Origin of the sequence: Pusillimonas sp. NJUB218, from assembly GCF_003788685.1 — a bacterium.
Lineage (GTDB): Bacteria > Pseudomonadota > Gammaproteobacteria > Burkholderiales > Burkholderiaceae_B > Neopusillimonas.
This window is the reverse complement of the sequence record NZ_NQMK01000012.1, coordinates 1-57610: the sequence shown is the minus strand read 5'-3', so window position 1 is coordinate 57610 and position 57610 is coordinate 1. Positions and strand designations below refer to the sequence as shown.

Here is a 57610-nt window from a genome sequence, read left to right as displayed (position 1 = left end):
GGCCCGAAAACGGGCCTGATCGGGGTGCAAACAACCCGAAAGTGGCGATGATTTGAGCAGTTTTTAACCATTTTTGAATACTTTGGTCATGAGGTCGATTTTTGGATGTTTGAAATCGAGTTCTTCAGACCTTCCTTAAAAATCTTTTTGTTTATTATCAAACATGGTGCTTGCGTTTATGCTGTTATAGCGTAAAGCAGGTAACACACTATAAATAAGCGGGGGCAAAAAATGGCGTGCCCCGGCATTGCAACCAGGCCCATACGCCACGCCAACGGAGTTGCCAGACATGACCGAACACACCAAAATCGACCACAGCATGGACAACCTGGACGACACCACGTCCAGCACTTCAGGCCCCACCGTGCTCGAAAAATCCAAGCCCCGCAGCGAAAAAATGGCCACCAACAAGGTCGAGTGCAATGCCTGTCCGGTCTTGTGCCAAATTACCGAGGGTCGCACGGGTGCGTGCGACCGCTGGGGTAACCATGATGGCCAATTGGTGCGTATCGATCCGGTCGTGCTCATGCGTCGTCTCGATGACTCGGGCCAGGCGGTGCGCGCAGAACCCCTCGCCTGCGAGGCCCCCGATTCGCTCACGACGCTGGAAATGCACGACATTGCCGAAGCTGATGTCGAAGATGCAAACAGCCTGTTCGTTACCGGCGTTGGGTCGGGTACGACCTACCCCGACTACAAACCCGCACCGTTCATCGTGTCGTCGCGTCAGCAAGGTGTCGATATGGTTACCGTCGTCACCGAAGGTATCTTCAGTTACTGCAGTTTCAAGGTCAAAATCGACACCGACCGCTATCTGGGGCCCGAGCAATCAAACGTGCGCTTTAAAGGCGAAATCGTCGGCCACGTCACCACGGCAGAATACGGTTCGCAAATGCTTTCGCTGGGTGGCGTACACCACTTAACAGGCGGCAGTAAAAAAGAAGGCCGTTTAACCTGCGACATGATGATGGCGCTGGGCAACAAGCAGGCGGTCGAATTGTCTATTGATGGCGGCGCGCAACTGGTTGTGCAGGCGGGTAAAGCCCCCATTGTCGATGGCGTCGAAGAAAAACGCATGCGCGTGGGCTGCGGCTCGGCCACGATTGGTATTTTTGCCAAGCAGTGGTGGAGCCATGTCGACGAGGTCATTGTGGTCGACGACCACATCACCGGGGTGCTGTCCGAGCACCAGGCCGGAAAGTGTCTCGATATCCCGCCGTCGGGCATCAAACTGAAAGGTCGAAAATCAACGCCGGGCCGTTACTTCCAGGTGGCCAATCCCGGCAATGGCTGGGGGGGCACCGACATCACCGACGCCCTGACCATTATTGAAGGCTGGGATGCCGACGTGGCCTGGCCGGGCCTGCGTCTGCTGATCACCTCGACAACCGGCGAGCACGCCGAATACTACGAGCTCGACGACCAACTGACGCCGCAGCGCAAGCCCATGCCCGAGGTCTTGCAAAAAACCGTCGATCGTATCGGCGAAAACTGCGAGCCCTCGATGTGCAGTGTCATGTTCCTGGGCGGGGCCGGTGGCTCGTTGCGTGCCGGCGTGACCGAAAACCCCATCTGGCTGACAAACTCCATCAAGACGGCGCTGGTCAATGTCACGTGCGGCGGCGCGCCGGCCTATGTGTGGTCCGGCGGCGGCATTACCGTCATGGTCGATGTCTTGCGTATGCCCGACAATTCATTTGGCTACGTGCCCACGCCGGCTATCGTGGCGCCCATCGAATTCTCGATGAAGCTCGACGATTACATTCGGTTGGGCGGCCATGCCGACGCCGTGCGCAAAATCGAAGACGTGGTCCAGCACGACCGTCATCGAATTATTGACTGGTTTGACCCCACCAGCCCCTGGGCACTGGGCCACAAACCTATGCTGGCCTAAGCGCGGCCGGTTATGACGCAGGCAGGCTATGGCGCCGTTCGGGCATTGCTGGATAACGGTTTACACCATTTCCAGCATGGCCCCATCGACCTGATTATCGGGTTCGATGGCGAGCCTGCGTGCGTGCTTGCTGGCGTTGAAGCTGCCTGGCAGCGCTTTGGCAGTATCTTGCCCGAGCTGGTCACTGAGCTGTCGCAATTGCGCCGGCCGGTGGGCGACAAAACCACCTTCCAAACCCCGGTGGCACAACGCATGGGCCATGCCTGCTGGCCTTATCGGCGCGGGTTTGTAACCGCCATGGCTGCGGTGGCGGGGTCGGTGGCCGACGAAATTTTGCAGGTCATTTTGCAGGCGGCTCCTGGTTTGCGCCGCGTATTCGTCAACAACGGCGGCGACATCGCGTTGTATCTTTCGCCCGAAGAAACCTACACCGTTGGTCTGGTCAGCAATATCGACCAGGTCAGAGTGACAGCATTGGCGGTGCCCACCATTGCCCCCGACGGCACATTAACCGTGCACGCCTCACAAGGCATTGGGGGCATTGCCACCAGCGGCTGGCGCGGGCGTAGCTTTAGCATGGGTATTGCCGACAGCGTCACTGTACTAGCGGCTACCGCTGCGCAGGCCGATGTGGCCGCCACCTTAATTGCCAACCAGGTCAATGCCGACCACCCGGGCATTACGCGGGCGCCGGCCAACACCCTGAAAGACGATACCGACCTGGGTGACCGCCGCGTAACCGTCGACGTAGGCCCGTTACCCGAAACCATCATTCGCCAAGCCCTGACACACGGCGTGCAAGTGGCGCGACAATGGCAGGCCGACGGTCTGATTCTGGGGGCGGTGCTGGTGTTGCAAGGGCACGTTGAAGCCGTCTTTCCCGCAATAACTGAGCCGTGCCGCTATGTTGCATAGCCTCATCAATAAACACTCATACGACCGAATTGAATAACGAAAGGATGTTCATATGTCAGATTTGATTGAAGTACGCCAAATACTTACGCAGGTAGAAACCATCTATCACGAAGGCGGTCCGGCAGCAGACAAACCACTGATTCGTGGCGCGGTAGCCGCTGTGCTTAAAAACCCGTACGCCGGTCGCTACGAACCCGATATCTTGCCCATGATGGACGAGCTCAACCCCGTCGGTCTCGAAATGGCAGAACGTTTGGTCAAAGCCATGGGCGTGACACCCGACGACATCGAAAGCTATGGCAAAGGGTCGATTGTGGGCGGCGGCGGCGAGCTGGAGCACGGTGCCCTGTGGCATGTGCCCGGTGGCTACGCCATGCGTGAATTGCTGGGTTGGAAGGGCGACCGCTCGGCTTACAAACAGGGTAAAAGTTCGGGCCCCAAAGGCCTTGAAGGCGGGCGCGCATTGTCGATTGTGCCGTCCACCAAAAAAGTCGGCGGCCCTGGTACACGCCTTGACGTCCCCCTTACCCACGTCACCGCCAGTTATGTGCGTGGCCACTTCGACGCCATGGAAGTCTACGTGCCCGGCGCGCCGGCCAGCGATGAACTGGTGTTCATCTTGGTCATGGCCACTGGCGGACGCATTCATCAGCGCGTAGGCGGCATGACGCCAGAACAAATCAGCAAATACGACGGCCTGCGCTAATTATTGGTGCAACCTACCCACTAAAACAGACAGCGCGTCAGGCCAATCATCATCCCCTGAGGCGATAAACGGAGAACACACATGACAGCAAAAATTCGCAAACTGGTCGTCTTTGTTGACGAAACCCGCATTGAAATGGGCAAGGCCGTTCAGCCAGCTACGCGTCGCGCCGTGGCTATGGCCGTGATTGAAAACCCCTTTGCCGGTAAATACCAGGAAGACCTGTCGGAACTGATGGCCATTGGTGAAGAGCTGGGCGGACTGCTGGGCGAGAAATGCGTACAGGCCTTGGGCATTACCCCCAACCAGGCCGAAAGCTATGGCAAGGCAGCCATCGTCGGCGAATCTGGCGAACTCGAGCACGCCGCGGCCATTTTGCACCCCAAATTGGGTGCTCCCTTGCGTAAAGCTGTTGAAAAAGGCGCAGCCCTGGTGCCGTCGTCCAAAAAAATGGGTACGGTAGGCAGCGCCATCGACGTCCCCCTGGGCCATAAAGATGCCGCTTACGTCCGCTCTCACTTTGACGCTATCGAGGCGCGTGTGTCCGATGCGCCTCGCGCCAACGAAATCGTTGTGGCTGTTGCTGTCACCGATTCGGGTCGTCCACTACCGCGTGTGGGCGGTATGACCAAAGACGAAATCAAAGGCGAAGACGGTCTGCGTTAATCTGGTCGTATCCCCAACGCGCGTAGCCTTTGTACGCTGCGCGCGGCGGGAAGCGAGCGTGATGCACGCGCCTTCCCGGCCCTAAGTCAAACAGTTCAGGAGACACAACATGGCCGTAGCCGCCGTTGAAGCCAAGTCTGGCAAGGTTGTTATCAAAAACATCGGGTTGCTGTTGTCGGGCGACCTTGAAAACCCCATTCTTGATGCCGACACCATCATTGTCGACGACGGGCGCATTGCGGCCGTTGGCAAGTACAAAGACTGCGACACCGAAGGGGCCGATCGCATCATCGATTGCCGAGGCACCACACTGGCGCCTGGGCTCATTGACTCGCACGTCCACCCGGTAGCCGGCGACTGGACGCCGCGCCAGAGCCAGCTGGGCTGGATCGACTCCACCCTGAACGGCGGCGTGACCACCATGATTTCGGCCGGCGAGGTGCACTACCCCGGTCGTCCTAAAGACATTTTGGGCCTGAAAGCTTTGGCCATTACCGCCCAGCGTTCGTTCGAAAACGCCCGCCCCGGCGGCGTCAAAGTGCTGGCCGGCGCACCGGTCATCGAAAAGGGCATGGTCGAATCCGACTTCAAAGACCTGGCCGATGCGGGTGTAAAACTGCTGGGCGAAATCGGCCTGGGCAGCGTCAAGGCCGGCGACGAAGCCGCGCAAATGGTTAAGTGGGCGCGCAAATACGGTATTCAAAGCACCATCCATACCGGTGGTCCGTCTATCCCTGGTTCGGGGCTGATCGATAAAGACGTCGTGCTAGAAGCCGATGCCGACATCATTGGCCACATCAACGGCGGCCATACCTCGCTGCCTTACAAACAGGTCTGTGAGTTGTGCGAGCGCTCGACCCGAGGGATCGAGATCGTACACAACGGCAACGAGCGCATTGCCATTTTGACGGCGCGACACGCCCACGAACTAGGCTGCCTGCACCGCGTTATTCTGGGTACCGACGGCCCCGCGGGTTCCGGTGTACAGCCGCTGGGCATCATCCGCATGATCGCCCAATTGTCCAGCCTGGCCGATATCCCCGCCGAAATTGCCGTGTGCTTTGCTACCGGCAACACCGCCCGCATGCGTGACTTGGACTGCGGCCTGATTGAAGTCGGCCGCGTCGCCGATTTCGTCATGATGGATCGCGCCCAGCACACCGCCGGCGAAACCTTGCTCGAAAGCATTCAGTTGGGCGACATTCCCGGGATCGGCATGGTCATGATCGACGGCATTGTGCGTTGCCAGCGTAGCCGCAACACCCCCCCGGCCGTCGAAGTGCCCGTCATCGAGAAGTAAGGAAACAGCATGTCTGCAGCATTGGAAGGGGTGGTTGTTCTAGATTTGTCCAGGATTCTGGCTGGCCCATGGTCAACCCAGAACCTGGCCGACCTGGGGGCCGATGTCATTAAAGTCGAGCGCCCCGGTCAGGGCGACGACACGCGCTCGTGGGGGCCTCCGTTCGTCAACACGGCCGACGGGCAGCCGCAAGACGCGGCGTATTACTTTTGCGCCAATCGCGGCAAGCGGTCTATTACGCTCGACTTCACCAAAGAAGCCGGGCGCAAAATCATTTTGGATCTTGCCGCCAAGGCAGATATTCTGGTTGAAAACTACAAAGTAGGTGGCCTGAAGAAATATGGCCTGGACTACGATAGCCTGGCCAAGGTCAACCCTGGCCTGATTTATTGTTCGATTACCGGTTTTGGGCAAGACGGCCCCTATGCTGAGCGCCCAGGGTACGACGCCCTGGTGCAGGCCATGGGCGGCTTAATGAGCATTACCGGCGAACCCGATGGCACCCCAGGTGGCGGCCCGCAAAAAGTGGGCGTGGCCGTCGTCGATGTCTTGACCGGGTTGTACGCGACATCGGCGATTCTGGCGGCCTTGTTTGCCCGTACCAAAACAGGTAAAGGCCAACATATCGATGTGGCCTTGCTAGATGTGCAGGTGGCGGCTCTGGCAAACCAGGCGGGTAATTTCTTGCTAGGCGGCAAGGTGCCGGCCCGTTTGGGCAGCGCCCACCCCTCTATCGTGCCTTACCAGCCGTTTGCCTGCGCCGATGGCTACGTTATGTTGGCCATAGGTAACGACACCCAGTTCGCCGCATTTTGCAATGCAGCGGGCAGCCCGGCCCTGGCGCAAGACGCGCGCTTTGCCACCAATGCCCAGCGTGTCGCCAACCGCAGCGTATTGGTGCCCATGCTCGAAGAACGCATCAAGTTAAAAACTATCGATCAATGGTGCGCGTTGGGTACCGAACAAGGTTTCCCCTGCGGACCCATCAATACCATTGACCGCGTTTTCGACGACCCACAGGTGCAGGCCCGTCACATGCGTGTCGATGTGCCATCTGACACGTATGGGTCGCTGGCCCTGGTCGCCAGCCCCATGAAGTTTTCGGGCACGCCCATTACCTACGACACACCACCGCCCACGCTAGGCCAGCACACCGAACAGGTACTGGGCGAACTGGGTCTCGACGCCGCCGCCATCGAAGGCCTAAGGCAGTCGGGGGTGGTGTAGCGCATGTAGGCTCGGGCCTAAAGTTTTCTGCTCAGTGCTTCCGTAGCCAGACGAAGCAAAGGCAGAATTTCGTCAATGCGCTCTTGTGTCATGCGTGAATTGGTTGCGGCTACAGTAATTGCGGCGATGGGTTTGCCTTTTTCATTGATGACAGGGAGCCCCATTGCCGTTACGCCGGGTACCGCACGGTTCCCGATCAACGCATAGCCTGATGCCTGCGCCTTGGTCCAGTGCTCCATAATGTGTTCCGGGCTCAGGTTGCCGTAGATCGTCAGCCTGGGCGCAACAGCTTGTGTAATTTCTAGTGCCTCACGCTCAGACAGCGCGCTTAACAACGCCAGGCCACCCGCATTAACGCCTAGTGGTTGCCGTGCGCCAACCGGAACTGCCGGAGTTTGAATGGGGTAGGGACCTTGTACCCTCGCCAGGCAAACGGCGTCATTACCGCTACGAACAAATAGAAAGGTGGTGTCTCCCGTTTGTTCGGCAAGTGCATTCAAGGTGGGGCGACAAATATCAACAAGATTGAATTGGTGCGTGGCGTTTAGCCCCAGCTCGAAGACCAACGAACCCAGTGCGTACCTCCGGCTTCCGGGATGTTGGGTCAACATGCCTTCTGCTACCAGTGCCTTCAACAAGCGATGTGCGGTAGGGCGCTCAAAATTCAGGGCTTTGGCAACATCGGCCAGCCGCATGCCGTCTGACGTACCGGATGCAATGAGTTTTAGCGCCTGCATCGCACGTCGAACGGTTTGTGCGCTAGTCCTGTCTGGCATGCTTGTCATCTTAGACGAAACCCTAATCAAGTCCATTTAATGAAATTAAATTGTAATGCGTTGACGCTTAATAAGTAGATCCATAGAATTTTTTAGATCCGCGGTTCAATATTATTCTGATATGTGAAATTTATGAGCCAAGACGCCCGTAGCCCGGCACAGCGCCTTCCGTACCAATCGATTCTCGATCGTCCCCAGTTGAAGTTGCCTGACCATGCCAGGGTTGTGGTCTGGCCTGTGGTTAACGTTGAAGACTGGGAAATCTCCCGGCCTATGGCCCGTCAGGTATTGCCTGCCCCGACCGCAGCCCCTGTGCTGCCCGATATTGCCAACTGGAGCTGGCACGAATACGGCATGCGTGTCGGCTTTTGGCGAATTAAAGCCGCGCTCGACAACATCGGTGCCAAAGCAACACTGTCTGTTAATGGCCGGGTTTGTGAAACCTACCCCGTGGTGGCGGGAGCTGCCCGCGATGCGGGCTGGGAGTTCATGGCGCACGGCTACATCCAAATGCCCACTCATCAAGTCGACGACCAGCCCTCCATGATTCAGCGCACAGTCGACACAATTAAAAAATTTACAGGTAAAGCACCTGTGGGCTGGCTTGGGCCGGGTCTCACACAAACTTTTGATACTGTCGACCACCTGGCGCGTGCGGGCATACGCTACATAGGTGACTGGGCTATCGACGATCAGCCCATGCGTTTCGACACTGACGCTGGATCTATGGTGGCTATGCCTTACACGGTCGAGCTAAACGATATCCCCATGATGGCGGTTCAGCATCATCAATCTGATGTCTTCCTGAAGCGCGTAACAGATACATTTGATCGCTTGTATCAAGAGGGGGCCGATCAGCCCCGGGTCATGTGCATGGCGGTACATCCGTTTTTGTCCGGTGTGCCGCATCGCATACGCTACTTCGAAGAGGCCCTGCAGTATGTCAATCGTCCCGGAGTTTTGTTCTGGACCGGGGAGCAACTGCTTGAGTGGTTTGAGGCGCAGTTGGCAGTTGGGGGCCAACCATGATTGGTAATTTTATCCAGGTCGCCAATGCTTTGTCGTTCTCGGCGTTGCTGTTCATTGTTGCCAGTGGGTTCACGCTTATTTTTGGCCTCTTGCGTGTGGTTAATTTGGCGCATGGCTCTTTGTATCTTATTGGCGGTTATGTCGGCATGGTTGTCGCTGTCGCCACCGGCTCATTCTTTTTGGCTTTTGTCGTCGCAGCCTTCGCCATTGCGGTCGTAGGCTATGGGCTTGACCGCTGGTTGCTCGAACGCGTCAAAGATACTGAACTTAAACAGGTACTGCTGACGTTGGGCTTTGCTATGGTGCTGAACGACCTGGCTCTGGTACTTTGGGGCGGTGATACCCGCACCATTCCGCTGCCCGACATGTTGCTAGGCGCGGTGCGCATGGGGCCGTTCTTTTACCCTAAGTATCGAATGATGGTCATCGTGGCCGGCATCGTTATTTTTGTGGCGCTGTGGTTCATCTATAACCGCACCAAGCTCGGAGCGCTCATTCGCGCTGGGGTCGACGACCGCGAAATGGTCCAGGCCATGGGTATCAATATCCGTCGTTTGTTTGTGCTTACCTTCATGCTCGGGTCTGCGCTGGCCGGGTTGGCCGGTACGCTAGGCGGTGCCTTTTTAACGCTGTACCCGGGCGCCGATGCCGAAATCCTGGTGTTCGCCCTGGCTATTGTCATTATTGGTGGCCGTGGCAGCTTGGCTGGTGCGGCCGTGGGCAGCCTGCTGGTCGGCTTCCTGGCCAATTTCGGGCAAATCTGGTTTCCCGAGTTCTCGTACTTCATTATTTTCGGGCCAATGGCTGTGTTGCTGGCGTTTCGTCCGCTCGGCCTTTTCGGAAGGGCATAGTCATGACTGTGAGTCCGGTTCTGCGTTATTCGCTCATTACTTTGTTGGCCGTATTCCTGCTTTCGGTACCCCACATCTTTGGCGAATACCCTAAAACACTGGTCACCGAAATTCTCATTTACGGTCTGTTTGCCATGTCCATCGATATTCTTGCGGGGTATGCCGGCCGCACGTCGTTAGGGCACGGGGCCATTTTTGGCACAGCTGGGTATGTTGTGGCGTACTACGTGGCGACGGTTAACGGCGACCCCTGGTTTGCCATGGTGCTGGGCTTAATTGCGGCTGTTGTGGTGTCAGCCATATTTGGCGCGCTGGCCGTACGCACCACCGGGGTGTACTTTTTGCTGCTTACCCTGGCCATGGGTATGGTGGTTTGGGGTGTGGCGTATCGCTGGACATCGGTCACCGGTGCCGAAAACGGCCTGCTTGGGGTTACGCGCCCTGAAGCGCTAACTAGCTTGGACACCTACTACTACTTCGTTCTGGCCGTGGTGGCCGTCATGGTGTTCATTATTCGCCGATTCGTCTATTCGCCTATGGGGCAGGCCTTGCGCGGCATCAAAGAAAGCGATACTCGCATGCGCACCCTGGGCTACAACGTGCCGCTTATTTTGGCCATCGGCTTTGTCATGTCGGGCTTCTTTGCGGGCGTTGCTGGCATCCTTATCGTTTATCTCAATAATTTCGTCAGCCCAAACAGTGTGGCTTTGGCATTGTCTACCCAAGGTTTGCTCATGGCCATCTTGGGAGGGATCGGTACACTTTGGGGCGGCTTCGTCGGGGCCGCAGTCATCATTTTGCTTCAAAACGTGGTCAGCTTTTACACCGAACGCTGGATGACGATTTTGGGTTTGCTATTTGTATTAACCATGCTGTTCGCACCCGAAGGTCTGCTGGGTAAAGGTCGGGTGCTGTCAGCGCGTTGGTTCAAGCGTTCATCGGAGTCTTGATTTCTCAGTAGCGGCATCACATCAATTGAACCCCAGGAGGTCCATCATGAATCGTCGTCGTTTTTTACAAACAGCCGGCGCAGCCGGTACGCTGGCTTTAGTGTCAGGTAACTTACGTGTTGCATTGGCTCAATCTAACGGGCCGATTCGTATTGGGCTGCTGGCGCCATTAACCGGGACGGCCGCTTCTGCAGGCCGAGAGTTGGTGGATGGTTGGAACCTATACTGGCAGCAAGCCGGCCTTGACCTGGCCGGGCGCAAAGTCGAGGTCATTGTTGAAGATGATGCCTCAAGCCCCGATACCGCATTGCAAAAGGCGCGCCGCCTTGTGCAGCAGCAGAATGTACACATGCTGGTGGGTAATGTGTTGGCCAACACCGGCCTGGCAGTAGCCGAATACGCAAAAACTACCGGTACCCCCTACTTCATGCCTGTGGTTGCCGCCGACGACCTGACCCAACGTACACGTATTCCCAATGTTTTGCGTGTAGCGGGCTTTGCGGCCAGCCAAATGACGCGCCCGCTGGCCGACTGGTGTCTTAAGCAGGGCTACAAAAAGGTCGTGACTATCGGCCAAGACTACACGTTTGGCCACGAGCAGGCCGGCGGGTTTATCCAAAACTTTACCCAAGGCGGCGGGACCTTGGTCGGACAATTATGGCACCCCCTGAATACGGCCGATTTCAGCCCCTACCTTGGGCAAATTCCGTCGTTCTCGCCAGATGTCGTGCTGGCCATTGAAACCGGCGCCGATGCCGCGCGCCTGCTGCAGCAATGGACCAACTTCGCCATGAAAGACCAGTTCCCGCTGGTTACGTCGCAAAACACAACAGACCAATCTATCATTCGCAACCTGCGGCCGGCCGAAGCCTTGGGTATTGTGTCATCGGCTCACTACGCCGAGGGTGCTGACGACCCGGCGGTTCAGCAGTTTGTAGAGGCTTACGAAAAGGCCTACAAAATCTTGCCGGCAATTTTCGCCGCCGAAGGCTTTACGGCCGCACTCTGGATTGCCGATGCGGTTAAACAAGTGCAGGGCAATGTCGAGCAAACTGATGGCTTCCTGACTGCTGTCAAGCAGGTAAAAATCCCCGAGAGCCCGCTCGGCAAGAACCTGTCCATGGATGAGTACGGCAACCCTATTTACAACATCTACATTCGCAAGGTGGTCCAGCGGCCTGACGGAAAAATGGTGAATTCGGTGATTGATTCATATGCCAATGTGTCGCAGTTTGGCAATCTTGACCCCGAAACCTACATGAAGCAGCCGCCATTCAGCCGTAACTTCCAGGGCGTTACAAAATGACAAATGGTGTGTCGTCCAGGCCAGCGGGTACGCCGGCTCTTGTGCTTGAAGGCGTGGGTCGAAGCTTCGGGGGGCTACGGGCCGTCAACGAAGTCAATCTGACGGTAGCCGCCGGCACTACGCACGTTGTTATCGGCCCCAACGGGGCCGGTAAAACAACGTTGTTTGCGCTAATTTCCGGCGAGCTTGCGTTGTCGTCCGGCAGTATCAGCCTTTTCGGCGCCAATGTGTCGAAGTGGTCGGCAACACGCCGGGCATTGTCTGGTATTGGGCGAACCTACCAAATTACCAATGTCTTGGGCGGCTTAACGGTCGAGCAAAATATTTTATTGGCGTTACGCGGCAAGCACCCCATCAAGTATTCGTTGTTTGGCAGCGCGAAGCCATCGCAGCGTGAAAACGAGCGCATCGACGAGTTGCTGACACGTTGCAGCATTGGTGCGTTTCGTCATACCAAAGCATCGGCCATGTCTTACGGCCAGCAGCGTCAGCTCGAGCTGGCTATTGCCCTGGCTTGCGACCCCATGGTGTTGTTGCTAGACGAGCCAGCGGCGGGTTTGTCGCCGGCCGAGCGCGGGCCAATGGCCGATATCGTTCGGCAACTACCCGACGACCTGACGGTGTTGCTGATCGAGCACGATATGGAGCTTGCCTTGGGGCTTGCCGACAGGGTGACCTGCCTGCATTTCGGTGAGGTACTGGCCGAAGGGACACCCGCAGAAATTCGCGCCAATCCGCAGGTGCAAGACGTTTACTTCGGAGCCGCAGAGCATCATGCTTGAAATTGTTAATTTACACAGTAACTATGGCGAGGCCATTGTGCTGCGAGGCGTTAATCTGTCTGTTCCTGCGGGGCGGGTAACGGGTTTGTTGGGGCGTAATGGCATGGGCAAAACGACGCTTATTCGCTCCATCATGGGCTTGACGCCGCCTACGGTCGTTAAAGGGTCAGTTAAATTCGGTACAACCGAACTTGTCGGACGCGAGCCCGATCAGGTCGCTGGTTTGGGTATTGGCCTTGTGCCGCAAGGGCGCCGGCTTTTCCCCTCGTTAACCGTGGTCGAACACCTCGAAATCTGTCCGCGCCGCGACGCACCGGCGGGGCGCAGCGCCTGGACAATAGACAGGGCCTTCGAGCTTTTCCCGCGTTTGGGCGAGCGGCGCAAGCATCGGGGTAATCAGCTTTCGGGGGGCGAGCGCCAGATGCTCGCGATTGTGCGTGCCCTGATGAGCAACCCCGATTTATTGCTGATGGACGAACCCACCGAAGGCTTGGCGCCGGTCATGGTGCAGCACGTCGAAAACGCGGTTCGAATCTTGCGTGACGAAGGCCTGACGGTACTATTGGTAGAGCAAAACCTAAGAAGCGCGCTGTCACTGATAGACAGCGCAAACATCCTTGAAACCGGTGTCCTTGTGTATTCGGGTACCGCCCAAGACCTCAAAAATAGTCCCGACATCCTGCAACGCCACCTGGGCGTTTAAGGCTTCTTCAGCACCGCAGAAAACTACGCAGTCAATGTAATCGTTAGGCGTTTGCCCAGCGCGTGCGCAGCGCTGGTCAGTGTTGCCAATGTCAGGCTTGTGTCGCTCGCATCAAGCAGGCGGTTGAGGGCGGCACGGCTGGTCTTCATGCGTTCGGCCATTTCGGTTTTTGTAAGCCGCTGCGCTTTCATTTCCTGGCTAATTTGCCATGCAATCACGCGTTTTGCGGCAATGGCAGTGGTTTCCTCAAGCGTGCCTTCAGTGGCCAGGAAACTGTCAAAATCGCTGCCAATGTGCTTGTTCATAATGCATTCCTGATTTGTTTTAAACGATGCGTTGCAATGGCTAGCTCTTTGAGCGGTGTACTTTGGGATTTTTTAATAAACCCATGTAGTAGCACAATGGTTTGGTTGACGATCGTAAAAAATATGCGTGCGATGCGTCCGTGCAGGTGCGTACGCGTTTCCCATAAGCCATCCGCTATTTTTCTGACTAAAGGCATGCCAAGGGGCCAGCCCAACTGGATTGTTTTAATGTCGACGCCGATGGCTCGGCGATCTTGGGCATCGAATGTTTGCAGCCAAACTTTGACGGGCTCGGTGCCGTTCTGGGTTGCATAGAAACGGACAGACAGACAAGATGTGAACACCAATTGTACCTTTTTTAGTACGTCCCGAGTAGGGGAGGGTGTTCAGTCTTGCATCCGCTTTAACGCGACGCAATGCGCGCATCTACGCGTAGATTCGAATGACCGTCAGGGCTTCTTCAGCACCGAGTTCAGTAATAATTCGCTGATGTAGTTGCCCCATCGCTCGATTTCGGCAGGATCCATCAGGTCGGCGTTCAGGAAAAACGAGAACGTGTAGCGGTTGGAGATGTAAAAGTACCCCAGTGCCGTCATGGCCATGTAAAGGTGCTTGCTGTCTACGTCCTCACGGAAAATGCCCTGGCGCTGACCCTCCTCGATGACATTGCGCAAAATCGAAATCGCTGGCCCCGAGTACTGGTCGGCGCTTTTTGATTTGGCAATATGTTTGCCCTTGTTCAGGTTCTCGGAATTGAGCAGCACAATCAGCTCGGGGTTGTCGATGTAGTAGCGAAACGGGAACTGAATGATGGTGCGTAGGGCCTGCACCGGGTCGGTCATGTCGAGTTTCAGGTTTTTCTCGGCCTCGAAAACATCTTTATAGGCCTCTTCAAGCACCGCTACAAACAACTTTTCTTTACTGCCAAAGTAGTAATAGATCAGGCTGTCGTACGACTTGGCGGCTTTCGATATTTTTTCGACACGAGCGCCGCCATAGCCATCGCGGGCAAAAATCTTTTTGGCCGCCTTCAGGATATTGGCCCGCGTAGTTTGCGCCGAACGCGAACGTCCGCGCTTTGGCGGCTCGTCTACCTCGCGTGCGCTGGCTGCAAGGTCTATGGTTGAAGCTGCTGCGTCGGGGTCTTTTCGTGTCATTGCCGATATGAAATGTTGAAACGTTCAGCCGCAAGTTTACTGTGCCCAGCACCTTAACAAAAAATATTTTGCACAGTATTGAATTTATGATTATGATTGGATTAATGTAGTGAATACTCAATAAATTAATTTCACCTGGCAAGGTGGACCGGAGGACATCATGGCTGAATACGTATTAAACACGTGGTACCCCATTGCTTGGTCGCGCGACATCACGCAAAGCCTGGCGCAGCGCCGCATTGTTGAAAAAGACGTGGTCATGTACCGCAATACCCAGGGCAAGGTGGTGGCCCAGCTAGATATTTGCCCGCATCGCATGCTGCCGCTGTCGCATGGCAAGCTCAAGGGCGATGTCATCCAGTGCGGTTACCACGGTATGGAGTTTGATTGTTCAGGCAAGTGTGTGCGCATTCCCGGCCAAGACAAAATACCGGCAGGTGCCAAGGTCACTACTTACCCCACACACGAACACATGGGTCTGGTCTGGATCTGGATGGGCGATGCCGACAAAGCCGACCCCGCCAAGGTGTACGACCTGCCGCAATACCACGACCCGGCCTGGCAGGCCGTTGAGGGCGACGCCCTGCGTATTGAATGCAACTACCTGAACCTGTGCGACAACCTGTGCGACCCGTCGCATGTAAGCTTTGTGCACTTGACCACGCTGGGCAACGCCGCCAGCGAAGATGTCCCTGTTCAGTCAGAGCGCACCGAAAACGGTGTGCTGACCTGGCGCTGGGTGCTTGATGCGCCCGCCATTCCGCTTTTCCAGAAATTCGGCGGCTTTACCACCAATGTCGATCGCTGGCATTACTACCACTACACCGCGCCCAGCATCGCGGTTATTGACTTTGGCACCGCCAAAACCGGTACCGGTGCACCCGAAGGCAACCGCGACGATTGCATTCAAATTTACGCCTGTCACTTCATGACCCCGGTTGACGAAAACACGGTCATTGACCACTGGTTGCACGTTAAAAACTTCAAGGCCGACGACGACACCAACAAGGCCATGTCGGCGTCCTTCCGCGAAGCATTTTCCGAAGATAAGGTCATCCTAGAGGCCATTCATAAAAATGAAAAAGCCTACCCAGACTTCAAGCCAGTACTGCTGAACCTGGATGCCTCGGCCGTACGTATGCGTCGTCTGGTCGACTCGATGATCGACGCCGAAAAAGCCGAGCGCCAGTCTGTAAAAGCGGCCTAACAAAGGCAATACCCAACAAAGGATCCACAGAATGAAACCCATAGACCCCGATTTTCCCTTCTTGCTGGGCTGTAACGGCCGTGGTGCGCAGGCCTCGTCCATGTCGCGGCCTGTGTCACTTGAAGAGCACAGCATCGACGAGCAGTTCCGGCTGGTTAAAGAATCGGGTGTCTTTGATTATTTCGACCGCATCCCCTTGCGCAGCAATATCGACGACTACCGTAAAGCGATCGAGAAGTACGATCTGCCGGTACATACGGCCAGCTGGTTCTACATGCTGGGTCGTGACGACGCTTTGCTTTCAGACAACCTGAAAATCTGCGCCGAAATTGGTGCCAAAGCGCACAACATCATGACCTTTACGCATCATGCGCAAGGTCATGTGCTGTCAGATCAGGAAATCATCGACCATTACCTGCAGGTTTACGACGAAGGTATGAAACAGGGCGTGGCGCCTGTATTCGAGCTTCATGTCAATATGTGGAACGAATCTTATGCGCGGGTTACGCCCATTGCAAAAGCCATTCAAAGCCGCGGCATTCCGTTCAACTTTAACGTTGACTATAGCCACGTTGCCTTCAAAATCGGTAACCCCGAAGAACTGGATATTTCTGAGTGCCGCGAAGCGGTTGAGTCTGGCCAAATGAAGCTCGACCCGTTCGAGCCTGGTTCGTTGCTGGAAGAGTGGCTGAGCCTGAACATGGTGACCTGGACCCAGTTGCGTACGGTGGGCCCCAATCAGCCCAAGAACCTTTGGTATAAAAATGAAGACGGCAGCTACGCGCGGGGCATTCAATACCCCATGACCCGCCCCGCGCCAGGCGAATGGCATTCGCAGTGGCATGCCTACTTGCTAGAGCCTTCGAAAGAAGCCATTCGTATGGCCATGCGCTACCACATCACCCACCCCAACAGCCCGTTGCGGTATATCACGACCGAAATGATCAACCTACCCGATTACGGATTGGCGGCCAAATACAACCTGTTCGAACAGAACGTGGCATGCGCAAAATTCATTCGCCAAGCCTGGAAAGAAATCAAGGCCCTGCACGCCGCCGGTCTGGTGACCTGGCCGGCGGTATAGCGTTTAGAGGCCGAATGCCTGCCAGCACTTCGGCCAATGCTTCCTTTACGCACGCTTCGTCGTAACGAAGTTGAAGACTGGTCCAGAACTCATCGGAAGTGCCAAAAAATTTTGACAGCCGAAGGCCTGTGTCTGCAGTGATAGATCGTTTCCCAACGACAATTTCGCCTATTCGCCGCTGCGGCACGCCGATTTCTTTGGCCAGACGGTATTGCGTAATACCTAACGGCTTTAGAAACTCTTCCATCAAAATTTCGCCCGGCTTGGGGTAGGGGACGTCGCGCATAAATAGCCTGCTAGTGGTAATCAACAATTTCGACCATTTCGGCATGGCCGCTATTCCAAATAAAACAAATGCGCCATTGGTCGTTAACACGAATACTGAACCGGCCTTGCCTATTGCCGGCAAGTGCTTCGAGCCGGTTGCCGGGTGGGGCGCGTAAGTCGTCAAGGCTGCACGCGCCGTGTATAAGTGCCAACTTTCGTATTGCCACTGTTTCGATGTTTGAAAACTTGGCGACACGAGTGCCTTCAAACAATGCAGCTGTGTATTTGCATGCGAATGACTTGATCAAAATAGTAACGTATCACAATAGTATTGTAAATCGATAGTATTGGGCTGCGTTAATAGTGAAGTGCGCTGTAGCATTTAAGTGGCAGCACCCGGCCCAGCCCACACAATGCCCGAAGCCCCCGCCCGAAACCAGCCTCGGCTGGGCATGTTTGTCCGGGTAATCCCCTGCCACAAAAACCCCGCTAATCCGCATTTACCCTTATTGCTGATTGCCTTGCAAATACCGTACCTTAGAAAAAAGTATATGCAAGTGCATACAATTAACCAGCATGGAGTCGGGTATGAAAATTGCAGTTTTAGGCGGTGGGCATGGGTGTTACGCGGCGGCAGCCGACTTGAGCGAAGCCGGGCACGAGGTGAGTTTGTGGCGACGCGACGCGGCCGCTTTGCAGCCCGTTATTGACAGCGGCTGCATCACCATCAAAGACGACGACGGCCAGCGCGATATCCGCATTGCGCATGCCACCGCCAACATTGGCGACGCCATCAAGGGCGCCCAGTTAATCGTTATCCCTTCGCCGGCCATTGCACAAATGGACATTGCCCTTGCCATGGCACCCCACTTAACCGACGGGCAAGTGGTGTACCTGCCGCCTGGCACCTTCGGCAGCTACTTAATGGCCGAAGCGGTAAAAGCCGCCGGCAACAAGGCCGAAGTGACCTGGGCCGAAACCGGTACCTTGCCCTGGTTGGTGCGCAAGCACGGCCCCAACACCGTGGCCATCACTACCCGCGCCACCCGTTTGCCTACGGGCGCTTACCCCGCCAAGCGCTCGGCCCAGGCACTTGACGTTATCGGCCAGGCCTTCCCGGTGGTCGAGCCCTGCGAAGACGCCATGTCGGGCGCGCTCATGAATGCCGGCCCCATCATCCACCCGCCGCTCATCATCATGAACGCCGCGCCCCTGCAGCACTTCGAAGCCTGGGACATTCACAACGAGGGCACACAGCCCGCCGTGCGTTCGGTCACCGACAAGCTCGACCTGGAACGCATTGCCATTCGCGAAGCCATGGGCTATGCCGCCCCGCACTTCCCGCTGGCCGATCACTACAACAGCGACAACTGGATGTACGGCGACGTACACAAAAAACTGGTGAAAAGCGGCGACTGGCGCGAACACATTGACCTGCACAGCCACCGTTACATGACCGAAGACACTATGCTGGGCTTGTCTTTCCAGGCGTCGGTAGCCGATTGGACAAATACGGACGCGCCTATCAGCAAAGGCTTGCTGGCCATTGCCGGCGGTATTGTCGGCCAAGACTTGCGCAAAGGCCCCCGTGCCCTGCCCACCATGGGCCTGGCCGGCCTGAACAAAGCCGACATGCGCGAACTGCTTTACCAAGGTAAGGCCTAGCATGGCGCCCAACAACATGACAGCACAAACACAAGCGCCGGCCATTGTGGCCATTGGCGCCGGCCGCATGGGGCGGGGCATTGCCGTGGCGTATGCCGTTCGGGGCCAAAGCGTGGTTATTGTCGACTTCAAACCCCGCAGCACCGAACAGTTTCAGGCGCTGCAAAACGACATTGACCAAGAGCTGAACACCACGTTGCAACAATTGGCCGACCTGGGCATGTTCAGTGCCGACCAAGTCGCGCAATATCGTGCCCGTATCAGTGTCGTCAGTCTGGGTCAGGCCGCTCAGGCTTTGGCCGGCGCACGCATTATTTACGAAGGCGTGCCCGAAACGCTCGACGCCAAACGTGACGCGCTGGGCCGCATTTGCCAGGCCGCCCCGGCCAACGCCATCATCGCGTCAACCACGTCCACCATGCTGGCATCCGACCTGGCCGCGATGGTCACCCACCCCGAGCGTTTCATGAACGCCCACTGGCTGAACCCGGCCTACATCATCCCGTTGGTAGAAATCAGTGCTCACGACGCCACCAGCACCGAAGCCCTGGATGCCCTGAAAAACAGCCTGAAAGCCATCGGCAAAGTCCCCGTTCAGTGCGGCTGCACCCCCGGCTTTATTGTGCCGCGCTTGCAAACCCTCATCATGAACGAAGCGGCCCGCATGGTTGAAGAGGGCGTCGCCACTGCCGAGGAAATCGACCTGGCCACCCGCTACGGCCTGGGCTTCCGGTTTGCCAGCATCGGCGTCCTTGAGTTTATTGATTACGGCGGCAACGACATCCTGTATCACGCCAGCCGTTACCTTGCCGACAACCTGGACCCCACCCGATACACCGCCCCGGACATCGTCCAGCGCTATATGCACGAAGGCAAAATCGGGTTACGGTCGGCAAGCGGGTTTTTGTCGTACGAAGGGGTTGATTTAAACGCGTACCGGCGCGACGTGCTGGCACGTACCCTGGGCATGCTGCGGCATTTTGGTTTAGACCAAAGCATTCCTTCCACAACAGTAAAGGAAACAGGCAATGAAAACTAAAGTCAAAGCATTACTTGCATCGACCGCCGCCGCTACCCTGGCCGCGGCCGCCAGCGCCCCAGTCATCGCGGCCGATGTGCCCGAGCTGCGCGTGGGTTGGACAATTCCGGCCGAAGAAGCCAAATACTTGATGATGAAACGCCCCGAGCTCTTTCCTGACCTGGGCAAAAAATACAACATCAAATGGACCCAGTTCCAGGGGACATCGCCCATGGTGCAAGCCATGCGCGCCAACGTGCTCGATTGCTCCACCATGGCACCCATGTCGATGGCCCAAGGTTATATCGAAAGCGGCTTGAAGCCCTACATTGTGGCGCAGCATGCGGCTGAAGAACCCGGTAGCTTCTCGGTGTATTGGGCCGTTAAAGAAGACAGCCCCATAAAAACCGCGCAAGACCTGAAGGGCAAGGTCATTGGCACCAACGCATACGGCTCGGGTGTTTACTACCACATGCTGTTGTGGCTCAAGAAAAACGGCCTCGACCCAGAAAAAGACGTGAAAATCGTTGAAACCGGCTTCCCGCCCTCGGCCGACGCCATCCGTTCTGGCCGTGTCGACGCAGGCCCCATGGTGCCCCCGTTCACCGTCTTGAACGAAGAAAAAGGCGGCCTGCGCCCCTTGTTCAAATTGTTGGACGTGCAAAACCCCAACGTGCAGATTTTTGAAGGCTGCAACCAGGACTACACCAACGCCAACCCCGAAGTGGTCAAGGCGTATGTAAAAGACCTGGAGCACGCGATGGCCAAGCTGAAAGAAAACCCCGCTCTGGCCGCTGAAGTTACTTCTGAAATTACCCGCGCCCCGGCTGCTGTGCTGTCCAAGTACCTGCTCACGCCCAAAGATTTTCATCGCGAGCCCAGCATGAAGCCCAACATCGCGGCCATTCAAGAAACCTTCAACCTGTATCACGACGCCGGCTTCCTTAAACAGAAGCTCGACATCAAAGACTTTGTTCGTGAAGACATCATCGCACCGGTAAAGTAAATGATCACCATCGACCACCTGGGTAAAACGTTCAAAACCGCGCGGGGCACCGAACACGCGGCCCTGCTCGACATCGACCTGCACATTCCCGACGGGCAGTTTGTCTCTATTCTGGGCCCCAGCGGTTGCGGCAAAAGTACCCTGCTGTACATGGTGGGCGGCTTCGAGCAGCCCTCGCGTGGCAGCATCAAGGTCGATGGGCGTCTGGTCACTCAACCCGGCCCCGATCGCGGGCCCGTCTTTCAGGAATACGCCTTGTTCCCCTGGAAGACGGTGCTGGGCAACGTGGCGTACGGCCTGCGTGAGCAGGGCGTACCCAAGGCCCAGGCCGAGGCCCGCGCCATGGTCTGGCTGGAAAAGGTCAAGCTCGACAAATACGCAAATTTTTACCCGCGCGAATTGTCGGGCGGCATGCGCCAGCGCGCCGCCATTGCCCGCACCCTGGCCTACGAGCCTGGCATCTTGCTGATGGACGAGCCCTTTGGCGCGCTTGACGCCCATACCCGCCTGACTCTACAGGCCGAATTGCTGACCCTGTGGGAACAGTTGCGCAACACCGTGCTGTTCGTGACCCACGCCGTGGACGAAGCCGTGTACTTGTCGGACCGTGTCATTGTGCTGACCGGCAGCCCAGGTACCGTGCGCGAAATTATCGACATCGACCTGCCGCGACCCCGCGTGCGGTCAGAACTACTGGTTAACCGCAAATATCAAGACTACATCGTGCATCTTGAAAGCCTGCTGACCGGGGAGCACGCATGAGCCAGGCCGCCCAACGCCCCACGCGCTGGTACGAAAACCCCTTTGTCGGGGTGATCATGGCCGTGCTGCTGATGGGCCTGATCTGGTCGGCCGCTGCACGTATGCTGGGGTTCAGTTCGTTTCCTGGCCCCATTGCTGCCGTCAAAGAACTACGCTTTATTGTCGTTGACCCCGGCGCTTTGTGGGCCATTGCCCAGTCGGTGGGCCGTATGTTTACCGGCTACTTCTGGGCCTTGCTCTTTGCCATCCCGTTAGGGCTGGCCATGGGCCGCAGTCGTGCCATGTACCAAGCCTTTTACCCCTTGGTGTCGCTGGCTTACCCCATGCCCAAGGCCGCTCTCATGCCTATTCTTATGCTGTGGTTTGGTCTGGGCAGCTTTTCAAAAATTCTGGTCATCGCCATGGGCGTTAGCCTGCCCGTGCTGTATCACAGCTACCAGGGCGCGCTTCGGGTCGAAAAGAAACTGGTCTGGACAGCGCAAGCCATGGGCATGGGGCCGGTGGGCCGCTTGTTCAAGGTTGTGCTGCCCGCGGCTTTGCCCGAAATCATGATCGGCTGCCGGGTGGGCGTCGTCATGGCCTTAATTGTGATGGTGTCGTCCGAAATGATTGCCCGACAAGAGGGCGTGGGCAACTTGTTGTTTACATCAATGGACATGGCTCAGTACGAAACGGTGTACGCCGTCATACTGGTGCTGGCGGTGTTGGGTTTTGTGCTTGACGCCCTGTTCGAACGCGTGCGCCGCTATTTAACGCGCTGGGCCGACAATAACCGGGGGGTATCATGAACGCCGCCGTCATGGGGTGGGGGCGCCTGTGCATTTCGCCCCTGTTTGTATTAATAGTGTGGGAAGCCGTATGCCGCGCTGGCATGATCGAGCCACAACTGCTGCCGGCGCCCACCGACATTATCGCCCGCCTGTTTACCCTGGCCGGTCAGGCCGACTTTTGGGCCAACTTTGGCATTACCGTTTACCGGCTGGTAGTGGGGTTAAGCCTGGCCATTGTCCTGGGGATTGGGCTGGGGCTGGTCGCGCAGCTGTCGCGCCTGGGGGCCGCCTTATTAGATGCCTTGGTTCGCTTGCTGGCCCCCATTCCAAAAATTGCGTTGTACCCGGCCCTAATTCTTATTTTCGGGTTCGAAAACAGCTCAAAAATAGCCCTTGTTGTGGCAGACGCCCTGTTCCCGGTGCTGATGGCCACCTGGTCGGCCGCCCGCGCCGTTGACCAGAAACTGATCTGGTCCGCCCGTGCCGCCGGCACCTCGCGCGCCGCCTGCCTATGGAAGGTGACGCTGCCTGCTATTGTGCCAACCGTACTGGCCGGTGTGCGCGTAGCCGGTGTTATTGCCTGCGTGGTGGTGTTCTTGGCCGAAATGATCGCCTCGACCGACGGCTTGGGCCACATGCTGACAGTCGCCGCGCGCGCCTACCGTACGCTAGACATGTTTGTACCCCTGGTATGGATATGCCTGCTGGGCCTAGGGTTAAACTGGTTGATTGGTACGCTGCAACGCAAAGTCGACCGCAGCGGTTAAGCAGGGCAAGGCGATATGGGTTTGAAAAAGAGCAACGCAGTAGTGAATTACCAAGGGCACGAAACCTTCATGCCCTACGTGCTTAACCGCACCACCGGCGCCGTCAATGCCGACTTCCAGGTCGTGCTGCGTAACCACGGCATGACCCTGTTGCATTGGCGTGTGCTGGCCTTTTTGCGTGAAACCGACGGCCTGGGTATCAGTGCCCTGGCCAACGCCGCCGGGGTCGACCAGGCCACCTTGTCGCGCGCACTAACTGTGATGGAAACCGCCGGCTACATTAGCCGCCAACCCAGCGCTACCGACCAGCGCGTGCTGGAAATCCACCTGTTGCCCGCCGGCAAAAAACAGTTCAACAAAGTGCTGCCCCCCGCCTGGGCCATTTTCGAGCGCGCCGTCAAAGGCCTGACCGACAAAGAACAACACGAATTGCAGCGGCTACTGAAAAAAGTATGGGGCAACTTCGCTTAACTGGGGGTGGGAACTATTTGCGAACCGGCTATCTAGTCGTCGTCGCCCGTAGCCCAATTACTAGTGGCGGCTACACCGATAATAAGAAACTATCGATTAAGCCGATTTCTTTCGAATATCGATAAAACCGATTTCTTTCGAATATCGATAAAACCGATTATTTCAAAATATCGATTTGGCCGATACTTGTCAAATATCGACAAAACCGATACAGTAGTCTCACCACAATAACCCAACGTGCGGCCATGCAAAAACTCTCAACCAGCCAGCAAATGGGACGTATTTTGACTGCCCGGCGCAAAGCTGTTGGGCTAACCCAGGCGCATGTCGCAGCACAGCTCGGTATCAGTCAAAATCGTCTGTCTGAAATAGAAAATCAGCCCGGCTATTTAACGCTCGATCGGCTATTGGCTCTGGCCGGAATTCTTGGGCTCGAGCTCACCATTCAGGCGCGCGAAAACGTAGTGCCCACCGAAAGCGAGTGGTAAGCGTGGCGCGCCGCTCTAAAGCCCGCCGCCTTAATTTGTGGGCAAATGGCGTTCGGGTAGGGCAGTGGCATGTTGCTGGCCATGGTCTCGACACGCTGCAATACGACGCGGACTGGGTCGCGTCTCCCCAGGGGCGGCCACTGTCATTGTCGTTGCCGTTTACGCCAAACAACGCGCCGATTGTCGGCGAACGGGTTCATAGTTATTTCGACAACCTCCTTCCTGACAGCGATGCCATTCGGCGCCGCTTGCAAACGCGATTTAGAACTTCAGGCACGGGTGCTTTCGACTTGTTGGCTGCCATTGGCCGAGACTGCGTTGGGTCGCTTCAGCTATTGCCCGAAGGGTACGCGCCTGAAGATGTATTCAGCATTAAGGCTCAACCATTAAACGAGTCCGAAGTGGCGCAGCTCTTAAGGGTGACAGTCAGTGCGCCTGCAACGCTCGGGCAGCCCGACACCTTGGACGACGACTTTCGTATTTCGATTGCCGGTGCTCAAGAAAAAACAGCCTTGCTTTGGCACCAAGGGCGTTGGTGCCGGCCCCTTGGCGCAACGCCAACCACACACATTTTCAAGTTGCCGCTTGGGTTGGTCGGAAACCGTCAGGCAGACATGCGCTCGTCGGTCGAAAACGAATGGTTATGCGCCCAAATACTGAGAGCGTTCGGGTTGCCAGTGGCTGCATGTGAAATTGCGCAGTTCGAAGACCAAAAAGTGCTTTTGGTCGAACGTTTTGATCGTCGATTGTCTGATCGAGGTTACTGGCTGCGCCTACCCCAAGAAGATTTTTGCCAGGTCACAGGCACCCCGCCAAGTGCCAAGTACGAAGCAGACGGCGGGCCCGGTATAGTCGATATTGCTGCTGTACTGCAGCAGTCAGAGGCCCGAGAACTTGACCTTGCGACCCTGCTTAAAGCGCAATTGTTGTTCTGGGTAATGGCTGCAACCGATGGCCATGCCAAGAATTTTTCTGTGTTCTTGTTGCCCGGCGGTCGCTACCAGATGACGCCGCTTTACGACGTATTGTCGGCATGGCCGGTTACCGGCCTGGGCCCGCGTAAACTAGACGCGAACCGGCTGAAGCTGGCAATGGCCGTCAAGGGCAAGAATGCCCATTATCGAATAAAAGACATTCAGCGGCGACACTTCAACTATATGGCTAGGCTGTGTGGGTGGGGAGCCGATATGGAGACCTTGATCGAAAGCGTCGTAGGCCAGTTGCCTGGCGTTCTGGAGGTCGTGCAAGCTAAACTGCCAGACGACTTCCCCCAGGACGTCTTCAGTGCCGTTGCCGAAGGCATGACCGACGCTGTGCGGAAACTTGCCAGGATGCCGGCGGCTTGATCCCGCCGCCTTCCCCCCTATAATCCCGCAAGTCAAACCTACACCCAAAGTGACCATGGATTATTCGAACCCGCCCGTACCTACCGCTGCCTGGGGCCTGGACGGCATTTGTGTGGTTAACGTTAAAACGTTTACCGAACGCCGCGCCCACATTGAGCGCGAATTACGTCGCTTTGGCCTGACGGGCGAATTTGTGTTCGAGCACGATGCCAACGAAATCACCCCCGAACTGAACGAGCAGTACTACCTGCCCAACCCCAACCTGACCAACGGCCACAAGTCGTGCGGCCTAAAGCACATTGCCATCATGCAGCGCGTAGTGGCCCGCGGGTGGGACTACTGCCTGGTACTGGAAGATGACGCCATTTTGCATAAAGACTTTCGTAAGGGCATAGACAACGCCCTGCGCGAGCTTAAGCAAAACTACGCCAACACCCCATGCGTTACCTTCATAGGCAGCGGCGGAAACTGGTACACCCCGCGCAGCCAGCGCAAAAAAGGTCAGCACCTGTACCCCGCCAAAAAAGGCCGCTTTACCGACTCGTACATCATTGGCAAACAAGCCGCCCAAATGCGCCTTGATTGGGTTGCACAAAACAAAATGAGCAACGCCATTGACAACGCCTTTGATCAAATGGACAAAGACCTGGGCATACAGTTGCTATGGTTAGAGCCCACGGTGGTAGAGCAGGGCACCAAACGCGGCCTGTTCGACAGTACCTTGGAAGGCCGCTGGCCCGCGCCAATACAGGCGTTCTTGCACGGTTGGGAGAAATTTCGGCGGAAATATATTTATCAGTTGTGGCGGTAGGGTTTAATACCCCGGCGCGCTGAGCGCCCATATGGTATCGAACAACGTTCTTTGCATAGCCGCAAACTCTACGCTGTCGATAATCAGGCCGTAGTTTTCTTGTTTCGAAGAAATCAGGCACACCCGTTGGTCGTAAATAAACGTGGTCATTGATAGCACCATATCGGGCGGGCAGTAACGCAACTCACGAAGTGTTTCGTTGCTCGATGGCCAAATCGGTTCCACATCTTTTTGCTCCGATCGCAGCACCTTAAGCCAAATACCGGCATTGACGCGGTCGTTAATGAACTGGTCCATTTCTTTGCGCCCTGGGGTTTGCATCAGCTCTTCCATCGACAGAATCCCGCGCACAACCTTTGGGGTTTCGGTGATGGTCAAGGTATCGCGTAGCGCGGTTCGAATGCCTTCAATCCCTTCGTAAAACCGTATTTGCGGCTTACCTTTGGCCCGGTTATACATAGACCGAAGCTGGGGCAACAGCTCGCTTAACATTTGCCGCCGCCCCTCAAGCTTTTCCATCAGTGTATTTGGGTCGTGCGCAATAACGTAGCGCTTGCCGCGTTTTTCTTGCAGTGTGATCAGCCCCTCTTGCTCCAGGCGCGACAACGCATCGTACGCCGTCGTACGTACCATGCCGGCGCGTGCCGCCACCTCGGAAATAGGCGCCTCGCCTAATTCGATGGCCGCGGTATATAGCCTGTACAGCGTGCCATTAATTCCAATTTGGGCCAATTTGTACGCAATATCCATTGTTAATTCCTGTCGAAAATCGTAGACAGAAAGCCAAGTTTGGCCCTCCTCTGCAACTGCCAAGCTTTTTTTAATTTTTCTTATTTTCACTTTTCCCCTATTAGACTGGTAATTAGAAGCAAGTTTCGTCGGTGTTAACCCCAGTGTTAAGAAATTTTGAACTGTCTGATAATTCCGACAACATTTAGGTTATCGGAGCGGAATATGAAAGTCGGTGTAGTTCAAACCGGGTCGGTGTATGGCGACACTGAGGCAACAATCGACAAAGCCGAACAATGGATTGCAAAAGCGGCCGACCAAGCGTGTGAGCTTGTCGTGTTCCCAGAGGCTTTTGTGGGCGGATACCCCAAAGGCGGTGGCTTTGGGGTGGTTGTCGGGGTGCGCACCGAAGCCGGGCGTGACGAATTCGCGTCGTATTTTCAGGCCTCAATTGTCGTACCCGGCCCCGAGACAGACCGCTTGGGCAAGGCCGCCGCCAAGGCCGGTGCCTTTGTGGTTATGGGGGTCATTGAGCGCGAACTTGGCACCTTGTACTGTACCGTCCTGTTTTTTTCGCCAACTGGCGAACTGTTGGGCAAGCATCGCAAGTTAATGCCCACCGCCGGCGAACGCGTGGTGTGGGGCTATGGTGATGGCTCGACCTTACCTGTATTTGACACCCCCGCCGGGAAAATGGGCGCCGTACTATGCTGGGAAAACTACATGCCTATGCTGCGCATGGCTATGTACGCCCAAGACATTGCTGTGTATTGCACCCCAACAGCCGACGACCGCCCCACATGGGTACCGTCTATGCAGCACATTGCTCGTGAAGGGCGTTGCTATGTGCTGTCCAGTTGTCAGTTCATCCGCCGTGGCGACTTCCCCGCAGACTATGACTGCGCCATCAGCAATGACGACGACGCTATTTTGATGCGCGGCGGTAGTGTCATTGTCGACCCGCTGGGCACAGTGATTGCCGGGCCAGTTTTCGATGAAGACGCCTTGTTGACCGCTACTCTTGACCCCGCACAAATTGCGCGAGGCAAACTCGATTTTGACGTGGCTGGAAGTTATGCACGGCCCGACGTATTTCAGCTGACAGTGAATCAAAAAGCCAATGCGCCGGTGCTGTTTAAAGACGGCGCTTCGGTAACAGGGGGCCGCCATGAGTGATATTCAAATTGCGCCGTCAGGCTTGCCCGGCCGTGTGCTTAACGGGGCTTTATGGGTACTTGATCAGGGTGCCGCGGTTTGCTTTGCGCTGGCGCTTTTACTGAACTTCGCCAATGTCGTGGGCCGGTACGTTTTTCATCTGCCCATTTTCTGGGCAGAAGAAGTCACCATTATTTTGATCATCTGGTCGGTTTGCTTGATGTCGTTTCGCCTAACCCTATTTGGCGAGCATCTGGTCACCGATATTCTTCGCCCTTACCTTGCCCCGCGCGCCCAGGCGGCATTGCTTTTCGCAACAACGGCCTTAGGCGCCGTCTTAAGCGGGTTCATCGTGTTCTACGCCTACAAGGTTGTTGAGTTTGTCGACCGCTTGGGGCAGGTCACCATCGTTGCCGAAATGCCCAAGTCGTGGGCGTATTCATCTATTTTGGTTTGCTTTGCATTCGTGGTGCTGGCGTCTGTGCTTAGGCTGCTTGCGCTGTTGCGCGGCGCGTCAGTAAATCCGAGGTCTTTATGAGTCTATCTGTTGCACTAATCGTTGTGCCAGCGCTAACACTAATTGTTGGCTTCCCTATTTACTTGGTGTTGTTAGCGACGTCGGCAGTTGCCGTGTTGTGGTACATGAATGTGCCGTCAATGCTTATCCCGCAGATTATGTTTGGTGGTCTAGACAAGTTTGCATTGCTTGCTGTGCCGTTCTTTATTTTTGCCGGCGACATCATGGCGCGGGGCGGCGTCTCGCGCCGTATTGTCGATTGTATTTTGGCTTTGTTTGGTCGGGCACGCGCTGCCCGCCCCATTACCACCATTGCCGCTAGCGAGTTCTTTGGTGCCGTGTCGGGCTCAAGCCCAGCAACCGTTGCCGCCATGGGCAAGCTCATGTATCCCAGCCTCCGAGAAGGTGGGTACAGCGAGAAGTTTTCCTTAGGTCTGATTACCTCGGCGGGTGGCATTGCCAGTGTTATGCCGCCTAGCATTCTGATGATTTTGTATGGCGCCTCGGCCGAGCAGTCAGTTGCCGAGCTTTTTGCTGCGGGCGTTATACCCGCCTTATTGCTGGGCTTCGGTACGCTTTTGTACATTCTTTGGTATTCAAGGCGTGTTAACTCGCCTCCCGAGAAAAAGCGCTTGTTCTCGCAAGTGGTCAAGCTGGTGGTAAACGCCTTGCCTGCTTTGGGCACCCCAGTTGTCATTCTGGGAGGCATTTATAGCGGTGTGTTTTCACCAACCGAATCGGCTGGCGTTGCTGGTATCTACGGTATTTTGGTGACTAAGTTCATTTACCGCGAGCTGACCTGGAAGGAACTGTGGGACGTGGTCCACAGCTCAAGCCGCCTGACAGCGCAAATTTTGATTGTTGTGGCCGCGTCGGGCGTGTTCTCGTGGGTGCTGACTACCAGTGGCGTGCCACAGGCGCTGGTTCAGTATGTGTCGGCAACGGGCGAAACCTATTGGTCAACCCTGCTAATTATCAACATTTTCTTGCTGATTATTGGCTGCTTGGTTGACCCAATTTCAGCCATTGTGCTGTTTACCCCCATCCTTATTCCCATCGTTCAGTATCTGGGCATTGACCTGATTCACTTCGGCGTCATTATGGCGGTCAACCTAAGTATTGGCATGTTCACGCCGCCCTTCGGTCTCAATATTTTTACGTCCCATGCGCTGTTTGGTGCCCGTATGTCCACCATATGCGCGGGTCTTGTGCCGTTCATCATTGTTCAGCTTCTGGTTTTGATGTTGATTACCTATGTCCCCGTCTTGTCGCTGTTTGGTGCCGGGTTCGTTAAATAAAAGTTAGTCGTGGTTTTCCAATTTAAAAAAAGGAATAGAAATGCTGATTCGTACCCAACAAGAAAAACGCAAGACATTGTCTAAACTCGCCGGCGCCCTGAGCGTTGCCGTGCTGTGTGTAGCAGGCGCTTTTAGTCAGTCGGCACTGGCGGCCGAATACAAAATGAAGCTGGCCACCGCCACCGTTAATGACGTGCAAACAGAGGCCATTAAGCGGTTTGCCAAGCGTATTGAAGAGCGCAGCCAGGGCCAGATTAAAACCGAGCTTTACCCCGCAGCGCAGTTGGGGTCTAACGCACGGATGATCGAAGGCCTGCAATTTGGCACTATTGAGTTCTATACCGGGCCTGCCGCCTACCTGGTAGGTGTAGACGCCCGGTATCAGGTTATGGACGTACCCGGCGTATTTACCGATGCCCGCCACGCCCAGCGTACCTTCAGCGACCCCGAGTTCCGTGAGTACTTCATGAAAATCGGCGAAAGCAAAGGCCTGGTTGGTTTGGGTATGTACATTTATGGCAATACTGCTTTTGCCACCAAGTTTGCCGGTAAATCACTGGCCGACTTCAATGGTAAAAAAGTACGCGTATTGGCCTCGCGCATCGAGCGCAAAGGCGCCGAGCTTATGGGTGCGACCGCCGTCCCCGTTGACTTCAGCGAAATTGTGACCGCGTTGCAGCAGGGCACTATTGACGGCATTAAAAGCTCACCCCCAGCCTTCACGTCGCTTAAGCTGTACAACATTGTCGACAACGTAACCGCCACAGAAGACGGCGTTATGGGCGAGGTCATGTTGGTAAGTAAAGTATGGTGGGACACCTTGCCCAAAGACTTGCAGAAGATCCTGCAAGAAGAAGCCATTGCCCTTGAGCCCGAACTGTATGACTTTGTTTTGCAAGACCAGGCCAATGCCTACAAGCTTTGGGCAGAGCAGGGCGGTACCGTGCATAAATTGCCCGAGCAAGAACGTACCGAGCTGCTCGGTAAAATGAAAGCTGCCACGGTTGAGCTAATGAACGAAAACAAGGCAACCGCCGAAGCCATGAACATGACGCTTAAGGTGGCGGACCGGGTTAAATAACGGCTAACTGCAAATTAAATCCGGCAGTTGCCTGTTACTTGGGCCTGCCGGATTTTTGTTTTCTGCTGTCCCACCCGTTAAATCAGCAAGGCATAGCGTTACAATCCGAAGGCATTTCGGCCTTCACAGATATTACTTCCATGCTACCCAATCTTATCGTAGTGCTTTATGCATTGCTGCCCGTAGCCTTGCTGACCAGCGCGTCGCTGCCCAGCGGCGTGTTCTACGCCCTTATCGCGGCCAGTTTGGCGCTGTTGGTACAAAAGCGCTTTGCTGGCGCAGCAGAGCAAACTTACCGTTACCGTTGGCTTATTGCCAGTTATAGCGTGTTGTTTTTGTCTGTGGCGGTTTCGTCTATTTATTACGGTGACTGGGCGGGGGCAAATAGTGAGGGGGCGTTGCGGTTTTTTCTGGGGTTGTGGGTCTTATTGTTGGCCTTGCCCCATATTAACCCTCAAAAACTAAAGCATTCGTTATGGGGTGTGTTGATAGCCGGGTTGGTATCAACGATCATTTTGTTGAGCTTAATTGCTAGTGGCAACCCACGGCCATTAACGCCGGGTTTAATTTTAACGACCTACTCCAGCATTATGCTGCTGTTAGGGGCTATTTCTGTCTACGCGTTAAAGTGGCAATTAACCCCCTGGCCTAAGTCGGAAGGGTTCTTGAAAGTTTTGGTCGCCTTGGCCACTTTTGCTGCCTTCATTTTTGCACAAACTCGTACCGGTCTCCTAGGGCTGCCCTTGTTTATTGTCTTGGGCGTTGCGGTTTTTGTTGGTCTTAAACGGTGGGCGCGTGCTGTGACGGTAGTTGCTATTGCGTGCGCGATAATGTTAGCAATCGTTTTTAGCAATGATGCCTTACGTGGACGAATTGCCGTTGGTATCAGTGAAGTTGTCGCTTGTAAAACTGAAGAAGGATATGCGTTTAGTTCTATGTGTATTCGTATTCAGTTGTGGCAGTCAGCGCTCGAAGCAGGTGTTACTCATCCTTGGGTTGGGTTGGGCGACGGTGGGCGGTATGGAGACTATCTCGAGCACACTGCGTTGCCTAAAGGCTTGGTCGCACAGTCGACAGTAGATATATATTTTGGGGAGCCGCATAACGATGTGTTACTGATGCTGGCCGCTTTTGGCTTGCCGGGGGCAATCGGTTTGTTGCTTATTTACTTTGCGCCTTGTTTTTACTTTTTGCCACGATTGCTAGGAAAAGAGGTGCCTACGGGTACACGCGCTGCTGCAGCAATGGGTCTGGCCGTGTGTTTGGGTTTTTTCTTGTTTGGTCTGCCTGAGACGATGTTCAGGCGTATGAACACAATGGGGTTTTATGTTGCCTTTGTTGCCCTATTTGTCGTCATGACTGACTATCGCATCGCTTCTAAACGATGTCGATATAACTAAAAGTGCTTATTGGTTCTTATCATAGTCACCATTGCGGCTAACTTGTATTTTTGAGTGCCTCCTCCGACGGCCCTCTTTAGGCTAACTTTAGGTTGTGCTTTGGGCAGGCCGCGAAGTTTTAGTTATGCCAGAAAGTTCGTGCAAATTGGCTGAAAACCGAAGTGGTATGTAGTCTTTTTTGACTTTGCCTATTTCAAAAGCATGGCAATGTGGCACAATTCCGCTGCTATGAAGGCCTCACTCAGCTATTGACGTGTTTGAAGCTTACGTTGATCGTTATTTGAGCTGGGTTATCGCGTTTGCTGATTTTGACGGCAGGGTGGTAGCCTTCCTAATTAGCTTCGATTTTGGTAATTTGCGTCGGATGCGTTGATGAAGTTGGTCTGTGCTGTTCGTGGGTATGGAGTGTGGCAATGGTCGTGGCGAGTAATCCCCGCCGAGACACCACAGCATACTTTGTGGGTGCCGGGCTAAAAAATATACGTTTCGTAGCAGTTAGCATGCAAACCGCCTAAGACATAATCCAGCGAGTCAATACATGAGCATACCGTTCGTCGACCTCAAAACTCAATACCGTGCGCTAAAGCCCCGCATCCAAGAAAACATTAATCGTGTGCTAGATCATGGTCAGTACATCATGGGCCCGGAGGTTGGCGAGCTGGAAGAAAAGCTTGCGGCGTATACCGGTAGTAAGCATTGTATTACCGTCGCTAGCGGCACCGAGGCGCTACTTATCAGTTTGATGGCTTTGGGGGTTGGGCCTGGTGATGAGGTTATAACTACGCCTTTTACTTTCGTTGCTACTGCCGAGGTAATCGTCCTGATTGGTGCAGTGCCTGTCTATGTCGATGTTGAGCCGGATACTTGCAATATCAATACTACTCAAATCGAAGCCAAGATTACAGCAAGAACCAAAGCTATCATTCCGGTTAGCTTGTATGGGCAGCCCGCCGATATGGATGAAATCAATGCTATTGCTGCGCGTCACGGAAATATCCCCGTGATTGAAGACGCCGCGCAAAGTTTTGGTGCAACTTACAAAGGAAGAAAAAGTTGTAACCTAAGCAGTATTGGTTGTACTAGCTTTTTCCCCAGCAAACCTCTCGGTTGCTACGGTGATGGTGGTGCTATCTTTACTAACGAAGATAATATCGCTCAAGCTTGCCGCGAAATACGCTCTCATGGTCAAAGTCAGCGTTATGTTCATACTCGTATTGGCGTGGGTGGTCGTATGGACACCCTTCAATGTGCTGTTGTGCTTGCAAAGCTTGAGCGCTTTGACTGGGAGGTCGAGCAGCGCATCGCCATCGGTAATCGATACAATGCGCTATTAGATGAGGCTCGAGTTAAGCGAGTGCAGCAGCGAGCAGATCGAACTAGTGTTTTTGCGCAATATACGCTCTTCGCGCCTAGGCGTGAAGTAGTGCAAAAAAAACTCTCTGACGCCGGTATACCTACGGCGGTACATTATCCGGTCCCTCTTAATGAGCAACCTGCCTACAGGCACTTGTGCTGTCCTGATTGCACACCGGTTGCTCAACAGTTGGCTAGACAAGTCATGAGCCTACCCATGGGGCCGGATTTAACAGATGAGCAGCAGCGGAAGATCCTGAATGAGCTCTGTGCATGATCGCTGCTGATTTTTTAATTGTTGGGGTGGGCGTCGTAGCCATCACTATTGCGTTAGAGTTAAAGTAGCGCTATCCCGAAGTCAAAGTCTTTCTGCCTGAGAAAGAGCAGGAACTAGGAAAGCACACCAGCGGTAGAAACAGCAGTCTGTTGCACAGCGGGATTTACTATCCTCCGGGCTGCTCAAGGTTCAGCTATGTAAGGAAGGTGCCATGAAATGGCTGAGTTCCATCGAGAGCATGGGCTGCGTATGAGGGAGTGTGGGAAAATACTGGTCGTTGCTGATCCGCAGGACTCTTCCCAGTTAGATATGCTTGCTGACCGTGCGCGGCGTCATGGTGTTAAGGTCGATGTGCTTGATGAGGGCAGCTGTGGATAATCGAGCCGGAAGCAAGGTCCGCATCAGGCCGCGCGGTCTTTGTGTGACAACTATATTCAGTAATAAGCCAAAATAAAATAGTTAGAGGAAAGTCATGGATATTCGTGGCAAAAAACTTGTGTTAGTTGGTGGTGCGGGCTTAATTGGTTCGCATACCGTTGATTGTCTTTTAAAAGAAGACGTTAAAGAGGTAGTAATTTATGACAACCTGGTTCGTGGAAGTCGCGAGAACCTTCAGGACGCCTTGAGAGACCCTCGTGTCAAAATTTACGATGTTGGCGGCGACATTTTGCAGACCGATATCCTGCAGTCGGCCTTCGATGGTGCTGACGGTGTATTTCACTTGGCAGCACTGTGGTTGCTGCAATGTCATGAATACCCTCGGAGTGCTTTCGATGTAAATGTTCGTGGAACTTTTAATGTAATGGAGGCTTGCGTAGCGAAGGGCGTGAAACGTCTGGTTTACTCGTCTTCGGCCTCGGTTTATGGAGACGCCGTACGTGAGCCCATGGATGAGGATCATCCTTTTAATAACAAGAATTTTTACGGGGCAACTAAAATTGCTGGTGAGGCAATGTTGCGCGCGTATCACCACCGCTATGGCCTTGATTTTGTTGGGTTGCGTTACATGAATGTCTATGGTCCACGTCAAGATTATCATGGGGCTTATATCGCGGTTATCATGAAGATGCTTGACGCCATCGATAAAGGTGAGAGTCCGACCATCATGGGTGATGGTTCGGAAGCTTTTGATTTTGTTGCGGTTGAAGACTGTGGTCTAGCCAACGTCTGCGCCATGAAGGCCGATGCCACTGATAGTTTCTATAACGTAGGTACGGGTAAGCGCACGTCACTGAAAGAGCTCGCCGAATTGCTGTTGGAAATTACTGGGTGCGAAAAGGCCATCAATTACGCCCCACGCAGTCAAGCGACGTTGGTACGTAATCGTATCGGTAGTCCTAAGAAAGCTTCTGACGAAATTGGCTTTACAGCTACGCTGGATTTGCGAGAAGGCCTTAAGCGCTTGATTGATTGGCGTGCCACGCACAAGGCTCAAGTTGCAGTCCGTCGACAATCCGTCGGGTTACCCGTATGAGTGATTTCGTGCAAGGAGTGCCCATTGCCCGAACTTCTCTTGAAGAGCATGAGATTTTGAGTGTGCTCGAACCGCTGCGTAGCGGCTGGCTTGTTCAAGGCCCGAAGGTTCGCGAATTTGAAGAAAAATGGAGTGCGTTTACTGGCGCTAAACATTCCGTTGCCGTGACGTCTTGTACCACGGGGTTGCACTTGGCTTTAGCTGCACTTGGTTTTGGGCCGGGAGATGAGGCTATTGTGCCTGCTTTTACCTGGATTGCCACTGCTAATGTGGTAGAGCATCTAGGTGGTAAAGTTGTATTTTGCGACATCGATCCTGAAACCTTTAACCTCGATGTTGAGCAGCTCCCATCAAAGATTACGGGGCGCACGCGAGCCATACTGCCCGTGCATTTGTTCGGCCTTTCGGCAGACATGGATGCTATCAATGCTGTGGCCAAAAAGCACAACATTTGTGTAGTTGAGGATGCCGCCTGTGGTTTTGGTGCGCGTTATCATGGTCGACACGTTGGTACTCTGGGTGATGCGGGATGTTTCAGTTTCCACCCGCGTAAGGCCATTACTACCGGCGAGGGTGGTATGGTCACTACTAACAGTGATGTGCTTGCCGAAAAGCTGCGTCGCTTGCGCGATCATGGTGCCGCCATGAGCGACTTGCAGCGTCATTTGGGTGCTAGGCCATACCTTTTAGCGGATCATCCGGACGCAGGCTATAACCAGCGAATGACCGACCTGCAGGCAGCTTTAGGTTCCGCTCAAATGGATCGCGCGACCGAAATAGTCACTGAACGACAACGTTTGGCCCAAGTGTATGACCAAGCTTTTGAAAAACTTCAGTGGTTGCGCACGCCTGTTCACATTCATGGTTACGAACATGGTTATCAGAGTTATCCGTGTCTATTTCAACCGGAGTCTGTAACTCCTGCCTCGATTCAGCGCATTAATCAAATGCGCAACGACTGGATGGATAAGTTGCAGCAGGTGGGTATTTCGACGCGGCCCGCGACACATGCTGTACATATGTTGAGGTTTTATCGTGATAAGTACGGCCTGAAGCCGGAAGATTACCCCCAGGCTTATGCTGCAAATCATTGCAGCATCTCTTTGCCATTGTTTCACGGGATGAGTGATGAGGAGCAAAACTACGTTATTCGCCACATAGAGAGCGTGAGCTTCTGATGTGCGGAATTGCGGGATTGTTAAATCTTGATAGCGTGTCAGTGTCGCCGGTGACTCTTCAACGGATGACCGATGCGATAGCCCATCGTGGCCCTGATGGGGAGGGGCATTGGGTCGAAGGAAATGTTGGGATAGGGCATCGTCGACTGTCGATCATTGATCTGTCTCCTGCAGGGCACCAGCCCATGATCAGCTCTGATCATCGCTATGTGCTGAGTTATAACGGCGAGGTTTATAACTATCTGGAGTTGAGGGCGGAGTTGGAGGCAGCCGGCTATTGGTTTCGCTCCAAGACTGATACGGAAGTTGTTCTAAATGCCTTTGCTCACTGGGGTAATAATGCGCTTTTGCGTTTTAATGGCATGTTCGCATTGGCGATCTTCGATCGGAAAGAGCGCAAGCTGTTGTTGGCCCGAGATCGCTACGGAGTCAAGCCGCTTTATTATGCACAGCAAGGAAACGTCTTTTCTTTTGGCTCTGAACAGAAGGCCATTACAGCGCACCCCAAGTTTCGACGCGCTCTGGATAAAGCGGCGCTGCTTGAGTATTTTACTTTTCAGAACATATTCACCGATCGCACTCTCTTAGAGGGTGTCAAGTTGTTGCCCGCGGGGCACTTTGCGCAAGTTGATCTTGAGCGGGGCGGGCGTCTAACTTTGACGCGCTACTGGGATTACAGGTTCCGTGAGCCTGAGCGGGCCAAGGACAAGCAAGCTTACGTGGAAGAGTTGGATCGGTTGTTCACTCAGGCTGTTAATCGCCAGCTTGTCAGTGACGTAGAGTTGGGCGCTTATCTTAGTGGCGGTATGGATAGTGGCTCGATTACGGCTGTTGCAGCGCAGTCTTTTCCTAACCTGAAAACATTTACCTGCGGATTCGATCTAAGTTCTGCATCTGGCATAGAGCTTGGCTTTGACGAGAGAATCAAGGCCGAGGAAATGTCAGCCCGGTTCAAAACTGAGCACTACGAGATGGTTCTAAAGGCAGGTGACATGGAGCGGTGCATGCCTGCCTTGGTGAGGCATCTTGAGGAGCCGCGTGTAGGGCAAAGTTATCCGAATTACTATGCGGCAAAGTTGGCGAGTCGATTCGTAAAAGTGGTGATGTCCGGTGCTGGGGGAGACGAGCTGTTCGGTGGGTACCCCTGGCGCTACTATCGGGCGGTAGTTAATCAAGACTTTGAGCATTACATCGACCAGTACTATAGTTTTTGGCAGCGTTTGATACCGAACAGAGCCTTGTCTCAGGTGTTTGCCCCCATATGGGCAGATGTCAATCATGTTTGGACTAGGGATATCTTTCGAGATGTATTTCTAACTCATGACAATGAGCTGGATCGTCCCGAAGACTATATTAATCATTCGCTCTATTTCGAGGCAAAAACTTTTCTACACGGACTTTTTATCGTTGAGGATAAACTCAGCATGGCTCACGGATTGGAGGCGCGTGTCCCGTTTATGGATAATGACCTTGTCGATTTCGCCATGAGTTGTCCTGTCTCCCTTAAGCTTAATAATTTAAAAAGTGTTCTCCGTATTAATGAAAACGAGCCAGGAAGTAAAACCGGAAAGTATTTTCAGAAAACAAATGATGGCAAACAAATCCTCCGGGATGTAATGAAGAGACTCATACCGGAGACTGTTGCCGGTGCCGAAAAGCAGGGCTTCTCGTCTCCAGATGCAAGTTGGTTTAAGGGGGAAAGCATTGAGTTTGTGCGTCGCAAGCTCTTGTCGGGCAACCCTCGGATTTACGAGTATCTGGATGCGGATTCGGTTAGGAGCTTGATTAATCAGCACTTGGATGGGCAAGAAAATCGTCGATTGTTGATTTGGTCTTTGCTGAGTGTGGAAGCGTGGATGGGAAGTAACCTTTGAATTTTGTTTTTATAGGAGCCAGTCGCTTTGGCTTGCGGTGCTTGGAGTTAGCGAAGAGTGCTCCCGGATGCAACCTGACTGGCGTCGTTACCGCTCCGCGAAGCTTTCCTATTTCTTATCGCCCGCAAGGCGTTACTAACGTCTTGTACGCCGATCTAGCTAGCTTTGCAGCGGACCTCAGTTTGCCCTGTCAAGTCATAACCAATGGTATGAATGATTCGGCGCTATTGGACGTTGTAAGGAGCTGGAGGCCGGACGCTTTTCTAGTAGTGGGCTGGTATCACATGGTGCCTAAAAGCTGGCGAGATCTCGCGCCAGCTTACGGGCTGCATGCTTCGCTGTTGCCCGATTACAGTGGAGGGGCGCCACTAGTTTGGGCCATTATCAACGGGGAAAAGAAGACTGGCATTACTCTATTCCAAATGGACGATGGGGTAGATAGTGGTCCAATTGTTGCGCAAGCGGAGGAGCCAATATTTGAAGATGACACTATTGCAGCCTTATATGAACGTATAGAGAGTCGAGGGCTTGATTTGCTGAGAAGCGCGTTGCCGGAACTGGCATTGGGCACAGCCGTGTTGCGTCCTCAGAGTCAGGAAGGCCGTCGTGTAATGCCACAACGTGGTCCTGAGGATGGCGTGATTGATTGGTTGAACAAAGCCTGCTATCTGGAGCGATTTGTTCGTGCTCAAACGAGGCCTTATCCCGGTGCGTTCTTTTTGCATCTGCATGCTCGAGTCTATGTGTGGAAGGCACGTGCCGTTGAGTATGATTCCACGCTTCCGCCAGGTAGTCCTCTCTTGATAGGTAGTGACGTTGGGGTAGTGTGTGGTCAAGGTGTTTTGTTGCTTGAAGAAGCTGAGATTGGTGAGCAGAGGCTCCGGGGTGAAAGTCTTTATCAGTGGCTTTGTGTTGACAGCCAGGGCAGGTGTAAGGAGGGGCAGTGAGTAGTTGCTCCATATGCAGCATATCGGCAAGATTTATAATCCGAACTATATTGAAAGTGGGTGAGAAATGATTCGCGCCATTCTAAGAACCGTCCAGGCGCTTTGGTCTAATCGGCGCTTCACGCTGATGATGGCGAAGTACGAAATGCAGGCTAAAAATAAGGGATCGATTTTGGGGCTGGCTTGGTTATTGATCCGCCCAATTATTCATTTGTTTGCTTATATGACGGTGCTATATATATTTTCTGCTGGGCGTCTGGAGGCTTCAGCTGGAGATCTATTTATTTATGTGCTTTCTGGTTTGGTTATTTGGCAAGTAGTCCAACGCACGCTTGAAGAGGCCCCTTCGCTGGTGCGGGAGCGTATGGAAATTCTTAAACAGGTCAGCTATCCACTCGAAACCTTGCCTGCCACATCTTTACTTGCTAGCGCCGTTGGTCCGTTTGTTGGTTTTGTTATTCTTGTGGTTCTTATGGTCGCTGGTGGGAAGGTGTCTTTTTCTTGGATATTGTTACCTTTACCTATTTTATTGACCTTGGCTTTCTCGTTGGGCGCGTCTTGGCTATTAATGACTGTTGGCGCAGTATTAAAGGATTTACGAGAAGTGATAGCTGTCCTGCTGGGGCTTTCTGTATATCTTTCGCCAGTCATGTTGAGCCCCCAGCTTGTGGGTGAGCGTCTCTGGCAATTGATACTGTTTAACCCGATATCTCATATCGTAATTTGCTTTCGCGATATTCTGTTCGGAACCTTCCATGTCTTCAGTTGGCTGATATTTTTGTTCATGAGTTTGGGTGTATTCGTCCTAGGGGCCTGGGTTGTTGATCGTGCTAAGGTAGCCATTAATGAGTATCTCTGATGTTGTTATTAAAGAGCCGCGGGGCACTGTTGACTATGCTATTGAGGTGCGTAATGTATCCAAGAATTTTAAGCTGTATCACAGTGCAATCACGGGGCCCGTTAAAGAGCTCTTGTTTTTTTGGAAACGTGAGAAGTACTTTAAGTCTTTTCGAGCTATACGTAATGTCTCGCTGACTGTGCGTCGGGGCGAAATCGTTGGGATCGTCGGTCCTAACGGAGCGGGAAAGACCACGCTCCTTAAAATGATCGCTGGATTGCTGCCGACTGATGAGGGTGAAATAGTCGTGCGTGGGAAGCTGACAGCCTTGTTAGCACTAGGGGTCGGGGTACACCCCGAATTTAGTGGCCGCGAAAATATTTTGTTCGGCGGTTTGTTGCTTGGCATGTCGCCGGAAACAATTGAAGCTAAAACGCCAGGTATTGTCGAGTTTGCTGAGCTTGGGGATTTTATCGACCGTCCGTTTCGCACTTATTCCTCGGGTATGAAGGCGCGACTGTTATTTTCGATTTCTATGAGCATCGATCCAGATATTCTTATTGTGGACGAAGCACTTGCTACCGGGGACTCTTACTTTGTACGAAAGTGTGCTCAGCGTATCGCTGATTTATGCAATAGTGGTGCGACAATTCTTTTTGTGTCGCATAATCTTGGGCAAATTCAGGAGCTTTGCAGTCGCGCGATTCTTGTGACTGACGGTAGTGTTGTACAAGAGGGTAAGCCAGAGGATATCGTGGCCGCATATAACGCATGGGCGTTCAAGCGTGAAGTCCAAAAGGTAAGAGCGGTGGCGTCATCAGACTTGCGAATGCATTCGGGTACGGGTGAGGTACAGGTTCAATCCTTCACAATGGTGAATGCTGAAGGCCATCGGATAGACGGGGCTTACACGGGAGAGCCGGTTATTTTTCGCATCAGGTATTCGAGTTCTCTGCCGGATGGGACGCAGGTTAGTTGTTTCTTAGGTGTGATGAGGGTTCGAGACGGACAGTGGTTGGGTGAGGTATCTACTAACTATTATTACAACCCTGTCTCGCAAATGACGGAAGACTATGAGCTTAGGCTTGGTAGTTCTGGTGAGATAGATGTACTCTTTTCTCCCTTATTAGCTTTGAACGATGAGTATAGTTTTTGGTTGATGATTCAGAACGGGCCTACTGTCTATTGTGAATACAAAAATCTGGGCCGGTTTTTCTCGGGTCGTGCTGGAAATATAGGCGATCGTAATGCGGCCTACTGGCAGCCTTGTGTCTTCGAGCACAGGCCGGACCGAGAAATGCGAACATGAGTTTAGAGGTTCTCGCTGCTGCAGGTGCGATTTTTTTGTCGACGCTCATGCTTCGTGTGGGCGGGCGGATGGTTATAGGGCAAAGCCCGTGGCGTAGCAAATTTGCCCTTGGTGGGGATTTCGGCGATGCAATGACTCATCTTCTATTAGCTGAAATCATTCGACGTAATAGTCACCGTCTGCCAAAAAACACCCCTGAGTTTATTCTCTCCGGTCCACAAGACTATCCCGCTTTTTTTCATTGGTTTTTGTCGCTATTTTCAAAGCGTACGCTGGAGCGTTTCGAATGGTTGTTTAGTCCTACAGTCGAGGCGATACACGCAACGATGATATTCTTGGCATTCTATTTTTGGGTGCCAGAGTTTACCGGTATAACGACAGTTTTTTTGCCTATAACTATGGCGGTGGCATGGATATTGAGTCCTGGTTTGTCGATAGATGTGCGTCGAGGGGCTTTTCTAAATGAGCGTGTCTTTGGTTTTCTTTTCAGCAATTTGTATTTCTTATCATTGAGTGCGTGGCTGATAGCTGGGCATCCCGCGGCGTTTGGATGTGCGCTTATAGCCGGCTGTATTGTTGCAGTCAGTAGTAAATTCGGTATGCAGGCCATAGTATTTATTACGCCGTTGGTCGCGCTAGGCCTATTAGACTTTAAGCCGTTGATGGTGTTAGTGCTTCTTGTCGCATGCGCGACGATATTGTCCGGTGGGTATGCCCTATTCGTTTGGAAAGGAAGTTTGCGCCATACGGCTTTCTACGCTCGTTATCTCGTCCATGTCGGCGATTACGTAAACTCGTTTTCGACCAGGCAGTTTCGTGAGGCGGCTCACTTGCTAAGGCGAGGTGGCGTGCGCTCTGCGCTGCGTTTGGTACTCAACCATCCATTAGTCAAAATTTTTACTAATAGCCCAGCTATATGGTTTGCCCTGGCGGCGTTGATATTCAATCATCCTGTGTCACAGGTTGTCTTCGTTCTCCTGGCACTGATTCTTGCAGCGGTTGTCGTTGCTCTTATTACCACGACGGATTCCTTCAAATTCCTTGGGGAAGGGGAGCGGTACTTGGAGGTTGTGATTGCTCCTGCTCTTTTTCTCCTGACTGCAGTCGCGTCGGACCTAAATGTTTGGCTCGGCGGGTTGATAGCGTACTCGGTGATGCGTCTTGCTGTTGCTTGGTACCCGCTGCTTAGAAACAGAGCGATAGGATCCGGGGTTGCGAGCTCTTCTGACACAAAGGAGCTCCTTGACTGGCTGGCTCAGGAACCGTCTCACGTTATATATTCGGTGCCTGGTCGATTGGCATATCCTATAGCCTATGCAGCTACTCAGCACCGTTATATTTGGTGGTTTACGAACACTCCGGAGCGAGAAAGGCAGGCGGATTTCGAGCGTCTTTTTGAAGGTGGGAGTCGTTATCCTTACCCCAGCCCGCAACAGGTCTACTCTAGTTGGCGAAGTGTGCGTGCAGACATCGTCGTCCTTCATCGCTCAACTATTGCTGCCTGTAAAGCTGCCTGGGGGTGTGATTACGGAACAATAGATGGGAAAGACCTGTTTTCCAATGATACGTATTTAGTTATAGGTCTACGAAGCCATGGTGGTGGGCGGGGGCCTCAATATGATTGAGAGTTATGAAGGGAGTGGATTGAGATGGCAAGACTGAACTTTGGCTACTTGCAACGCGGGTCTTTCAAGGTGGACTTGAAGGGGCGTTTTTTTGGTGAGCCTAACTTATTAAAGCGATTGCAGGCAGATGCGTTGTTCAAGGCCTTGGATGTACGTGAGGGAATGCAGGCACTCGACGTCGGATGTGGTTCAGGATATCTTACGGTTGAACTCGCGCGTGAGGGCGCTAATGCCGTAGGGGTCGACGTTAACCCATTCGTCAATACTATTCGGATCCCGTCGAGTTTGAGAGGGCGGCTAAAGTACCAACAAGCTAGCGGTGCTTCTCTACCTTTTGAAGACGGAAAGTTTGACGTTGTTCTTGCGTCAGAGGTTTTGCCTATGCTACCTGAGCCAGAGCCTTTTGTTAGAGAAATTAGACGTGTGATTAAGCCGGGGGGCAGGCTTGTTGTCGCCAACGGTGTAGGACCTATTCCGATTCGTCGTGCATATGAGATGAACGACCCACGGCTGGCGAAGCTTCGTCATAGATATTCCGATCGTTTCCCTTCTAGCTACGCCGATTACGCATTAGCATTTCAGCGTTCGGCGGGTACTTCACGCAATGATTTCCTCGGCGTGGATGATATGACAGCGCTTTTATCCGACTATGGCTTTGCAATAGGTAGTATCAGCCATTCTCCGGGGCGGCGAGCGGGTGATTGGTTCGCTTGGAGGCAGTTCCATCACTTCCTGGCAACAGGGAAAATCGTTTTGCAACTCCCGTTCCTACCCGCCTTCGTCTATCTTTCGATGTTGTCCCGAGGTGATACCGAAGGTTACGAGGGCATGCCTATTATTGTTGCTCATGCTATCTGAATACATCCGAAGATGGCAGTTGAATCGTGCCTTCGACAAGCGCAGGGTAGTCAGTTGCGCACCTTATTCACTGTCTTTGTACCATTCCGTTATAAAACAGGTGAAGCGCCAAGGTTTGCCGATAGAACGGCTCGATGTGTCCGACGCAGTCGGCAAGACTTCGCGCGTTTTCTTTAGGCACGATATTGATTATGCGGGCTGCGTCACTGGCGCTGCTGCAATGTTAGAACTTAATCTAAATGAGAACATCCCTATCGCGGTTTTTTTGCGTGTTGACGGCGAAGCATACGCTCCTGAGGATGCCGCTGCCCTGGTAGAAACCTATCGAGCTAAGGGAGTCCTTTTTGGTCTGCACACGTCCTGCTACGTTTATGAGGACTATTTGGGGGCGCTGGAGAGAGAGCGGTTAGCGTTCTTAAAAGCATACGGTTTTGAGCCAAAGACATTTACAGTACACGGTTTAGGCGAGCTACATCTGGCCCGCCGCTTGGCGTTTACTTCATATGCTGCAAAGAATCTCAAAGCACTCGGCTTTGATTACAGTGATTGCACTGCCGATCTGCGTCCGTATCATCGGGTCTTTCAGGACTGTGATCGCGACCCGCTTACCGGCGAGCGTGCGGTTTTCAGCGATATGACGAAGTTGCCGCCTTTGCTTCGTAGGGGCTGTAATTACTTAATTCTCACGCACCCAACTTATTGGGTGGCTTGACCTCCCGCTCAAGGTGTAACGCTCCCTTTTTAAATCAGGAATGCAATATGCCATTCGATCAAGAAAAACTCCGAGATACTTACAGACGTTTAGCTGAAACGTCGGCCAAACTGTCTGAAATGTCTGAATATTTCATAGAAATGACTAAGCTTTTCGAGGAGCAGGAGTTGTGGCGAGACTACGTCGATGTGATGAGGCTTGCTCCATCGGTTGCAGGCAGTGTGGTGGTCGACATTGGTTGCAAATTTGGCCATGCTTTGCCTCTATTTCACTCGATGGGTGCAACGAGTTGTATTGGTGTCGATGTTGATGATGGTTATTTAAGTGCAGGTAATGCGGCATTCGCAGCAATAGAATTTCCAGCAGGGCTTGTAAAGTCTGATGATGGATACTTGCCGATTGAGTCCGAGTCAGTTGACTTTGTGTTGGTGAATGAGGTTATCAGCCACGTAAATCCAATCTATCTAGATACTTTGTATTCTGAGATCTCTAGAGTCTTGAAGGTCGGCGGACATATTTTGATAGCGGATGGAAATAATCGCGCTAATACAAGTTGCGTTACTGACTTACGTAAACTGTTTGTGTCTTGGGAGCGGGGGCCGAAGGGGGTGAATACCGGACGAGATGTAGTCAGCGAGCCATTCCGTGATCGCCGTAGAGACATCATCGCAAAGCTGTGTCCTCAGCTTTCGGTCACGGATCTCGAATACCTTGCGGATAATACGTCAGGTCTTTTTGGTGATCGTCTAGCTATCGAGGTGGGTAAGTATTTGCGTAAGGATGGGTGGGTAGCCCGTCCCTATCGTCCCGGACTTTGTCCTACTAATCCGGGGCCGGGTGGTGTTGTAATGGAGCGAGCCTTCCATCCGATGCAAGTGGAACTAGCGCTCGCAGAGTTCGGCATTGATGCTCGTCAAGTGCACCCAAGGGCGAAGATAAGCAAGAAATCTTTTCGCGGCTATTTGGGGCCTCTGCTTTATAACTTGAAACTAGCGGTGAGAGAGCGGTTTGCGCCTCGTACACTGCGTGGGCGTACATGGGCCTTCTATATTCTTGGTAAGAAAGTTAACACACTTCCTTTTGAATGGTGTAGATGACTACAGTGTGCTTTGCCACGCCTGGGGTTTATCCCATGCTTAATGGTATAGGGTCCTATGGAGGCTCCGAGTTGAGAGCGTGGCGACTGGCTCGAGATTTAGCTGGCCGTTCCATATGTAGGGTCAGTATGTTGGCCTTTGATTACGGTCAATCTCAGGTTCTAGCAAGGGACGGCATTGAATTTATACGAGATTCGTCCAATGTATACGCACGAGGGGTTCTTGCTAAGCTGCGTTGGTGGGCTCACACGTTTGCCTATCGCGAAACGCTATCAGGCACTCCGTTATTGCACGAACAGGAGTATGCCATCTGGGATGCGGCAAGCGCTGATGTATACATTGCTTTTGGTGCCACCGGTTACTCTGCTCGGCTGGCGCGCTGGTGCCAGATTCGACGACGGCGTTTTGTGTTGATGCATGGCAGTGATATGGATCTTGATCCTATCGAGATCGATGCGGCTTATGTGTATGCTTTTCCAGGTCTTTCGGTCGCTCAAACGAAATATCAAGCTAGGGAGTTGGGAAATAGATTTGGCCGGGAGTCCATGGTATTGCCCAATCCCGTAGATATTCCAGAGAGAGCACCCTGTTCGGCTCCGCGCGAATTTGCGTTGTGGGTAGGGAAGTCCGACCGGGTCAAATGTCCGGATCGGATGCTGGGATTGGCTCATTTGTGTTCCAATGTTCCTATTCTCATGATTATGAACCGTGCGAACCCTGAGATTTTCGATGCGATTAAGGCTGATGCCCCTAAGAATGTCACGTTTATTGACGCGGTACCGCCGGACGCTATGCATTCGTATTATCGGCGTGCGTTTGCCTTTGTGAGTACTTCAAAGATCGAGGGGTTTGCTAATAGCTTTCTCGAGGCCGGTGCGTGCGGGACGCCAATCTTGTCTTTGGACGTAGATCCAGAGGGCATGCTGTCGCATCATGGGGCTGGGCTGCTCACGCTGGGCCGGCTTGATGTCGCTGCAACAGCGCTGAACGAGTGGTACTCGGTGCGTGATTGGATTCCAGGCTCAAAAGGCCGCAATCTAGGTGAAAATGCCTTTCGCTATGTGGTTGCCCATCATGCTCAGGTAAATATATTTGATCGTTTCGCGGCTATCGTGAAGGCCGAGTTGGACAGGGCGTACTGAGTATGTGTGGTTTCGCCGGAATTGCAAATTTTCATCCTGAAATGGAGGGGCGCCGCGCTTTGTGTGCGATGACTGCTGCTCTAACGCATCGTGGGCCTGATGGTGAGGGAATGCAATGGCACGGTGACGTTGGTCTTGGGCATCGACGTCTCGCAATAGTTGGGTTGGCTGAGGGCAAGCAGCCCGTTCAGCATGAGGCAAGCGGGGTTGTCCTCGTGTTCAACGGCGAAATATACAATTATATTGAGTTGGCGAAAGAGCTCGGCGTTGATCAGCCAGGCATGTCTGACACGGACGTACTGTTACACGCTTATTGCAAATGGGGCATGGGTATGTTGCCTCGGCTTTTCGGGATGTTTTCTTTTGCTATTCACGACCCCAGAGAAAACTGCATTTATATCGCGCGTGACCGGCTTGGAATTAAGCCGTTATATTATTATGCCAATGGTAAGCGTCTGATTTTTTCCTCTGAGTTGGGAGCCTTGATGTGCTCCGGGCTTGTGCCCGGCACTCCTGCGGTTGAGGCGATGGCTGCTTATCTCAACCTTGGTTATGTCCCGACCCCAGGCTCGATCTACCGGGACGTAGTTAAACTGCCGCCCGCAACGACCCTAAAGTTTGAGCTTTCTAGTGGGAAATTGTCGCAGGAGAGATATTGGCACCTGAGGCCTCAAACGCGATGTATCGGGGAGTCAGAGGCGACCGAGGAGCTACGGTCGCTTCTTGGCACTGTTGTCTCACAACATCTGCGCTCTGACGTCGCTTATGGTGCTTTTCTGAGTGGGGGTATCGACTCGACATTGATTGTCGATCAAATGACGTCTGTGCTGGGGCGGTCGGTCCAAACATTTACGATGGGCTTCCTTGGGGATGATTATTCTGATCTTCCCTATGCGGCGCAGGCAGCAGCAACACTCGGTACACGTCACGAGGCTGAGGTGATGTCTGCGCAGATATCGCCCGAGCTCCTTGGGTCGCTAGCCAGCGCATTCGGTGAGCCTTTTGCCGACTCTTCGTTCATTCCAACTTATCTAGTCTCCAAAGTGGCGGCTTCGCGTGTGAAGATGGTTTTGTCCGGGGACGGCGGTGATGAGCTGTTCGGAGGGTACCATAGCTACAAAGGTGTGGTTGACAGAATGCATGATAGGTGGCGTCTTCCCGCGCTGAGACTAGCTGGGCGGCTGATTGGCGGTGAGCGAGGCCGTGCGTATATGAGGATGGGTGCTCGTTGGAACGAGTGGCACCATCTCGAGCGAGCCCTGATGAGTAAGGATCTTGCCGCAGAATTAATTTCAAATGCTCAGTTTGAGGGCTTCGCAGAGGACGCTTTGGATCAGCCTTTGGAGATGGATCCTTTGTTGCGCTGCCAACAGCACGATCTAGATCACTATTTGTTGGACGATATTCTGACAAAGGTCGATCGAATGAGTATGGCTCATGGTCTTGAGGTCCGAGTGCCCCTACTAGATCATCGCTTGGTAGAGTTCGCTTTCAACTTGCCTCTACCCTTGCGTGTAAAGAAAACACCCTCTGGGCTTGTGACCAAAGTGCTACTGAAAAATCTTTTGCGGCCCAAGTTTTCACATGATTTCATTCATCGGCGCAAGATGGGGTTTGGTATCCCTCTTGCGGAGTCCTTTAACGGCTCTCTGAAGAAATTGGTGGGAGATTTGCTGTTAGGTGATCATGGAGAGATGACGCATTACGTAAATGGAGATGCGGTGAGGCGTTTGGTGGTGGAATACTATGCTGGTAATAATGCCGTGTGGACTAGCCTATGGACGGTATTGTGCTTAAGGCTCTGGTTCGAAAGTAAACCTGTAGGATGCCAGTCGCATAGCCATGAAATAGGCAATTGTTTTGACTGAAGGTTATCTTAAGAATTGGCTGGGACGAGGGCTTTATGCCGTCTCCATGATGGTGGTTGGCCCACTGAATTGTTTGCTCGCCATACTGTTAAGGTGGCGTCGCGTCCCTACCTCCGTGTTGCACGTGTCTTACATGGTACATGTGCCGTGGCATACGGCGCGGGTGCTCCGCCGCCACGGTTGGAAAGCGGATTATCTTGCAGTCGGCGAGAGCCCATATTGGAGCCAGTGTGATTATCTGATGCCGAAAACTAATCCCTTAACCGCCGCGTGGCGTGAGTTCTGGGTGTTTTGGACGGTGATGGCGCGGTATGAGGTAGTGCATTTTCATTTTATGCTGACAATGACCCGGTCGGGATGGGAGGTCCCCCTTCTTAAGCGCATGGGGCGTCGTGTAGTAGCTCATTTTCGAGGGTGCGAGGCACGTGATCGCGATTTAAATATGCGTCTGCACCCGCGTCTGAACATTTGTGAACAGTGTGACTATCAACCCCCTATTTGTACCAATCCGCTGAGTCAGCGTCGCCGAGGGTTGGCAGCTAAGTGGGCCGATGCAACTTTGGTAACGACCCCCGATATGCTCGATTTTATCCCAGGTGCTGTTGTGTCGTCTTTTTTTGCGCCTGTCGAGGTGTTCCCCAATAACTCTGGGCCTTGGGATGGTCAGCGACCACTCAAATTGGTGCATGTCACCAATCATCCCGGCATTGAAGGTACTAAGCAAATTCGTCTTGCTGTAGACGCAGTGCGTGCCCGCGGTTTCGAGATACAGTTTATTCATTTGCGGGATGTCAATCATGCAGAGGTAATGAGGACTCTTCGCGAGGCAGACCTTGCTATTGGTAAAATGAAAATGGGTTTTTATGCGAACTCTCAAATTGAGAGTATGGCATGTGGTGTTCCAACAATTACGTGGGTTCGCCCGGAATTTATGACTGAAAAGTTGCATAATTCGGGGTTTATTATTTGCCATCTTGATAACCTGGAGCAAACACTAGTCGCTTACATGTCGGATCCCGGTGCTTTACAAAAAAAACGTGAGCTCGCCAGAACGTCGATCCTCAATTTACATGATGAGGACACTGTGATTCGCTCCTTCATTCAAGCCTATACTAAATCTAACTGAATATCATTTTTTTTGTGGGGTAGTGTGATGACAGGGAACACCTCCCGTAGTTTTCGTGACAAATGGGAAAAGAATACCGATGCTTTTTATGCTGAAACTCTTCGCGAGGGTTCTGATACCCAGCGGTGGATTCTCGAGCGTAATGGCTTTGACAGCAGTGAACATTTTGCAGAACATCTGCAGGGCCGTAAACGTATTCTTGATGCTGGGTGTGGAAACGGACGAGTGACCGCATTGTTGAGGACTTTGGCTCCCAAATCAGCCGAGGTCGTGGGCATCGACCTTGTTGCGGCCGACGTTGCTCGAGAGAACTTTAAAGGTGTAGAGCGGGTTCATTTCGAGACGCGTGATCTTGTCGAGGACTTAACTGGGCTCGGTTCTTTTGACTTCATTTATTGCCAGGAAGTTCTTCATCACACAGCAGATCCTGCCCAGTCTTTTCGCAACTTATGTAATCTCCTTCTTCCCGATGGCGAGCTTGCTATTTATGTTTACAAAAAAAAGGCCCCTGCGAGAGAGTTTGTCGATGACTATATTCGCGATCAGATCGCCGCTATGCCTTATGAAGAGGCTATGGCGCACTCGGCCCAAATTACCGAGTTTGGTCGTACTTTGGCGGCTGCCGGACTGAAAGTCACAGTTCCTAAGGTCGACTTGCTTGGTATTGAAGCCGGAGAGTACGACGTGCAGCGTCTGCTTTATCACTTTTTCGCTAAGTGTTATTGGAATCCCGACGTTTCCTACGACGAGAATGTGTTGGTTAATTATGACTGGTACCACCCGCAAGTCGCGACTCGACACACTCTTGAAGAGGTGGAAGCGTGGTTTACCTCCGCGGGGCTGAAGATTGAGCATCGGTGCGTAGATTTCTACGGTATTACAGTGCGTGGTAGGAATGTCGCTTTATAGCGCTTGACATTGTAGGAGATGGCATATTGATCTCAGGAAAGAGGATTTTGGTTACCGGCGCAAATGGTTTGCTGGGGCGGCGTGTGGTTGCATTACTATCGCAGACGAATGACGTCTTTGCTGTGGTGCATGAGATGCCGACCGAGCCCATTGCTGGCGTGCGTTATTTTCCCATTGATTTAGCTAAGCCTTGGGGGGTTGAGCTGTTGCCGGCGCGGGTAGATGCCATTATTCACCTGGCTCAATCGGCGCATTTCAGAGATGTGCCTTCTCGTGCTTTGGAGGTTTTTCAAGTCAATATTGCCTCGACGGCGCAGCTTTTAGACTATGCTTGGCGCACGGGAACCGAGCGTTTCGTATACGCTTCGTCTGGTGGAATATACAGCGGTGGAGTACAGACGTTTTATGAAACGTCTCCAGTCACTCAGCCTGATACGTTGGGTTACTATTTGGGTAGCAAAGTTAGCTGCGAGGCGCTTGCGTCAAGCTATGCCCGTTTTTTAAAAGTTATGGTTCTGCGATTCTTTTTCATCTATGGGCGAGGGCAGAACCGCACTATGTTGATTCCGCGCTTAATAGACAATATACGGGGCGGGCGTTCGATTACTATTCAAGGCGAGATGGGGCTGAGACTGAATCCAATTCATGTTAGTGATGCAGCGGCAACTGTACTCGCCGCACTCTCTAGCGAGAATAGTGGCATATATAACGTGGCCGGGCCTGAAATTTTATCTTTGCGCGAATTGTGCAATGAGATAGGAGCGCTGGTCGGTAAGTCAGCCATTTACGACGTGATGCCTGGAACTCCTTCGGATGTTGTCGGTGATATATCCATGATGAGTGCTCATCTGCATGTGCCCTCCGTTGCGCCAAGGACTGGCTTGAGAGAACTAATCTAATGTACTTGTGTGCGTTGCATTTGATTTCGGGTTTGCACGGGTAATGAGTACCAAATTTCGCAAGTATCGAGTCGTGCATCTACCAACTTCGGTTGGAGGAAATCCTCAGGGTCTTAGCGCTCATTTGGAAAAATTAGGGATTGAGAGTGAAGCTTGGATCTTTCAGCAGAACGTATTTAACTATTCATGCGATCGTGTGATTTGGAGCGAGCGTGACGGGCTGTGGCGGCGTGAAGTTAAGCGGTTGCTCGCGATAATTCAGACGGCTTGGACGTTTCAAGTTATTCATTTCAATTATGGTACTGGCTGGGCGACGCCAGTACCGATGTTTCGCTCGTCTGACCGGGGCGTCAAGACAAAGTTGAAACGCTTTATAGCTGGGGCATACTTCACTATTTTAGCCAGTGCCGAGCTGAGTTTATATCGAGCTTTTGGGCGCCAGATGTTTGTTCACTATCAAGGTGATGATGCGCGTCAGGGGGGCTTTTGCTTAGAGAATTTTGAGCATTCTGTCGCGCAATATGTCGAACCTGGCTATTACTCGCCTGAGTCCGATGAGCTTAAGCGTAGGGCGATCAGTCGCATGGAGAAGTACTGCAATAGGCTATACGCTGTGAATCCAGATTTGATGTATGTGCTCGGGCGCAAGGCAAGGTTTATTCCCTATTGCCACATTTCCCTCGAAGAGTGGAAGCCCTGTTTTTCGGCTGTAGGCAGTCGGCCTTTGCGGATTGGCCATGCACCGAGCCATCGTGGGGTCAAAGGAACAGACATTATCCTCAAAGTCTTAGATGAGCTGGCCGCAGAGGGACATGAGTTTGAGCTGGTATTGGTTGAGGGGCTCTCGAATTCCGAGGCGCGTCGCAGGTACGAGGACGTGGATGTCATGATCGATCAACTGCATGCAGGCTGGTATGGTGGCCTTGCTGTGGAGCTCATGGCAATGGGTAAGCCTGTCATGGTTTATATCCGTGAAGAAGACCTTCAGTTCTTACCTGTAGAGATGCAGGTTGATATTCCTGTAATAAGGGTAACCGAGGAATCGCTCAAGTCCGACGTCCAGAGGGTGCTAGCGATGAAACCAGAAGAAATCATAGAAATTGGAAGGCGCAGCCGTCGGTATGTGGAGAAGTGGCATGATCCAGCGCGAATTGCCGAGGATATAAAGCGAGACTACGACCTTGCTTTGAGGCTAGGCACTGGGCGCTGATGCCCATTGGATGAAGGTACATACCTATGTGCGGAATATTGGGTGGAGTGTGGCGCAAGGATGCGCCTGACGCGTTTAAACTGGATAGCGGAATTAGTGCTTTACGATTTCGTGGGCCCAACGATAGTGGGGTTGAGCGTTTCCAATGGGGCGGGGCTCATGTGCTGCTGGGCCACACAAGACTGTCGATAATTGATTTGACGGTTGGCGGGCACCAGCCCATGCATGGGGCTAACGGGCGCTATGTTGTTGTATTTAACGGCGAGATATACAACTATAAAGAGTTGCGCGAAGAGCTAAAAGCGCTGGGTTGCCAATTCATCTCCGACTCAGACACCGAAGTCCTGTTAGCAGCGTGGATGGTCTGGGGTAAAGGCTGTTTGCCTCGCTTGATGGGCATGTTTGCATTTGTCGTCTTCGATAAGGAATCGTCTACGCTCACTTGTGTTCGCGATGCTTTTGGCATAAAGCCATTCTTTTATACCGAAGATAGCGGAAATTTCCTGTTTGCCTCTGAGGCACCAGCGCTGATGGCGCTTAAATCGTCCAAACCACAGTTGAATTGGCAACGAGGCTACGATTATCTTGTGCACGGCGATTATGACAGCAGGCCTGAGACTTTTTTCGAAGGGGTCTTGCATTTACCGCCTGGGCATATGCTGGTGGTCGACCTTGCCGCCAGCTCGGTTGGTGAAATTAAGCGTTGGTGGACGCCAAGTATTCAACAGCGGAACGATTTAAGCTTTGAGGACGCCGCGGAGCTTGTCAGGGAAAATTTTTTACACAGTATTCGATTGCATCTGCGCAGCGACGTGCCTCTGGGTGCAGCGCTTTCCGGTGGCGTCGACTCTTCGGCCGTAGTTTGCGCCATGCGGCACGTTGCCCCCGATCATCCCATTCATACGTTTAGCTATATTGCTGCGGGTAGTGATCTGAACGAAGAAAATTGGGCCGATCTTGTGAATAGGCATGTTGGCGCCATTTCGCACAAAGTGATCGTGACGCCCGAAGAGCTGGCTAGTGATTTGGATGACATGATTTCTGCACAAGGAGAGCCTTTTGGGAGTACGAGCATTTACGCGCAATACCGCGTTTATAAGCTTGCAAAAGACAGCGGGATTACCGTAACGCTTGATGGGCAAGGCGCGGATGAAATGTTGGCGGGCTATAACGGTTATCCGGGGCCGCGCTTCCGCAGTTTGTTAGAAACTGGGCAGTGGGTTCGCGCTTGGCGGTTCTTGAATGCGTGGGCTAAGTGGCCTGGCCGTAGTCGGGCTATGGGTTTGAAAATGCTCGCAGCGGAAATAACAGATGGAGCTTTGTACCAGGCGTTGCGGCGCTTTAGCGGCCGAAAAGCTGTGCCCGAGTGGGTGCGAGAAGACGTGCTGCTGCACGGGGATGTTAGCTTGCGTCACCCTAGGTTGCGGCCTAATTTCGACTTGCGTGGCCGTCGTGTGGTGGCTGAACTTGCGCACTCCCTGACCGAGCGAGGTTTGTCTAGCCTTCTGAGGCACGGCGACAGGAACTCCATGCGTTTTTCGATCGAAAGTCGTGTGCCGTTCTTGACGCATGAGCAGGCAGAGTTGCTGCTATCCTTGCCCGAACACTATCTGATTTCATTAGGTGGCGAAACAAAGTCGGTTTTCCGCGCCGCAATGCGTGGCATCGTTCCGGATGAAATTCTTGATCGCAAGGACAAAGTTGGTTTCCAGACACCCGAGCAGTTATGGTTGACCTCTATGTCGGGAACTGTGCGCGAGTGGCTGCGTGCTGATATCGGCCTTCCCTTTCTCGACCAGGCTGCGATATTACGTGAGTTCGACGAAATCATTGGCGGACGCAAGGCGTTCTCCTGGCAGGTATGGCGTTGGATTAATTTTATTCGCTGGCATCAGCACTTTTTGACTTGAAAGTACGGGCGGGATATTGAAGAAAGTCCTGATTATTTCGTTTTCTGTAATTCAGAGCGATCCGCGCGTTATGCGTCAAGTTCGACAACTGGAGTTCGGCTGCGACTTGACTGTGGCTGGCTTTGGGCCAAAGCCTAGTGGAAGGATGCGATTCATCGAACTCCCAAAGCCGCGAGCCAGCGTTGCCCAGAAATTTTGGTGGGTAGTTAAGTTGTTCGCTGGGGCCTTCGAGAGTTATTACTGGGGGCAGCCGAGAGTTGCGCTTGCGTTTAGGGTGTTACGTGACCTTGAAACTCATATTGTCATTGCGAACGATCTTTTAGCTTTGCCTCTGGCCCTGAAACTGGCTAAAGGAAGGCCGGTTGTTTATGACGCGCATGAGTACTCGCCGGGGGAGTATGAGGAGCAATACCTGTGGCGGTTTTTATTTAGTCGCTACAACGATGCTCTTTGCCGTGAGTATCTGCCCAGGGCGGCCTCTATGATGACGGTGTGTCAAGGTATTGCTGATGAGTACGCAAAGAAGTACGGTGTTAAGCCTCTCGTTGTTCACAACGCGCCGATTGATCAGTGCCTTTTACCTACACCTGTGCAAAGTCCGATACGTATGATTCATCATGGTATAGCCAGCCATGTTCGTCATTTGGAAGTAATGATCGATATGATGGCTTATCTCGACGATCGCTTTACTTTGGACTTGATGCTGGTTGAAGTTGAGGCGAGCTACATGACGCTTTTGAGGCAAAAGGCAAAGCGTGACGCGCGTATAAGATTCGTGGAGCCGGTACCTATGTCTGAGATATGTCAGCGTATTAACGAATATGATGTGGGTGTTTTTCTCCTGCCCCCGGTAAACTTCAACTACCGATTTGCGTTGCCGAATAAGTTTTTTGAGTTTGTCCAGGCTCGCTTGGCGGTCGCAATTGGGCCGTCGCCGGAGATGGCTGCCCTGGTGAAGCGCTATGGTTTTGGGGTCGTGGCCGACTCATTCGAGCCACAAGCTTTGGCCGTTGCACTAGCTGCGCTAAATACGGAAAAAGTTAGGGCGTTAAAAGAGGCGTCACATCGGGCTGCTCAGTTGTTATCCTTTGAGCAATTTGGACAAATCATTGAGTCCGAAATTACGCGCCTGTCTGCGGCTGAGAAATAAATGCAGGTAGCTCACTTGACTTCTGCGCATCCCAGAGATGACGTGCGGATATTCCTCAAAGAATGTCGAAGCCTATCCCGGTCGGGGTATGCGGTAACTTTGATTGTTGCCGACGGTTTAGGTAATGACACGCGTGATGGCGTTGATATTCTTGACGTGGGGCGTCCTGCCGGAAGACTCGACAGAATGCTGAGTACTACACGTCGGGTGCTACGCCAAGCGATTGATTTGGATGCCGATGTTTACCACGTTCATGACCCCGAGTTGCTAACCATATGCCTTGCGTTGAAAAGGCGAGGGAAAAGGGTTGTTTTTGACGCGCATGAAGATGTACCTAAACAGATTTTAGGTAAGCATTATTTGCAGCCCATGTTACGTAGGGCCATCGCATGGGTCTTTGCGTGTTATGAGCGATATGTTTGTGGTCGGCTCGACGGAGTGATTGCTGCTACCCCCACCATACGCCAAAAATTTCTTTCTATTAATGCAAACTCTCAAGATATTAACAACTATCCTCTTATCGGCGAGCTGAACGTAGAGACCGAGGCGGGGCAGCGCGCTAACGAAGTTTGTTATGTGGGCGGCATCGCCGCTATCCGTGGTGTACGCGAAATGATAAGGGCGCTTGAGTTGGCTCAGCCAGACATTCACCTGAATTTGGTCGGTGCATTCGTCGAGTCAGATGTTGAAAAGGAAGTTCAAGGCTACCCGGGCTGGCAACGGGTGAATGCTTTTGGGGTTTTGGGTAGAGAGGGTGTGCGTAATGTAATGGCCCGATCTTTTGCTGGGTTGGTGACCCTGCATCCGACTCCAAATTACATAGAGTCGCTTCCGATTAAAATGTTCGAGTACATGTCGGCTGGGATTCCGGTGATCGCGTCCGACTTTCCGCTATGGCGAGACATCATAGAGGGAAGCGAGTGCGGCGTTTGCGTTGACCCTCTCGACCCCAGGCAAATCGCTCGCGTAATAGATGAGCTTGCGCGTGACCCAAGTAGGTCGCAAAAAATGGGGGAAAACGGCCGAAAAACAGTAATGGAGCGATACAACTGGGCGATCGAAGAGGGAAAGTTGCGAGCTTATTATGCCCAGCTTGCAACAATGAAAAAGTAGGCGTTCGACCAAATAATTATGAAGAGCAGAGATGCGCTAATACTTCAAAAATGCAGATAAATACTTGCCTATTACCCCGATCCCATCCTACCCGGAAGAGCGATGAATCTTCGTAGCCACAAGAAGCCATTTATTACCCTAATGGGCGCTGGGGCTTTAAGTCAGTTGATTCTGTTACTTATTTCCCCGGTGCTAAGGAAGGTCTGAAGAACTCGATTTCAAACATCCAAAAATCGACCTCATGACCAAAGTATTCAAAAATGGTTAAAAACTGCTCAAATCATCGCCACTTTCGGGTTGTTTGCACCCCGATCAGGCCCGTTTTCGGGCCT

Annotated in this window: 56 protein-coding genes; 49 read left to right on the top strand and 7 right to left on the bottom strand. The window is 53.2% G+C overall.

Features of this window, described 5'->3' with window-relative positions; translation table 11 throughout:
• Positions 1-289 precede the first annotated feature (289 nt).
• The 6 genes from CHR62_RS14620 to CHR62_RS14595 all read left to right on the top strand — a co-directional run bounded on the left by CHR62_RS14620 (position 290) and on the right by CHR62_RS14595 (position 6708).
• Entirely contained in the window at positions 290-1894 is a 1605-nt protein-coding gene (locus CHR62_RS14620) for a 6-hydroxynicotinate reductase (protein WP_123661421.1), read from the top strand.
• Positions 1895-1906: 12 nt separating this feature from the next.
• Positions 1907-2809: a UPF0280 family protein gene (locus tag CHR62_RS14615; protein ID WP_123661420.1), complete on the top strand. Its 903-nt coding sequence runs from the start codon at positions 1907-1909 to the stop codon at positions 2807-2809.
• 52 nt (positions 2810-2861) lie between these two features.
• Complete coding sequence (locus CHR62_RS14610) at positions 2862-3515, top strand: amino acid synthesis family protein (protein WP_370318069.1); 654 nt, start codon at positions 2862-2864, stop codon at positions 3513-3515.
• 81 nt (positions 3516-3596) lie between these two features.
• A complete protein-coding gene (locus tag CHR62_RS14605; protein WP_123661419.1) occupies positions 3597-4181 on the top strand; it encodes an amino acid synthesis family protein in 585 nt (194 codons plus the stop codon).
• 109 nt (positions 4182-4290) lie between these two features.
• The gene (locus CHR62_RS14600; protein WP_093971057.1) at positions 4291-5481 is read left to right on the top strand and encodes an amidohydrolase family protein; all 1191 of its coding nucleotides are present in this window, start codon (positions 4291-4293) and stop codon (positions 5479-5481) included.
• 9 nt (positions 5482-5490) lie between these two features.
• Positions 5491-6708 carry a CaiB/BaiF CoA-transferase family protein gene (locus CHR62_RS14595; RefSeq protein ID WP_123661418.1) on the top strand — a complete coding sequence of 406 codons (1218 nt, stop codon included), beginning with the start codon at positions 5491-5493 and terminating at the stop codon, positions 6706-6708.
• Between the two features lie 17 nt (positions 6709-6725).
• Here CHR62_RS14595 and CHR62_RS14590 read toward each other — a convergent pair whose 3' ends face one another.
• On the bottom strand, positions 6726-7484 hold the full coding sequence (locus tag CHR62_RS14590; RefSeq protein ID WP_123661417.1) for an IclR family transcriptional regulator: 759 nt from the start codon (positions 7482-7484) through the stop codon (positions 6726-6728).
• A gap of 132 nt (positions 7485-7616) precedes the next feature.
• Here CHR62_RS14590 and CHR62_RS14585 point away from each other — a divergent pair, with 132 nt between their 5' ends.
• From CHR62_RS14585 to CHR62_RS14560, 6 genes are read left to right on the top strand one after another with little or no spacing between them, the layout of a single operon-like run.
• On the top strand, positions 7617-8513 hold the full coding sequence (locus tag CHR62_RS14585; RefSeq protein ID WP_123661416.1) for a polysaccharide deacetylase family protein: 897 nt from the start codon (positions 7617-7619) through the stop codon (positions 8511-8513).
• A complete protein-coding gene (locus CHR62_RS14580; RefSeq protein WP_093971053.1) occupies positions 8510-9364 on the top strand; it encodes a branched-chain amino acid ABC transporter permease in 855 nt (284 codons plus the stop codon). The genes CHR62_RS14585 and CHR62_RS14580 overlap by 4 nt, the downstream gene beginning before the upstream one ends.
• A gap of 2 nt (positions 9365-9366) precedes the next feature.
• On the top strand, positions 9367-10314 hold the full coding sequence (locus CHR62_RS14575; protein WP_123661415.1) for a branched-chain amino acid ABC transporter permease: 948 nt from the start codon (positions 9367-9369) through the stop codon (positions 10312-10314).
• A gap of 46 nt (positions 10315-10360) precedes the next feature.
• On the top strand, positions 10361-11620 hold the full coding sequence (locus CHR62_RS14570) for a penicillin-binding protein activator (RefSeq protein ID WP_093971051.1): 1260 nt from the start codon (positions 10361-10363) through the stop codon (positions 11618-11620).
• The gene (locus CHR62_RS14565) at positions 11617-12402 is read left to right on the top strand and encodes an ABC transporter ATP-binding protein (RefSeq protein ID WP_123661414.1); all 786 of its coding nucleotides are present in this window, start codon (positions 11617-11619) and stop codon (positions 12400-12402) included. The genes CHR62_RS14570 and CHR62_RS14565 overlap by 4 nt, the downstream gene beginning before the upstream one ends.
• Positions 12395-13105, top strand: coding sequence for an ABC transporter ATP-binding protein (locus tag CHR62_RS14560; protein WP_093971049.1), 711 nt, complete (start codon positions 12395-12397; stop codon positions 13103-13105). The genes CHR62_RS14565 and CHR62_RS14560 overlap by 8 nt, the downstream gene beginning before the upstream one ends.
• Before the next feature lie 23 nt (positions 13106-13128).
• On the opposite strand, the gene CHR62_RS14555 is transcribed toward CHR62_RS14560, so the two are convergent.
• From CHR62_RS14555 to CHR62_RS14545, 3 genes are all read right to left on the bottom strand, one after another.
• Positions 13129-13410: an XRE family transcriptional regulator gene (locus CHR62_RS14555; RefSeq protein WP_123661413.1), complete on the bottom strand. Its 282-nt coding sequence runs from the start codon at positions 13408-13410 to the stop codon at positions 13129-13131.
• Positions 13407-13754, bottom strand: coding sequence for a type II toxin-antitoxin system RelE/ParE family toxin (locus tag CHR62_RS14550; protein ID WP_233575025.1), 348 nt, complete (start codon positions 13752-13754; stop codon positions 13407-13409). The genes CHR62_RS14555 and CHR62_RS14550 overlap by 4 nt, the downstream gene beginning before the upstream one ends.
• A gap of 105 nt (positions 13755-13859) precedes the next feature.
• A complete protein-coding gene (locus tag CHR62_RS14545) occupies positions 13860-14567 on the bottom strand; it encodes a TetR/AcrR family transcriptional regulator (RefSeq protein WP_123661412.1) in 708 nt (235 codons plus the stop codon).
• A 160-nt stretch (positions 14568-14727) separates the two neighbouring features.
• On the opposite strand from CHR62_RS14545, the gene CHR62_RS14540 reads away from it, so the two are divergent.
• Positions 14728-15774: an aromatic ring-hydroxylating dioxygenase subunit alpha gene (locus tag CHR62_RS14540; RefSeq protein WP_123661411.1), complete on the top strand. Its 1047-nt coding sequence runs from the start codon at positions 14728-14730 to the stop codon at positions 15772-15774.
• 31 nt (positions 15775-15805) lie between these two features.
• The gene (locus CHR62_RS14535; protein WP_123661410.1) at positions 15806-16858 is read left to right on the top strand and encodes a TIM barrel protein; all 1053 of its coding nucleotides are present in this window, start codon (positions 15806-15808) and stop codon (positions 16856-16858) included.
• Here the strand turns inward: CHR62_RS14535 and CHR62_RS14530 are convergent.
• The gene (locus tag CHR62_RS14530) at positions 16812-17144 is read right to left on the bottom strand and encodes a HigA family addiction module antitoxin (protein ID WP_123661409.1); all 333 of its coding nucleotides are present in this window, start codon (positions 17142-17144) and stop codon (positions 16812-16814) included. The genes CHR62_RS14535 and CHR62_RS14530 overlap by 47 nt on opposite strands.
• A 10-nt stretch (positions 17145-17154) precedes the next feature.
• Positions 17155-17433 carry a type II toxin-antitoxin system RelE/ParE family toxin gene (locus CHR62_RS14525; RefSeq protein ID WP_123661408.1) on the bottom strand — a complete coding sequence of 93 codons (279 nt, stop codon included), beginning with the start codon at positions 17431-17433 and terminating at the stop codon, positions 17155-17157.
• 280 nt (positions 17434-17713) lie between these two features.
• On the opposite strand from CHR62_RS14525, the gene CHR62_RS14520 reads away from it, so the two are divergent.
• From CHR62_RS14520 to CHR62_RS14475, 10 genes are all read left to right on the top strand, one after another.
• On the top strand, positions 17714-18790 hold the full coding sequence (locus CHR62_RS14520) for an NAD/NADP-dependent octopine/nopaline dehydrogenase family protein (protein WP_123661407.1): 1077 nt from the start codon (positions 17714-17716) through the stop codon (positions 18788-18790).
• A gap of 1 nt (position 18791) precedes the next feature.
• Positions 18792-19829, top strand: coding sequence for a 3-hydroxybutyryl-CoA dehydrogenase (locus tag CHR62_RS14515; protein ID WP_233575023.1), 1038 nt, complete (start codon positions 18792-18794; stop codon positions 19827-19829).
• Entirely contained in the window at positions 19819-20814 is a 996-nt protein-coding gene (locus tag CHR62_RS14510; RefSeq protein ID WP_123661406.1) for an ABC transporter substrate-binding protein, read from the top strand. The genes CHR62_RS14515 and CHR62_RS14510 overlap by 11 nt, the downstream gene beginning before the upstream one ends.
• Positions 20815-21576 carry an ABC transporter ATP-binding protein gene (locus tag CHR62_RS14505; protein ID WP_123661405.1) on the top strand — a complete coding sequence of 254 codons (762 nt, stop codon included), beginning with the start codon at positions 20815-20817 and terminating at the stop codon, positions 21574-21576.
• Positions 21573-22364: an ABC transporter permease gene (locus CHR62_RS14500; RefSeq protein WP_123661404.1), complete on the top strand. Its 792-nt coding sequence runs from the start codon at positions 21573-21575 to the stop codon at positions 22362-22364. The genes CHR62_RS14505 and CHR62_RS14500 overlap by 4 nt, the downstream gene beginning before the upstream one ends.
• A complete protein-coding gene (locus CHR62_RS14495) occupies positions 22361-23113 on the top strand; it encodes an ABC transporter permease (protein ID WP_233575022.1) in 753 nt (250 codons plus the stop codon). The genes CHR62_RS14500 and CHR62_RS14495 overlap by 4 nt, the downstream gene beginning before the upstream one ends.
• A gap of 15 nt (positions 23114-23128) precedes the next feature.
• Positions 23129-23584, top strand: coding sequence for a MarR family winged helix-turn-helix transcriptional regulator (locus CHR62_RS14490; protein WP_123661403.1), 456 nt, complete (start codon positions 23129-23131; stop codon positions 23582-23584).
• Between the two features lie 245 nt (positions 23585-23829).
• The gene (locus CHR62_RS14485) at positions 23830-24072 is read left to right on the top strand and encodes a helix-turn-helix domain-containing protein (protein WP_123661402.1); all 243 of its coding nucleotides are present in this window, start codon (positions 23830-23832) and stop codon (positions 24070-24072) included.
• Positions 24073-24074: 2 nt separating this feature from the next.
• Positions 24075-25418 carry a type II toxin-antitoxin system HipA family toxin gene (locus tag CHR62_RS14480; RefSeq protein ID WP_123661401.1) on the top strand — a complete coding sequence of 448 codons (1344 nt, stop codon included), beginning with the start codon at positions 24075-24077 and terminating at the stop codon, positions 25416-25418.
• A gap of 55 nt (positions 25419-25473) precedes the next feature.
• A complete protein-coding gene (locus CHR62_RS14475) occupies positions 25474-26229 on the top strand; it encodes a glycosyltransferase family 25 protein (protein WP_123661400.1) in 756 nt (251 codons plus the stop codon).
• A 3-nt stretch (positions 26230-26232) separates the two neighbouring features.
• Here CHR62_RS14475 and CHR62_RS14470 read toward each other — a convergent pair whose 3' ends face one another.
• The gene (locus CHR62_RS14470) at positions 26233-26979 is read right to left on the bottom strand and encodes a TrmB family transcriptional regulator (protein ID WP_123661399.1); all 747 of its coding nucleotides are present in this window, start codon (positions 26977-26979) and stop codon (positions 26233-26235) included.
• A 204-nt stretch (positions 26980-27183) separates the two neighbouring features.
• On the opposite strand from CHR62_RS14470, the gene CHR62_RS14465 reads away from it, so the two are divergent.
• The 25 genes from CHR62_RS14465 (at position 27184) to CHR62_RS14345 (ending at position 57278) form a co-directional block, all read left to right on the top strand.
• Positions 27184-28134 (top strand): nitrilase-related carbon-nitrogen hydrolase, encoded by a 951-nt coding sequence (locus CHR62_RS14465; RefSeq protein WP_123661398.1) that lies wholly within the window; start codon positions 27184-27186, stop codon positions 28132-28134.
• The gene (locus tag CHR62_RS14460) at positions 28127-28651 is read left to right on the top strand and encodes a TRAP transporter small permease (RefSeq protein ID WP_123661397.1); all 525 of its coding nucleotides are present in this window, start codon (positions 28127-28129) and stop codon (positions 28649-28651) included. The genes CHR62_RS14465 and CHR62_RS14460 overlap by 8 nt, the downstream gene beginning before the upstream one ends.
• Entirely contained in the window at positions 28648-29928 is a 1281-nt protein-coding gene (locus CHR62_RS14455; RefSeq protein WP_123661396.1) for a TRAP transporter large permease, read from the top strand. The genes CHR62_RS14460 and CHR62_RS14455 overlap by 4 nt, the downstream gene beginning before the upstream one ends.
• 40 nt (positions 29929-29968) lie before the next feature.
• Positions 29969-31009 carry a TRAP transporter substrate-binding protein gene (locus CHR62_RS14450; protein WP_123661395.1) on the top strand — a complete coding sequence of 347 codons (1041 nt, stop codon included), beginning with the start codon at positions 29969-29971 and terminating at the stop codon, positions 31007-31009.
• Positions 31010-31047: 38 nt separating this feature from the next.
• A complete protein-coding gene (locus CHR62_RS14445; protein WP_123661394.1) occupies positions 31048-32409 on the top strand; it encodes an O-antigen ligase in 1362 nt (453 codons plus the stop codon).
• 544 nt (positions 32410-32953) lie between these two features.
• Positions 32954-34039 carry a DegT/DnrJ/EryC1/StrS aminotransferase family protein gene (locus tag CHR62_RS14440; protein ID WP_199722963.1) on the top strand — a complete coding sequence of 362 codons (1086 nt, stop codon included), beginning with the start codon at positions 32954-32956 and terminating at the stop codon, positions 34037-34039.
• Positions 34040-34511: 472 nt separating this feature from the next.
• Positions 34512-35513, top strand: a complete 1002-nt coding sequence (locus tag CHR62_RS14435; protein ID WP_123661392.1) for an NAD-dependent epimerase/dehydratase family protein — start codon at positions 34512-34514, stop codon at positions 35511-35513.
• On the top strand, positions 35510-36691 hold the full coding sequence (locus CHR62_RS14430; protein WP_123661391.1) for a DegT/DnrJ/EryC1/StrS aminotransferase family protein: 1182 nt from the start codon (positions 35510-35512) through the stop codon (positions 36689-36691). Before CHR62_RS14435 ends, CHR62_RS14430 begins: the two co-directional genes overlap by 4 nt.
• Positions 36691-38565: an asparagine synthase (glutamine-hydrolyzing) gene (gene asnB, locus CHR62_RS14425; RefSeq protein WP_123661390.1), complete on the top strand. Its 1875-nt coding sequence runs from the start codon at positions 36691-36693 to the stop codon at positions 38563-38565. The genes CHR62_RS14430 and asnB (CHR62_RS14425) overlap by 1 nt, the downstream gene beginning before the upstream one ends.
• Before the next feature lie 209 nt (positions 38566-38774).
• On the top strand, positions 38775-39512 hold the full coding sequence (locus tag CHR62_RS14420; RefSeq protein ID WP_123661389.1) for a methionyl-tRNA formyltransferase: 738 nt from the start codon (positions 38775-38777) through the stop codon (positions 39510-39512).
• Between the two features lie 67 nt (positions 39513-39579).
• Entirely contained in the window at positions 39580-40371 is a 792-nt protein-coding gene (locus CHR62_RS14415) for an ABC transporter permease (protein WP_123661388.1), read from the top strand.
• Positions 40358-41659 (top strand): polysaccharide ABC transporter ATP-binding protein, encoded by a 1302-nt coding sequence (locus CHR62_RS14410; RefSeq protein WP_123661387.1) that lies wholly within the window; start codon positions 40358-40360, stop codon positions 41657-41659. Before CHR62_RS14415 ends, CHR62_RS14410 begins: the two co-directional genes overlap by 14 nt.
• Positions 41656-43284: a hypothetical protein gene (locus CHR62_RS14405; protein WP_123661386.1), complete on the top strand. Its 1629-nt coding sequence runs from the start codon at positions 41656-41658 to the stop codon at positions 43282-43284. Before CHR62_RS14410 ends, CHR62_RS14405 begins: the two co-directional genes overlap by 4 nt.
• Positions 43285-43308: 24 nt before the next feature.
• Entirely contained in the window at positions 43309-44142 is an 834-nt protein-coding gene (locus CHR62_RS14400) for a class I SAM-dependent methyltransferase (protein WP_123661385.1), read from the top strand.
• A 19-nt stretch (positions 44143-44161) separates the two neighbouring features.
• Entirely contained in the window at positions 44162-44854 is a 693-nt protein-coding gene (locus tag CHR62_RS14395) for a hypothetical protein (protein WP_123661384.1), read from the top strand.
• Between the two features lie 47 nt (positions 44855-44901).
• Complete coding sequence (locus tag CHR62_RS14390) at positions 44902-45951, top strand: class I SAM-dependent methyltransferase (RefSeq protein ID WP_123661383.1); 1050 nt, start codon at positions 44902-44904, stop codon at positions 45949-45951.
• A 128-nt stretch (positions 45952-46079) separates the two neighbouring features.
• Positions 46080-47093: a glycosyltransferase family 4 protein gene (locus CHR62_RS14385; RefSeq protein ID WP_158609135.1), complete on the top strand. Its 1014-nt coding sequence runs from the start codon at positions 46080-46082 to the stop codon at positions 47091-47093.
• Between the two features lie 2 nt (positions 47094-47095).
• Positions 47096-48961: an asparagine synthase (glutamine-hydrolyzing) gene (gene asnB / locus CHR62_RS14380; RefSeq protein WP_123661381.1), complete on the top strand. Its 1866-nt coding sequence runs from the start codon at positions 47096-47098 to the stop codon at positions 48959-48961.
• The gene (locus CHR62_RS14375; protein ID WP_123661380.1) at positions 48954-50087 is read left to right on the top strand and encodes a hypothetical protein; all 1134 of its coding nucleotides are present in this window, start codon (positions 48954-48956) and stop codon (positions 50085-50087) included. Before asnB (CHR62_RS14380) ends, CHR62_RS14375 begins: the two co-directional genes overlap by 8 nt.
• Positions 50088-50114: 27 nt before the next feature.
• Positions 50115-50996 (top strand): bifunctional 2-polyprenyl-6-hydroxyphenol methylase/3-demethylubiquinol 3-O-methyltransferase UbiG, encoded by an 882-nt coding sequence (locus CHR62_RS14370; protein WP_123661379.1) that lies wholly within the window; start codon positions 50115-50117, stop codon positions 50994-50996.
• Between the two features lie 26 nt (positions 50997-51022).
• Positions 51023-51895, top strand: coding sequence for an NAD(P)-dependent oxidoreductase (locus CHR62_RS14365; RefSeq protein ID WP_158609134.1), 873 nt, complete (start codon positions 51023-51025; stop codon positions 51893-51895).
• A gap of 43 nt (positions 51896-51938) precedes the next feature.
• Positions 51939-53105: a glycosyltransferase gene (locus CHR62_RS14360; RefSeq protein ID WP_123661377.1), complete on the top strand. Its 1167-nt coding sequence runs from the start codon at positions 51939-51941 to the stop codon at positions 53103-53105.
• Between the two features lie 26 nt (positions 53106-53131).
• On the top strand, positions 53132-55015 hold the full coding sequence (asnB, locus tag CHR62_RS14355) for an asparagine synthase (glutamine-hydrolyzing) (RefSeq protein WP_123661376.1): 1884 nt from the start codon (positions 53132-53134) through the stop codon (positions 55013-55015).
• Positions 55016-55031: 16 nt separating this feature from the next.
• Positions 55032-56165, top strand: coding sequence for a glycosyltransferase (locus CHR62_RS14350; protein ID WP_123661375.1), 1134 nt, complete (start codon positions 55032-55034; stop codon positions 56163-56165).
• A complete protein-coding gene (locus CHR62_RS14345) occupies positions 56166-57278 on the top strand; it encodes a glycosyltransferase family 4 protein (protein ID WP_123661374.1) in 1113 nt (370 codons plus the stop codon).
• The last annotated feature ends 332 nt before the right edge of the window (positions 57279-57610 follow it).

Coding starts and splice junctions, on each gene's coding strand:
- CHR62_RS14540 (WP_123661411.1), top strand. CDS start 14,728: ATGGCTGAATACGTATTAAACACGTGGTACCCCATTGCTTGGTCGCGC.
- CHR62_RS14405 (WP_123661386.1), top strand. CDS start 41,656: ATGAGTTTAGAGGTTCTCGCTGCTGCAGGTGCGATTTTTTTGTCGACG.
- CHR62_RS14430 (WP_123661391.1), top strand. CDS start 35,510: ATGAGTGATTTCGTGCAAGGAGTGCCCATTGCCCGAACTTCTCTTGAA.
- CHR62_RS14510 (WP_123661406.1), top strand. CDS start 19,819: ATGAAAACTAAAGTCAAAGCATTACTTGCATCGACCGCCGCCGCTACC.
- asnB (WP_123661381.1), top strand. CDS start 47,096: ATGTGTGGTTTCGCCGGAATTGCAAATTTTCATCCTGAAATGGAGGGG.
- CHR62_RS14345 (WP_123661374.1), top strand. CDS start 56,166: ATGCAGGTAGCTCACTTGACTTCTGCGCATCCCAGAGATGACGTGCGG.
- CHR62_RS14415 (WP_123661388.1), top strand. CDS start 39,580: ATGATTCGCGCCATTCTAAGAACCGTCCAGGCGCTTTGGTCTAATCGG.
- CHR62_RS14390 (WP_123661383.1), top strand. CDS start 44,902: ATGCCATTCGATCAAGAAAAACTCCGAGATACTTACAGACGTTTAGCT.
- CHR62_RS14435 (WP_123661392.1), top strand. CDS start 34,512: ATGGATATTCGTGGCAAAAAACTTGTGTTAGTTGGTGGTGCGGGCTTA.
- CHR62_RS14580 (WP_093971053.1), top strand. CDS start 8,510: ATGATTGGTAATTTTATCCAGGTCGCCAATGCTTTGTCGTTCTCGGCG.
- CHR62_RS14555 (WP_123661413.1), bottom strand. CDS start 13,410: ATGAACAAGCACATTGGCAGCGATTTTGACAGTTTCCTGGCCACTGAA.
- CHR62_RS14610 (WP_370318069.1), top strand. CDS start 2,862: ATGTCAGATTTGATTGAAGTACGCCAAATACTTACGCAGGTAGAAACC.
- CHR62_RS14520 (WP_123661407.1), top strand. CDS start 17,714: ATGAAAATTGCAGTTTTAGGCGGTGGGCATGGGTGTTACGCGGCGGCA.
- CHR62_RS14515 (WP_233575023.1), top strand. CDS start 18,792: ATGGCGCCCAACAACATGACAGCACAAACACAAGCGCCGGCCATTGTG.
- asnB (WP_123661390.1), top strand. CDS start 36,691: ATGTGCGGAATTGCGGGATTGTTAAATCTTGATAGCGTGTCAGTGTCG.
- CHR62_RS14590 (WP_123661417.1), bottom strand. CDS start 7,484: ATGCCAGACAGGACTAGCGCACAAACCGTTCGACGTGCGATGCAGGCG.
- CHR62_RS14575 (WP_123661415.1), top strand. CDS start 9,367: ATGACTGTGAGTCCGGTTCTGCGTTATTCGCTCATTACTTTGTTGGCC.
- CHR62_RS14385 (WP_158609135.1), top strand. CDS start 46,080: ATGTTGGCCTTTGATTACGGTCAATCTCAGGTTCTAGCAAGGGACGGC.
- CHR62_RS14530 (WP_123661409.1), bottom strand. CDS start 17,144: ATGCGCGACGTCCCCTACCCCAAGCCGGGCGAAATTTTGATGGAAGAG.
- CHR62_RS14620 (WP_123661421.1), top strand. CDS start 290: ATGACCGAACACACCAAAATCGACCACAGCATGGACAACCTGGACGAC.
- CHR62_RS14535 (WP_123661410.1), top strand. CDS start 15,806: ATGAAACCCATAGACCCCGATTTTCCCTTCTTGCTGGGCTGTAACGGC.
- CHR62_RS14360 (WP_123661377.1), top strand. CDS start 51,939: ATGAGTACCAAATTTCGCAAGTATCGAGTCGTGCATCTACCAACTTCG.
- CHR62_RS14600 (WP_093971057.1), top strand. CDS start 4,291: ATGGCCGTAGCCGCCGTTGAAGCCAAGTCTGGCAAGGTTGTTATCAAA.
- CHR62_RS14420 (WP_123661389.1), top strand. CDS start 38,775: ATGAATGATTCGGCGCTATTGGACGTTGTAAGGAGCTGGAGGCCGGAC.
- CHR62_RS14500 (WP_123661404.1), top strand. CDS start 21,573: ATGAGCCAGGCCGCCCAACGCCCCACGCGCTGGTACGAAAACCCCTTT.
- CHR62_RS14465 (WP_123661398.1), top strand. CDS start 27,184: ATGAAAGTCGGTGTAGTTCAAACCGGGTCGGTGTATGGCGACACTGAG.
- CHR62_RS14545 (WP_123661412.1), bottom strand. CDS start 14,567: ATGACACGAAAAGACCCCGACGCAGCAGCTTCAACCATAGACCTTGCA.
- CHR62_RS14605 (WP_123661419.1), top strand. CDS start 3,597: ATGACAGCAAAAATTCGCAAACTGGTCGTCTTTGTTGACGAAACCCGC.
- CHR62_RS14490 (WP_123661403.1), top strand. CDS start 23,129: ATGGGTTTGAAAAAGAGCAACGCAGTAGTGAATTACCAAGGGCACGAA.
- CHR62_RS14460 (WP_123661397.1), top strand. CDS start 28,127: ATGAGTGATATTCAAATTGCGCCGTCAGGCTTGCCCGGCCGTGTGCTT.
- CHR62_RS14485 (WP_123661402.1), top strand. CDS start 23,830: ATGCAAAAACTCTCAACCAGCCAGCAAATGGGACGTATTTTGACTGCC.
- CHR62_RS14470 (WP_123661399.1), bottom strand. CDS start 26,979: ATGGATATTGCGTACAAATTGGCCCAAATTGGAATTAATGGCACGCTG.
- CHR62_RS14410 (WP_123661387.1), top strand. CDS start 40,358: ATGAGTATCTCTGATGTTGTTATTAAAGAGCCGCGGGGCACTGTTGAC.
- asnB (WP_123661376.1), top strand. CDS start 53,132: ATGTGCGGAATATTGGGTGGAGTGTGGCGCAAGGATGCGCCTGACGCG.
- CHR62_RS14475 (WP_123661400.1), top strand. CDS start 25,474: ATGGATTATTCGAACCCGCCCGTACCTACCGCTGCCTGGGGCCTGGAC.
- CHR62_RS14400 (WP_123661385.1), top strand. CDS start 43,309: ATGGCAAGACTGAACTTTGGCTACTTGCAACGCGGGTCTTTCAAGGTG.
- CHR62_RS14585 (WP_123661416.1), top strand. CDS start 7,617: ATGAGCCAAGACGCCCGTAGCCCGGCACAGCGCCTTCCGTACCAATCG.
- CHR62_RS14505 (WP_123661405.1), top strand. CDS start 20,815: ATGATCACCATCGACCACCTGGGTAAAACGTTCAAAACCGCGCGGGGC.
- CHR62_RS14455 (WP_123661396.1), top strand. CDS start 28,648: ATGAGTCTATCTGTTGCACTAATCGTTGTGCCAGCGCTAACACTAATT.
- CHR62_RS14495 (WP_233575022.1), top strand. CDS start 22,361: ATGAACGCCGCCGTCATGGGGTGGGGGCGCCTGTGCATTTCGCCCCTG.
- CHR62_RS14595 (WP_123661418.1), top strand. CDS start 5,491: ATGTCTGCAGCATTGGAAGGGGTGGTTGTTCTAGATTTGTCCAGGATT.
- CHR62_RS14560 (WP_093971049.1), top strand. CDS start 12,395: ATGCTTGAAATTGTTAATTTACACAGTAACTATGGCGAGGCCATTGTG.
- CHR62_RS14565 (WP_123661414.1), top strand. CDS start 11,617: ATGACAAATGGTGTGTCGTCCAGGCCAGCGGGTACGCCGGCTCTTGTG.
- CHR62_RS14450 (WP_123661395.1), top strand. CDS start 29,969: ATGCTGATTCGTACCCAACAAGAAAAACGCAAGACATTGTCTAAACTC.
- CHR62_RS14615 (WP_123661420.1), top strand. CDS start 1,907: ATGACGCAGGCAGGCTATGGCGCCGTTCGGGCATTGCTGGATAACGGT.
- CHR62_RS14570 (WP_093971051.1), top strand. CDS start 10,361: ATGAATCGTCGTCGTTTTTTACAAACAGCCGGCGCAGCCGGTACGCTG.
- CHR62_RS14370 (WP_123661379.1), top strand. CDS start 50,115: ATGACAGGGAACACCTCCCGTAGTTTTCGTGACAAATGGGAAAAGAAT.